Raw genomic sequence first — 52948 nt, 5'->3', positions numbered from 1 at the left:
TTACATTCGCAAGAGTCTCATCATAATTAACCTGGCAGCGTGCCGCGATTTTATCCAACAGATAGCCCTGGTCAACTCTTGACATCAAGTGCATAAAACTCTCGGAATTGGGCGTTGCTACCCAACTATAAGCGTAGTTACCACAGTCGGACATGATAGTTAGATCGTAGCGCTCCAAATCAAAGTTAAAGTTCGCCCAAAGACAAGAACCATAATCGGGATCGCCTTGTTCCTGCCGATACTCAATAGCGATGATGTTTGGTTGCTTAAATCTTGTTTTCGCCATAAGGAGCCTCCTCGCTATAAAAATCTTTTGCGCGGACGCATTCAGCGATTACTTCCATGTCGCCGCAGATCATCATCTGTAAAACGATGATATTATTTTCGGGGTCGTCAACCAGTCGCTCGCTGTCATAGGAATAAGGGCCGCTATATAGAGGTTTTTCGTATACCCTCTTTTTAGCAGTGTGACCGTCTGTATGAAGAAGTTGCTCGGCTCGCCCACTCTTCAAACTGAATTGCTCAAACCAGCTTTTGGGGTGATTTTTCAAAATACTACCGGTAACGGCATTGATCTTAATGCTTTGAGTGCTATGAACATTGGTATAGTCAAACATGGCAGTCTCCTTACTCTGAAATTAGGTCAATATAGGTCTTAACCTTCTCTACATTCCAGAAGACACGCTTGCCTACTTGGATGCGGGCTTCTGCCATTTGGCCGATCTGTACGGCAGATGAGCGGCCACAACTCAGCATGGCCTGCAGTTCTTCGGTCGTAACAGCAATTTTCTTATCGGTAGGGATATTGCTTTTTTTGGTAGCGATCATTGGGTGTCCTCCATATCCTTTGGGGCTTTCTGAACGGTTATGAAGTCATACTCTCCACTCTTTTGGATGATCATGGCACAAAGTTGATTCCCAAAGACACAACCTCCATCAATACCAATGTCGCCGGTTCGCGGAAAGCAAGGAACTTCTCTAAATGGGGTATGGCCGAAAATTACGCGCTTTTCGCGGGGTCTGGCGTCAATTTCAAGCCACGATCTGCCCCAGAGCAAATCTTCTTCGCTGTTGCTGATCAAATCAGGATAGGTAAGGCCGGCATGACAGAAGATAAACTGTTCCGTTTGATGGTACAAAGGCAGAGACCGAAACCATCCAAAGTCCTCCTGGATTTCTGCTCCATTTCTTTCGTAGTCATAAAGTGTAAACATTCCGCCATTGCGCATCCAGACAGTATGAGAATAGTTCATAGGGAGCGATTCGTGATTTCCCCGAAGACAAATCACTTTGTCTTTTCCTACCTGGCTCTGGAGCTTTTGAAGGGTTTTGACTACCTTATAGCTAAATGGGCCACGATCAATGTAGTCTCCCAAGAAAATCAGGGTGTCGGTAGCGCTGTCATAATTGACCTTGAGCAGTAGATCTACCATGGTATGGTAGCAGCCATGGATATCCCCAATAGCTATAATGCGTTTACTCTCCATACTACCAATTCACCTCCGGGATCAAGTGGAAAAACTCAGTATGACTACCCACATCAAAAACGGTTACGCCATCTTTATTCCAGATGCGGACATAGTAAATTTTGAAATTGCGCTCGGCGGCAAACGCCCGAATATGTAACATAGCCTCAGACCGGATTTCTTTGTCGGTCTTAGCTCTACCATCGCGATCGTAGTCATAGATTTTGGCAATCTCCCTGGTGCGACCGCCTACAAATACAAGGGAGTGATGCGCCGGTTCAAGAGTTTTCTTTGCCATGTTATCACCTTGAATAATTTAATGTGTTGCTTATCGAAAAATGACAACCATGCTGGGGAAGGGGGCAGAATTTTTGCCGTCTCCAAATTTCAATCGGCCTCGAATGAAACGAACCTCCACATTGGGTTTTTGGTAAATATAATCGTGAAAGTAGGTAGTGTCGGTACGAGCGGGGATTAGCAAGACAACAGTTGTGTCAGGCTGCGCAGCTTCTTCGGAGCACTTCTTCACCCAGTCTTTGATTGTTCTGCCATACGGCGGGTTGCAAAAGACCGTCTGCCCCCCCCCACGACTGCTCAAGTCCATTATCTTCCTTAGTGAAATAGCGCTCACACTTATGGTTGACATGATCAGCGCAAGGGTCAAGGGTGAAGTGAAACTCCGAATCCAGCTGGTCAAAGAATGCCTGGGGTGTTGCCCAATCCATAGCTTTTGACGAGAACATGACTTCGGTATTCATTTGTTTCACCTCATAGTTTTATTTCGATCAGGCTTCAGGAATAGCCTTATCAGCACGGGTAATTAAAGCGTTGCCACAGGTAATACGGTCAGAGTCTTCCTCTTTGCTGGGAACGAAAACAATGACATCCCATCCCAAAGCCAGAAGAGGCTGCTCAAATTTAGTATAGACACTATAATTATCGTAGGTAGTGGTAATGTCGTAATGGTTTTCGACAGCAGCATTGGTCTGGTGGATCGGCGTAATCTTGACGATAAACTTTTCTTTGTCGAAAAGGCTGTCTAAAACAGTGGCATCCAGGATTGTCTCTTCGGTTACGGCGAAATTCAGTGTATACTTTCTGCCAGCCGGCATAGGAAGCCCTTCGGCAATGGCAGCAATCTCTCTCAGACTCAGAGATTTACTGTTAAATTGCATGGCTCGCTGCTCATCTGAGGTACTGTTGATGCTGAGTTGCAGCCCAGCTTCACCATGGCGCAAATTGTTCTTGATTTCACACCAACGATGCAGGTACTCAATCAAATGCTGATTTCCTTTGGGCATCATAGTAGAAACAACAGGATGAATGGTGACTGCGTGTAGACCGCATTCCTTAACCAGTTGATCCAGTCGGTTCTCGGTAAATTCCAGCACAACGGGGTTCCAGGTAGGCTCACCCATACGGGCATAATGGACATTGAAGCGGTTGGTAAAGCGCACATCCTCGTGCTCAATAATATAACGGATCTGATATTCCAAATCAGGCAGCGAGGCATTTCCGAAAAATCCATATTTATGAACATCGCAGAAAGTGCAGCTCATAGGACAACCCTTTTGTGTGCTGATCGTGGCGACCCATTTATCACGCAAATCAACCTCGCGATGGGTAACACCATCGATCTCTTTGGTCAGGCCGAGAAAATTCGCTTTAATGTTGTTCTCTTTGCCGTAGTCTCCGACGGTAAGAAACTCCAAACCGCGCATAGGGTTATCACTTTGATCTCCATCGTTTACAACGCCGCCCGCGCCAGCATCGCGGCCATCTTCTACCAGGACAGCAAGCACGCCGCCGCGACCGACTTCGAGATTACCAACGACAACGGCGAGGCCGAGAGCTACACCGAGACCAGAGTTGCCGACCTGACCACGAACACCGAGACCAGCGCCATCATCCGGGCTGACCTGGAACGCTTCAAGAGCGGGCGGGACGCGATGGATCAGGCCATCCTGGAGCGCGTGGCCGCTGGGATGACCGAGCGGGAGATTGCCGCCGAGGTCAAGATCTCCAATGTGGCCGTACACAAGCGGATCGTGAAGATGCGGGCGGCTCTCCAGTCCGTGGCCTGCTGAAAAAATCTTTTCCTTTGGTTAGCAACTCATAAAACCATTCTGAAATAAGAACAGGAACACCGAGCCGGCGGTCAACACCAGGCCGCCGGCCATGAATAGAAAAGGGGTTTGAATTATGAACATCGTCAACGCCAAGCTCAAGAACTGCCTGAAGCTCTCCAGCAAGATCACCGTCTATGTGCCCGCCACCAACGGCGTGGACACGGCCACCGACAACACCGCGCAGGTCAAGCGCGTTGCCTCTGCCCTCTCTGAGTATTTCGGCGGAGCCACCAGCACCCCGGCGCTGGGCTACTGGCTTTCCCCTGTGGCCGGTCTGGTAGCTGAGAACACCACCGTAGTTTTCGCCTATGCCAGCGACGCCGACCTGCAGCAGCACATTGAGGAAGTCGTCTCCCTGTGCGAAGAACTGAAGAACGAGATGGGGCAGGAAGCCGTTGCCCTGGAAATCAACGGCGAGATGTACTTCATCTGAGGGAGGCGGGAACATGATCGCAGACGCTATTATCTGGCTGGGCATCCTGGCCACGTTTCTCCTGATCCTGGCCGTGGGCGGTCTGATTGCGGACTATGTTTTTCCACTGATCCCGCCGCTGGATCGCTGGATCAATCGACTGGCTGACAACATGGAATACTGAATGGAACGGCAGGCCGGGGCAAAACTCCGGCCTGTTTTTTTTGCTGGAATGGTTAGCAGAGCCGGGAAAGTTTCTGTAATAAGAATAGAGAAATCCAGAACACGAACAGATAAATCATGGAGGGATATATGATGATTATGAATTTCAACGCCGAGGCCGCAAAAGCGGCGGTCAAGAACTGCGAAGCCATGCGGCAGGCCGCATTGATTGAGGCCGCAGAAAAGAAGGTCTCCAGCGTGGAGCAGAGCATCATGCAGGAGGCAAACATGGGGCGCTCTTCCTATTCCATGCGCATTGAGTCCGAGAAGCTGTGCAGCGCCGTTTGTGATATCCTGGAGAGCAACGGATTTGCTATTGAGCATAGCGGCAACGATAAGATGATTATTGTCAGGTGGTAAACGAAGGACGACGGGCGAGGGCTGAGGCTCCCGCCCGTTTTCTTTTCCAGCCGCACAAGAAAATTTTCCGTATCGGTTAGCAGATCGTGGGCTGCGTCTGTAATAATAACAGAAGAGTAACGCACAACGGAACAGGAGGACGGAGATGGATAAACTGATTTACGAAGCGCGAACCATGGAACAGCTCTTTCGCGCCTACGGGTTTGAGCAGAACCGGATCAACCAGGAAGACCGCAAGCAGACGCAAGCTCTAATTGTGGCGGAGCTGCGGCGGCGGATGGATCGGGCGCTCCGGCTGCTGGGGATGTGCAGCGGCGAAGAGGATGCAGCGCACATTTTGAAGCAGATGATGGACGGCTGGCTGTAAAAGAAGCGGCGGGGATCTCCCGCCGCTCTTTTTTTTGTTTCTGGTTAGCAAATCAGATTCAGCGTCTGTAATGATAATAGGAACAAGAACACAGAATGGAGGCTGTGAATTATGATGCTATGTGAAGCTAATGAACGGTTGAAGACCGTGCAGATCAACGAGGGGCAGCTGTGGGCGCTCAACTCTTTGTATCTGCTGCTGGACTTGGACAAGGACGACTTTTGCAAGATTGTGGAATTGATCGGCGTGGAGAAGCTGACCGCAAAACGCGGACATTATGACCGACTGCGGCGTGCCGATGATATGCTGGCCGCACGGGAGCGGTACGACGACGCAAAGCAGAGACTGGCAGAGCTGGACAGGGAGCGCGAGCGCCTGCAGGAAACGGTTTCCCAGTATGAAGAGACGCATTCATTATAAACATGGCGGCGGGGTTTCCCGCCGCTTTTTTTTATGGAACTGGTTAGCAAAATCCTCTTTCGTTCTGTAATACAAATAGAACAACGAAAAATGGAGGGTGTAAAATGAGTGCGTATAATTGTAACGGAATAGTCAAGACCAAAAAAGAGATTGCCGACTTAAAGCGCCAGCTCCGAGCAGTAAAGGCTTGCAATGGTGAATGTCTCCACTGTGAAAGCTGTCAGGTCAAGACGGCGACGGTCGGACGTGTTACCTATATGGCTTTTGAGTGTCTGAAAGCGCCGGCGCTGGGTGCTATATCGGATCGTCCGTCAACTATGCGGGCCGAGATTATTGAAGCGCTGGAATTTGAATTGAGTTGACCAGGGCGGCAGGCTACGGCCTGCCGTTTTTTTATTTGAAAACAGGTTAGCAAATCCTCTTTTGTGTCTGTAATAATAATAGATAGAACGAATGGAGGCGTAACAATGAGCTGGTTTGACGATACTTTTCTTCCGTCTCTTTTTGAGCGGTTTGGACGGGAGACACACTGGCTGACACGCAAACAGACGGCTATATGCACGCGATACATGGAACGGCACACGGTCATGGTTGACCAGTTCCAGGGAGACCGGACACGACACCATTACTACACCAGAGAATGGAGAGGCCGCATAGTTACCCTGAACTATTCAAAGTTGAACGGCTGCGGGACAATTTCTTTTGGATCGACGGAGCAGGAGCGGGCAGACCTTGCTAAGCGCCGAGAGGTTGAAAGAACGGAAAGAGAGTTGAGAAGTTTGCGGCGGCTCCGAGAAAGACGCCCAGATCGCTTCCTAAAGCAGCTTGAAGATGCACGGAATACGGTGAAATATTGGGAGGAAGAGATTGAGGAAGACCAGGCAGACCCGGAAATGCAAAAATGCTTGCCACGGGATCGCGAGCTACTGGCCGAGGCTTTGGAAAAAGTTAAGATTATGGAGGCTATGCTATAAAAATGCCCGCTGGATCATCTCCAGCGGGTTTTTCTATGTCAAAAAATTTCAAGGAAAATTGCAATCACGGTTAGCAAGAGGAAGATTATGATACAAGTGGACATGATCGGGTGTTTGGAACACATATAATCTGGGAACGAAAGTTTGCGACCGAATACGGTTTTCTGTGCGTATCGTTCCGCCTTATATCCTTTGATTGCATCGGCTATTAGCCAGATCACGACGATTACAAGCGCAAGCTCCACGAAATCACCCGAAAAATAATTTTTTGGAACGGTTAGCAATACCGCTTTTCTGTCTGTAATTATAATAGGAACTTGAAATCAAGTCAAGATATCACAGACGGAGGTTAAATATTATGAAGTGGTTTGATCATCCTGAGACTTTGGAAGACCTGAAGAAGCAGTACAAGAGATTAGCAATGAAGCATCACCCGGATCGTGGTGGTTCCACGGAGGCCATGCAGCAAATCAACGCCGAGTATGAGACGCTATTTTCCAGACTAAAAGACATTCATAAGACCGCCGAGGGCGAGACCTACACCGCAAAGACCGCCAGCACCGAAACCGCCGCCGAGTTTATGGATATCATTGAGAAGCTGATCCATATGGACGGCATTATCATTGAGGTTTGCGGTTCCTGGGTATGGGTTACGGGAAACACCAGGGAGCATAAAGAAGAGCTAAAGGCGCTTTCCTTCCGGTGGAGCAGCAACAAGAGCGCATGGTATTTTCATCGGGACGGATACCGCAAGCGTAGCAACAAACATATGAGCCTTGACGATATCCGTGGTTTTTATGGGAGTGAGCGAATCGATATGGAACAGGCGGGAGGTAAGCGCGTCGCAATCGCGTAACATCTGAGCGGGCTGGAGTACCAGCCCGCTTATCTTTTTTTTATTGACTGGTTAGCAAAATCAAAAAGTATTCTGTAATTAGAATAGGAACGAGTGAAAAGGAGGGCGAAATCTGATGAGCAAACCGAACGCCGCACGGAGAGAAAAATTGGCCTACGAGATCAAAGATTTTATGATCCGCCATGGACTTTGGATGGATACCCGCATTTATTTCAACGGGAAAGCGCTCAGCACCGATGATGGAAAAGGCCACTATGCCTACAATAATCCCGCTGTGGATTATGTGATAGAAGACGTTGACCCACGGCGATATTTCGATTACACCGGCGAAAATATCCTTTGTATGAGTTTTGAAGGGCCGATGTATGAGCTGCTGAATATGTATGTTCCAATGAGCTACTATAACAGTGTGGAGGCCGAGTTCCGGGATATCTTGAAGAAATACGGCCTGAGCTATGAGCTGGGTAATGCCTGGAACCTGTCAACTTTTGAAATCTGATAACAGAACGGGAGTCATAAGGCTCCCGTTTTTTATTTTCTTTTGGTTAGCAGATATCAAAAACTATCTGTAATAGAAATGAGAACAGAAACAAAGGAGGCAACACTATGAAACATAAGTTTAAGACCACCACTGGTAAGCAACTGAGATTATCCGAAGAAGAAATTCGGATGGTTCTGAGTTTGGAAAGTCGTGGTTTTGGGGTTGATCATATCGAAACCGTGGATGGCACCACCACCGTGTGGTTTATGGATGGCACCGTGAGTACCTATGTTAAGATTTTAGCCCAGGATCAGCCGGAGGCCACGCCCACATTATTTGACCGCATAGTTAAGGCGCTTTTCTCCCTTCGTCCGGTTTATATCACAGACGGGACTGTTACCCGCTTATTGACTGCTGCGGATCATATCGGAAGCGGAGAAATTCGCTGTCAGCTTGACAATGGTAGCTTTCTCTATCTTTATCCCGGTTTTGAAAAAGACTTGGATGGCGAAATAGGTTTGATGGAGGCTGACGAGGGTTATTATTTGGCACCGCAATGGTGGATCGACTTATAATGGAGGCGCTACCATGAAGATCAAATATCTGAATACAGCGAAGCGTAGTGTTAAAGCAATGGATCACCGTAACAGGGAACGGGTGGAGAAAGCTTTGGGACTACTGCCGGAGGGCGATATCATTCCTATGTACTACGAGGGAACCTATCGTCTGCGCGTTGGAAAATATCGGATCATTTTTGCCTACGACAAAAGCAATGGGGATGTAATTGTTCACCGTGTTGCATCACGAGGCGATATTTATAAGGGAATAAATTGTGGAGGCGGTTAGCAAACACCGCTTCCCTTCTGTAATAAAAATAGGAGGCTGATACAATGGAACACAAGATCAATGTGGAATTTACTCTGACCACTGACAGCATAGTAAACATTCTCTCAATGGAGGCCGGCGGCTTTGACTACTGGGCAGAGCTTTGCTTTGAACAAGAGGATTATGAGGCGGCGCGGAAGCGTTTGGTGGATGCCAAAAAGAACGATCCGTGCTATGAGGATGTTATGGCCGAGATTTTGGAGAGAGGCGGAAAGCTGAATATCTGGGATCGTGAAGAGGATAAGGATCATCCTATGACTATTGAGGATTTGAAGAAAGGCGTCAAACTTCACCTTGAAAACGGCGCAAGTACCGATATGGATGATTGGGACGCCAATGACGGCGATGCTGTTATTCAATATGCCGCCTTTGGAGAAATCATTTACGGATAATTTTATGGTTAGCAAAACCAGAGTAGTTTCTGAAACATAAATAGAAGGAGTTGATCATATGACGCACGCACGCTCCCCTCCCTATTAACCTTTGTTTCTTGACAAAATTGATTGAATAGCCAGCAAAGGATGATGAACTTGAATAGAATTAGGGATCAGACTTAGTTTTCAAAAAAGCCATATGGCCGGTTGGAAGTAGTCGTTTGCCTGTGCCCTGCGATGGGTAAACGAAACCTGACAACTGATATAATAATACGTCGCAGCGGGGTTTTTGAGGCCGTTTCCCCGATGAAATGGTCGGCTTTCTGGGAGGACTTGAGCCGGGATCAAGCCTCCCATTTTCTTATTTTTCTGGTTAGCAAAATGCTCTTCGGTTCTGTAATAGAAATAGCAATAACAAAATAAACTTTGGAGGCGAGACCATGACTGAAATGTATGTTTCTGATAGTCTATTTCTGAATGCCGAAGCATTAGACGAAAAGCGCTGGATCATCCATCTGAGCAACGGAAAAACCATTGCCGTGGAGAAAGAGCCTGAGTACAACGGTCAGACCTGGGAGTGGAGGATCGACGGCCAGGTATTCGGCAAGGACGGGTATGCCTTGGATTACTTAAAGCGACTTGTGGCAGAGAAGCTGACCGGGAAGCGGATCATTCTTCACCAGAAGCGGAAAGTTCCTGAGATCTGCGGCATTGAAGGGAGAGCCTGCCGACATCCCGGCGAGTGTAACACTATGCTTTGTTCCAACTGTCCTGTGGCTGAGAAGTTCTTTGCGGATCGCGATGGGGTGGAGCTGGTTTATGCAGTATAAGCAATATGATCAAAAGCGGGGATTTCTCCCCGCTTTTTTTATTTTATGGTTAGCAAATCATACTTTTTATCTGTAATTAAAATAGAAAGTCCAAATACTTTGAGAGGTGATACACTTGACTACCAAAACCGATTTCCATTCTATCCGAGATTTGAGTGAGCGTTACCATCCTGCACAGCGAGGAATAGTCAGCGAGGCTGAGATTAAGTTAATACAAGGCGTGTTAGAAATCGATACCCGTACAACCATTGAGTTGCAAAATGTTCGGGATATGACCGTAATGCTGTATGGCAACTGGACAGATGCTGCAATGGAGAATGATTCCAAAAAGGCTATGGAATTGATGGACGCTATGAGCGCTATCACTTGTGTAATTGACCAAGCTCTTTTCAATCGGAGATAAGGAGGATTCTATGAAATATTTCAGCACTCAGCGTCCTTTGACACCAGGCGCTTTTCCAAACCACCTACATCATCCTGTCAATCTGGTGAATTTTGATCAGAAAGTGTTTCGTGAAGAAATCGGACGCGAAGCCTGGGGCTATGTGGAGTATGCAGAACCTCTTGATCCCGATACCGTCAGAAACTATGAGCTAACGCCGGCACCGATCAAGACCAAGACCTTGCATTTTCACGGGATTGACCAGTGGGGCAGAGAGACCTATGAGGACGAAGATGGCAAGCTCTGGAAGTATAGCGAGCCTGGAGATCAGCCCCGCCTTTGCCATGATATTCTCTACACTTCTACCGGAAACGACTTATTCGGGGAACCCTGTTGGCCGATGAATGCGGATTACGATTACAAGATTGAAGAAATTTAACCTATTGGTTAGCAAATAACTTTTTCTTTCTGTAATAGTAATAGGAGGTATAGATATGCAGACTTTCACCAAGCATGAACTGACCTGGATAATTGGCGCGTTGGGAAAGTTGTCTTCCCAATATCTTCAGGCGACAGAAAATCCAGATGTCGGGAAGATTGAGACCGGACTGCTGCGGCTGCGCTCCGAGCAGCTATCCGGGATTGCTGACCGCCTGGGTGATGCTATTAAAGACGGCGATAAACGGATTAAGATTGAGTATTGAGGAGGAAATACAATGGCGAGTTATACGAGAGATCAGATTTCCCGCTGGAACAAAAAGTTGTCCAACGGTTTTCAGCTTGATCTGAACCGGCTGCTGATGTGGAATGAAAAGAGTGCTGTGCGAAACATCAAACTGCCCGATGGCAAAGTTCTTCAAGCGTCGATCAGCTGGGTAGAAGTTCGTGACGGCTTCCGCTATACTGGTCTGGTACAGCCTGAGATGCACCTGTCGATTTGGACGCCTACCGACAGCGGCATGATGACCAGTAGCGGCATGGGAGCGGCTTTCAAACTGAGCGAGACCAGCTTCCCCCGGAAAGTTTGGAACGAGCTGGCAAAGTTCACCGTAGAGTGGAACGACGAGCGGATCATGGCTGAGGCTAAGAAATATGCCAAGGCTCTGAACAACCCTTACATCGTGGCATAACATCAAGCGGGGAGAAAATCTCCCCGCTTTTTTATTTTGTCAGTTAGCAAAACAGAAAATTACTCTGAAATATAAATAAGGAGAGTGATAAATAATGGCACGAATGACAAGAGAGATGTATCGTCGCAAAAGAAGAGAACAGCGTTTGATGGGATTGGTTTTACTGATACTGTGTGGTGTGATCCTGTGGGTATGTTCCACTGGAAAAACAGTAGAGGATCAAGACGCTGGTGCCATCTTTCTGCTGGCTCCAATGGGTATTCATCTGCTAATTACGAAACGCATTGACATTTATTAAGGAGGTCAAGAATGGACTTTGAAAAATGGATAGGCAGTTTTAAGGTGCGTGTTTTCCCCTGGATAGACGGAAAGACTTTTTATGTGAATGTTCAATGCTTTACTCCCGGCCAGTCTATTGAGCGTCCACCAGTCTGGGAAAAGACCGTCTATATCACTGATAATGAGCAGGGGCGTGAGGTAATTCACGATTTTCTGGATTCTTTGGTATTACATATTTCTCGGATGGATGTTGTCCCGGATAATCGATATGTTTTAACCTTCTGAATAGTAGGAACCCCTGGGGAGATCGTCGTGGTGGTCGGTCTCCCCTTTTTTCTTTTTTTTACTTTTCGGTTAGCAAAAAGTGATAAGAGTCTGTAAATATAATAGGAGGTGGAAAATATGAGTATTTCCAAAGAAAAGTTTGACGAGATCAAGAGTCGCTACTCTACCCTGTTGATTCTGGAAGCCGATCCTATTGAGGCTCTGAACTTTGTTCACGATCTCTTGTATGCTGAGGCTGATGCAATCAAAGAAAATGAACCCTATGCTACAGTTTCCATCAAGCGGTTGGAGTCTGCTGCCTATGAAGTCTTTGCGCTGGGGCATGAAGTGGAGGACTTAATATGAGTATTATTTTTAGCGACCTATACGATGAAATTGTTGAGGCTGGCGTTGCTGATTCTCCTGCTGCAAAGCTGTATATAGAGCAGGCAATCGAGCCGTATATTGGATGTCGGCTGGATGTACCGGCTATTATTGATGATTTGCGCGATCATTTTACTCCTTCCGCGCTGGACTGTATTCAATCTGTTCTGGATTATTATGACGGGAAAAATCTTTCTACCGGGTTAGCAAATGCCCATATCGGTCTGTAATAAAAATGAGGAGGCAAGTTATGAAACCTGCACATGATCAATACTACCCCGACGATATTGCCCAGGCGTTATGCAAGATTGTGGGCGTCACCAGCGAAGCTGAAATCAATGATTGTACCGAAGCGTTGTATCAGCTCAAAGCAATCGCACAGAACAAGTATAATTCCGATTACTACCGCACCCTTTATGCGGTACTTTCCAAACTGATGGAGGTGTAAAGATGAGTGCTCCCAATTTTAGAATAATGAGGGACTTTCCCCTCTTTGCCAAAGAGTTCTATGTGGAAGCCAAACAATGCCCTGCTTGTGGTGCTATTCAGGATGCTCAAAATGAGCGATGTGAGTTTTGCGATACCAATGAAGAGCTGGAAGATTGCTGCTATTTTGATGATGTGGAATGTGAGGATGTCTGCGATATTATCCGTTCTGAGTTGGACGATCTGAACAGTGAGTATATGTTCCACAAGATCACGCTGGAGAGCGGATACTATTCCGGTGTCCAGCTCTATGTTGAAGTAGAGCATGACCTTCACGGATACGATTATGACAATGATGAGTGTCATTATTATTTCGACTGCTGCCGTAGTGTGGCCTACCGGAAATATCAATCCGAGATCAACAAGATCAATCGCAAGTTAAGTAATCTTGCCAAACGGTATGGATTTGATGAGTTGGTCTGCACGGGATGGTTTTCCAATGGTGAAACCCGATTCTCTATTGCCACTCCCCGTACCAGACTGTATGCTGCTGTATCTTGATAGGAGGTAAAAGCCCGCCTGGTGGCGGGCTTTTTTTTATTTAATGGTTAGCAAACTGCACGCTTTGTCTGTAAATATAATACCAATTAAAAAACAGGAGGTTTTTTATGAATATCAATTTGACCGACATCGAGCTAAGCATCATTATGGATGCTTTGAATGCCGCGCTCGAAGATCGTGAAAGCGAAAATCGTTATACCGACGCTGACGATATTCTGGAGGCAAACGCCAGCGCGATTGACATGATCGATGCTGTGATTGAAAATCTCCGGTCGCAGATGGAGTCGCCTGTGGAGCGTTTGAGCGTTGCCGTAGAGGTTAAGGGCGGACTTGTTCAGGCCGCGTAACCGTTCTCTTTTCGTCGTTACTGGGTCTACAACCACTCTTACAAAGCGCCGTGCTTTGCGAAAAACTTTGCGAGCAAGTGGCAATGGTATTTTGCTCTGTACCCAGCAAAGTCTCCCATCCAGTGTCAACTTTGAGTTTGTAAACAAGATCATTATCCCAGAACTGCATTTCAATAACGCTCGCATGAGCCAATTTTATCACCGCTTTATCCGCTTTACCTCCGTGGATTGGAAAGACATTTATTTTGTCACTTATGGCGGAAGTATTGAGTCCAACCAAATGCAGATGGTTCTATCTAAAGAACGTCTCAATCTCTTTATGAAGGGACAAGATGTAGATCTGGATGAAATTTATGATCGTTTTGGCGTGGATTACGACCTTATGTCTTTGTTAATGAGCCGTGAAGAGGATGAAAACGGAAAGTTTCAGATTACCTGGGGTCAACAAAAAATCAGTTAAAAAACCGCCCTCGAATGAGGGCGGTTTTCTGCAAATAGGCATCTAAGTTACTGTCGAATGAATTTCCCATGAAATTCTCGGAGTATGTTATTTTCCCACGATGTTTTAATGTGCCCTTGGCACCACTTAACATATCGATCGTATTGTAGGGCGGCAGCTTGAGTAGATAATCCAAACTTTGCCTTAATCTCGGAAGCAGATCGAATACTCATCTCCCGCATAATTGGTAACGGCGCAATGAGATTCCATGCAAAGTAATCTGCCTCGCTCTCGTACTGATTGTAGGGTTCCTGCCCGTCGTTATTGGCAATTTCCGCGCAGTCGATTGTTTGCAAATGTCCTAAACAGATATGCCCGGTTTCATGGCATAGCGTCCATAAAATTCTACCTTGGTTCATCGACTCATTATACAAAATTAGATAGCGATCGTTTTCAATATCATAGTGGGTTGCGCCGGAGCTACTCTTGCACATTATAGCTACATCTTCTTTAGAACAGTTCGCCACCGTAGCCATCTCTTGGTAGGTCAGAATACGGCAGCGATACGGAATATATGTCAACAGCTTGTTAGCCTGAATAGGAAATTGAATAGCGTCCATCTTTTGATACAGCTCCAAAACCTTACGCTGTACAAAAACTCTTCTAACCATTTTGACCTCCCTCCTTTTATGGCAATTTATATTAAACCATATCAGGTGTCCGATAAATTGGACGTATCGGTATCTTCGTCGGCAAAGGCATGGTCAAAGCCAATCCTAAGCATTGCCATCATGCGACTCTTATCTTTTTCGGACAGTCGTTCTCTGGCTCGCTGCAGAGAAACAAAGTCCCGATCTTTCATCAAATCATCTACGGTGGATCGGATTTCGGAAGCACCCACAAGATAATCAATGGATACATTAAAGTATTTTGAAATTCTGGAAATTTTATCAATAGTCGGCGTGGTAGTATTTTTCCATTTTCCAATGGAGTATTGGCTCATTCCCAGTTCAGCTTCCAATTTATTGATTGTGATCCCATTTTCAGAGCACAATTCTTTTATTCTGGTATAAATTATGGAATCCATTATACAACCTCCCGAAAGTTTTCGTGAAAGGGTATTGACAACACGCTTTTATTCTGGTATTATAACACCCAGAACGAATATAATCGTGTCTTCAGCCTGATTATATCACATCAGTTCGTGTGAGTCAATGAGTTAAAGGTTTGGAGGAGATGCTAAATGAAAGTTTTGAATAGCCTGGTCGAAGATTTCGGTGGTTTCGCGCTGGATGCCAATGCCATTGATTTGTGCAGTGCGAGTAAAGACAATATCATGCTTCCCTATCATGGCTCGCTGCCTGCGCAGCTTTCAGAGGCGTCCGGCGCTCAAATCTATCTGAATATTCAGGTTTCCCAGCCAATTAAAGTGGTGTTGGTGATCCTCGGTAACGGAAGAAATAAGAGACGATATACTCTGGAGGCTACCACAGAAGAAATCAAGTCTCTGTTAGATCGCCTCTTTGATCAAAAAGAAAACTCCGGGCTTTCTGCATATTGGCTTGGCGTTTGGCAGGCCAACTACATCACTTGGCGGCAGCTTACCGCACAACCTGACCGCCTGACTGCTTTTCTGGATAATATCTCCGACCAGGATCGAGCATACTTACTGGAATATCTTTCTCGCAAATGCAAGTAAAACTCCTCGATAAGTTCTTTGAATAATTTTCTGATTTGCTATTGACAAAGTTCAGCGCAAGTGCTATTATAGTAACACAGAAAAATATTCGACGGATAGGAGAGGGGAATATGATCCGCAAGAAGTTTTTCGAGGACTCCGAAAACGGATACTCCTCTTTCGCAAATCTGAAGGTATTCGATCAGGTATGGAAAAAGGTCGAAGCCTATGAGCAGGAGATCGGAAAATCCCTGGATAGTGGATTTACCAAAGAAGAGTTTGTTGCCATGTTTAACTCTATGCGTATCCGGCATACGAGAACTCTTCCCAACCACAAGGCAGTGGTGATGTTTTATATCCGATATCTGATTGCTCACGGTGTCCTCCCGGCAGAACAAGAAAAGATTTTAGCCTCCGTCACAGTTGACGACTTGAGTATCAAGGACGGTAAGCATATCTATTACCACAAAAACCTTGCAACACTGCAAGCGGCCATCAACGACTCTGTAAGATCCGCAGATAGCTATGACGATACACTCTATGATCTTCCCTCCGCAATACTCTACCTTGCCTGGTATGGATTCACCGAGGATGAAATTATCAACTTCCGAAAAGATGCAGTTCTTGAGGACGGTGTGATGAAGGGCGATGAGAAGATCGAAATGCCCTACGAAATTTGCCGGCTATTTGAACGCTTGCGGGATGCCGAAGGATATTATCAGCAAGCCAGAGGTTTGATCTTTCACAAATATATGTATTCCGAGTATTTGATTCGTACCGAGCGGAACCCTCAGATTGACTTGGACAATATGCGCGGAATGCTTTATCGTCTGAACGCCATTGCTGGTCGCGTCTATTCTCTCCGGTATGATGTGGTATATACCTCTGGCATTTTCTATCGTGCATACCGATTGGAATGCGAAAGCTCTTCCTTTAATCTGGACGATCCAGAGTTTGCTTCCAAAGTCTTCTGTGAGGATCTGAGTAACAAAGCCAAGCGTGTCGCAAGAGTGCGTGACTACAAGCTTTATAAGCAGCTCTTTACCTAATGGCTTCGGCCATTTAGGTTTAGAATAGCAACTCATTAAATCATCTATTTTAACGTAGGGGGGGGTATCGTTGCCTGTATTCATCTTTCTTGTCTTCCTGATAGCGGCTGTGTTGTGGCTTTTGCTATCGTTCGCATTCATCCCGATCGGCAGGCTGATAAGAAAGTGGTACGTCACTATACCAAGGCGGAACAGGCCGATCTGGACATCAAAACCTCTGTCAACAAGATCGGAGAGATCGTCAATTTGTCCCAAGAGCTGAATACCAAGCTGTGGGATGAGCTGAACGGTGGCAAGACCTATGAGGAGGTGGAAGAGCTGTACTGCGACATTGCCAAGCTGGATGTTTTGAGTGGCATTGAGATTGACAAGGCCAAGCGCGAGTTCGCGGTGGACAGTGTGGCTGAGATCAAGGCGCTGAAGCGGAAGTATGAGGCTACCTATGGAAACCATTTGAGAACCGTTCAGAACAAGAATGACAGTATTCATGCAGACAATATGGAACGCCTGATTCCTTGGTGGCTGGAACAGCGTCTTGGGAGACGGGATGATGTAGTTTTCCCGGAGGCGGAATATTATGAGTTTCTGTACTTTAATGTCTGCGGATACAAAATTTGCGCTACACATGGAGATCTGGACAATGTAAAGAGCGCAGGTCGCACACTGAATACACTATTTGTGAAGAAATATGGTTCTGAGATTGACTATGTGATTCTTGCCGATAAACACCACAAAGAAGAATTTGAAGAGTTAGGCATCGAAAGCATGGTTGTCAGGAGTTTGTGCGGCACGGATGAATATGCTAACGGGAAGCGTTTGTATTCAACGCCCGGACAGCTGATGATGGTGTTTAAGCCCGGAATGGGTGCGGACGCTTGTTACCAGATCAAATTGAATTGAACAGGAGCGATAGCGCGTGATCAAAAGCGATTTGGTCAATGCTCTGGCTGAGATGGATTACTGCAAGAACCAGGTGGGTGAAGTAATTAGCGATATTTTCAGGGTGATTGCAGAGGCACTTGTGGAAGGAGAAAAGGTCACGATTCGTGGCTTTGGAACTTTTGAGGTGAAAACGAGAAAAGGGCATCTGGTTCAGGATGCCCATACTAAGCAGAAGAAAATGATGGATGATTACCAGACGATAGTTTTTAAGCCTGGTGATAATCTGAAAGATGCTGTGAAGTATCGCGACGCCGATAGGCTTACTCTTCTGTCCAGAGCAGAAAAATAAAATGAAAAATTTAATGAGTTGCTATTGACAATGAGAGAAAGCTGTGGTATAGTATGAACATAGCAACGCATTAAAACATTTGTTGGTGAAGTACAGGATAAAATAAATTGTTTTGTTTACCAACTATGGACTTGTTCTTTGAAAACTCAATCTTTCAATCATGCTTATTACTAACTCAGTGAACAAAGTGTGTCAGCGCTCTGAGGTATGGGGTAATTTCAGTCTGATCTGCGAGGGATACCTTTCAGGGAGGGCTGCTGCTGTGTAGCGATACATGGTGGGTAGGCGGAAACCGCCAAGAAAAACTTATAGCGCCAAGAGTTGTCGCTTTGTAATGCACAGAACTTTCGGGCGAAGCAATAGACGCTCCTGTGGAGAATAAGCCTTTGGGATTACGGTGTGGCAGCTGTAACGACGGAGGTAAAGCCAATAATTCGCTCCTGTCTTGATGTCGGAGAAATCCGGCTATAACGAAAGTCGCTGGTTAGAGTAGCCGTAGGACAGAGAGAAGATGATCTTTTTATAATGCAAATTGGATTGCGTTTTGTAAAAGTAAAATTTCTGAACGAACGGTGAAATTTACGGGTAGGCAATCCCGTGCGGGAATAAGCGGACATAGAGCCGTGTAGGAGACTGGAACATCTCTGGGGTAAGAAGTTAGGGGTCGCGCCCCGAAGCTCAGACTTATCTTCCCGGTGGCAGAAAAACGAAGAAGGCAATGGAGGTAGGGTGAAGATCCAGTAATAAGTATGATTGAGAGATTGAGTTTTTCAAAGCAACACATAAAAAGATTTGGGGCCATAGCTCAGCTGGGAGAGCGCCTGCCTTGCAAGCAGGAGGTCGGGAGTTCGATCCTCCCTGGTTCCACCAGTAAGATGTGTTGGATATGTTGACGATTGTGCGGTTCAGCTCATTACTTTACTGCTATTTTAGTCAAAATCCTATCAGCTGCAGATGAGGTTCTTCGGACGCACATCGTAAATCGGGATATAGCTCAGCAGGTAGAGCATACGATTGATAATCGTAAGGTCGGAAGTTCGACTCTTCCTGTCCCGACCATAAACCTTGAAAGGTAAATATGGGGTCGCAATGGGTTCGACGGGGTTTTGAGAATGTGATGTTCGCAGGTAGAAGACCGCCTCAAGGCTTAACCAAAATAAAATGACGACACTACTGTTGTAATGATCCATCCCGCACTGGCTGCTTGTGTAGCAGAGGGGATTGCCGCCTAATTGACGGCTGGAACCAAAACAATGCACTTGTACGGAAGGGGCATTTGAGGTTAAAGAATCCGTACATAAACAGTTTCCTTGTTCTGTAACAAAATAAGGTGGTGGAGGTGTGCCAAGCCGGTACGCCCTAAGTGTAGATTTGACAGTATCGCAAGCAACTTTCCGCAAGGAGAAAGCTGAAACACTGTCTATTGCGTAAGAAGACATCTCATATGTAGGAATTTCGGACAGGGGTTCGATTCCCCTCGACTCCACCATATAGAGGATGTAGTGCTAATGGATAACACGCCGGCTTTGGGAGCCGGAATTGCGGTTCAAATCCGACATCTTCTACCATCTTTGGGGCACTTACAGCAACATTAACAAAACTTGTATAGGTTTCAAGAAAAAAATGTGCCCTATAAAATACGGAGACGCTAACAGCAACTTAACAAAAAAATCAAAGCTATTTACATTTGACAATAAAATGCGTCTTCAAATATTGGCCCGTAGCTCAGTTGGTAGAGCGCCTGACTGTTAATCAGGATGTCGCAGGTTCGAGTCCTGCCGGGTCAGCCAACAATAACAGGCGTAATGCCGTTTACCCTTGGGAGACCGGGGTTATATATTGCGGGGTAGAGCAGCGGTAGCTCACCAGCCCCATAAGCTGGGGGTCGTGGGTTCGAGTCCCACCTCCGCAACCATGCCCGCCTCACGAACAGAGCGGAGACTGTAAACTGAATGAGGAATAGAAACCATCGTATCTGGCAGCGGTGATTTGCAGGTTTAGGAAATCTGATGACGAGCGGAAAGACGCTACACCCAAGGCTTTTGACCAAGTTAGGTTTGGGTTGAAGAAAAACTGGCGGAGATCCATTACTCCTGAACTGGTGACGCTTCGCAAAGACGAAGATTGCGCCGCAAGCGGCGCATATGTCCGGTTAGCTCAGCTGGGAGAGCATATGCCCTACAAGCATGGGGTCGGCGGTTCGAGTCCGTCACCGGACACCATAAATGCAGGCGTAGTGTTTAACGGATAGCATACTGGTCTTCCAAACCAGGGGTACGGGTTCAAATCCCGTTGTCTGCTCCATTTTAATATGCGGGTATGGCGGAATTGGAAGACGTGCGGGATTTAGGTTCCCGCGCCGTAAGGCGTGTGAGTTCGATCCTCACTACCCGTACCACTGGGGCACTTACAGCAACTTATTTTCTGGAATCAACTGTTAATTGATCAAACCAAAACAGTGCTCCGTATATATGCCGGCGTGATGGAATTGGTAGACTTGACGGACTCAAAATCCGTTGGTAGCGATACCGTGTGGGTTCGAGTCCCACCGCCGGCACCAGCTTTTACGCGGGGGTGGCGTAACTGGCAGACGCATCAGGCTTAAGTCCTGATATCGTGAGGTGTAGGGGTTCGAGTCCCCTTCCCCGCACCATATTACAGCTGGCAGCATGACTGGAGATGGCTCCAGCATGGCTTCATAAGCCGTAAGACGCAGGTTCGAGTCCTGCTGCTGCCACCATATGATGCCGTAGCCAAGTGGTAAGGCTCTGGGCTGCAACCCCAGGATCATAGGTTCAAATCCTATCGGCGTCTCCATATTGGGGTATCGCCAAAATGGTTAAGGCACAGGACTTTGACTCCTGCACTACTGGTTCGAGTCCAGTTACCCCAGCCAAAAAAATAAATGCGGTGGCGGAATAGACAGACCCCACGGGCCGCGTAGCGGCTGACAGTGCTCAGTGCAACTAAACCAGCTTGGGGGTCAACTGGTAAAGCCTAATGCTGGATAGGTAATAGTAGACGCTTTATGAGCGATTGGGTAGATAAGCGTGGAAGTATCTTGGTAGCCCCAATTACACAGAAAGCTATTACTCCAATGGCGGAGTTATCAATACTGAGCTGGCCGATGTAGATGGCTCTTATGGAGAAAATGATAACGGGATTTTCTTCTTCACGCCCGATGGCAAGTATGTAGAGTGGACGGGTACTTATCTTTATTCCGATATTCCTTTTGAACTGGATTCGCCCACTGTACTCGTCCAGGGGGTGCAGTGATGACTAAATCGGAGAAGCTGATTGCCCTTATCGTCGCCATCGTACTTATCGCAGGTATTGGTTCCGGGATTTTCTTTGGAGCTACCCATGTAGGCAAGGCCACATGGAACCTCTGGTTTGGTTCTATCCAGAAGGTGGATGATGCCACCAACTATGAAACCTTAAAAAGGGTTGAGGATACCTGCCGTGCTATGATTGCCTCATACGAAACAGATCGTCTTACTTGGGAGCAATACAAGTCCAGTAATGATGAAGAAAAGGTTGGATGGGCAGAACAGGCAAAAATGCGTGCAAATAAAACCGCTGCCAGCTATAACAACTATATCCTCGAAAACTCCTATGTTTGGCGAAATAATGTTCCTGAAGATATCCGTTCAGAATTGCCATACCTGGAATAACAAGCTTAGCAATATTTGAGGTGTAGACCAATGGCGAACAATGTGAAACTCTTTGATACATATGGCGTTTTATATATCGGCACAAACGAGTTCTTTTTTGATATCGAAGACCTTCGGATTATTCAAAGCCGTACTAACTGGTATGTTGACAAAGGTGGATATCTTACCAGCAGCTATTTTTATGCCGGCATCCGACGCATTGTTCGCTTTCACCGAATTGTTATGCACGCCGCCCCCGATGAATACGTTGATCATAAAAATCGCAAGCGTTACGACAACAGAAAAACTAATCTTCGCTGTTGTAGTTATACTGAAAATAACCGAAATCGAGGTTTATGTTCTACAAACACCTCTGGTGTGATTGGCGTATCTTTTGATAAACGAAGAAATAAGTGGACGGCCAGTATTACAATCAATCGCAAAAAACTCTTCATTGGTCGTTTTGAAAGCAAAGAAGCTGCTATATCAGCCCGCCTCAAAAAAGAGGTTGAGTTGTTTGGAGACTTTGCTCCGCAACAAGCATTATACCTTACCCGGATTGAGGAGGTTTATTATGAGCAAATTGAGAACAGATCTGCATGATTATCTTATCTTCTGTGTCAACAACGGTATCGACGATCCCGGTAAGTTCAGTGAAGCCGTGTTGGACGCCGCCAAAATCCTTGAACGTATCTGCACATATATTGAAAAACATGGCACCATCTCTCTTTCCTGTGGCAGCGAGTGGATGTACCAGAGTGACAGAGGGCAGATAGACGCCTTAGATCTGGTTAGCAAGATCTTGGATGATTTGGAGGGATACGCCGAAAAGGAGAATGAAAATGAATAGCTTCATCAATCGTTCTAAAATTGAAGTTGGCGAAGCATCAACCTGTATCGTTAATCGGGGTTATATCCAGCTTAACGGTAAAATAATCCCTCCCCCTCCGGGCAGACGTGGCTTACGCACTACAACTACTATTATTCACAATCATATCTATGTGAATGGTTATGAATATGTTAATGGAAAATGGAAGCGCACGTTGAAAGCCTTTTTATATTATCTGTTTTGAATAAAGAGGGATTGATTATGGGCGAGTGTGGAAATTGCTCTTTCTGGAATAGTGAACAATGGGTTATGAACAAATACGGAGAGGGCTGCGGCATATGTCAGTTAGATGGAAGCATTAGGTTTTGCTCTCACCGATGTCCTTTCTGCAATGTTGATGATAAGGAGAACAGTAATGGCACAACTTTATAAAATGACGCTATATGTGTGTGACCTGGAAGAAAATCTTTCCTTGAACGAGATCAAGAGGCTTATTAAAGACGATGCTCTTGATGGTATTTCCACCAGTTGTGTTACACACTTTTCCAACGAAAAAGTTGGTGCTCATGTAGACTGGGATGACGATATCGACATCAATTATACAAATTCTACTACGGAGCAATGGGAGAAGTATTTTGACGATAATTCTCATCGTATTTTGTGTGACAAGGGTAATGGTGTATGTCCAAATTGTCACCGACTTGATAACATAGATCCTCTTGCAAAATATTGTAGATACTGTGGTACGAAACTTTCTGAGGAGAGCCACATATGAACAAAGATTACACATTCACTATGAAAATTTGCGACAACGAAATTGATCAAGACAACGAGCGCTTTTCATCTAATTGTCTTGATCGGCTTGCACAGTTATTTATTGGTAAAGCCGGTTATATTGGTGGTAGTCAACTTTCTAAAATTGTATCTGTCGAGGTAGTAGAGGAAGAAGATCGATGGGCCACCATGCACGAACATTATAAATGGCTGAAAGCAACGGCAACAATTCCGAGAACCTGTGAGACTGAAGAACTGATCCGGCAAATTGAACTCGGAGAAAGATATAAAGTCAATATCGGATGCGCCGTGAATACAAAGACTTGTTCTATTTGCGGGAATACAGACGGTCGATGTAACCACAAACCAGGTGAATACTACGGCGGAGCGCTTTGTTATACAACACTGGACGATCCGACTCAAGTTTATGAGTGGTCGTTTGTAGATCAAGAAAAGAAGGTGTCGAATTTGAATAATCCAAGAATTTGCGAAATTCTGGGAGTCGAAATTGGGGAAGAGTTTACTTATCCCGGAATGAGTTGTAGCTTCAGGATTACGGAATCTGGATTTATAAAATGTAGCGATGGGGATATAAAAATGTGCGTCCCAACGCTTATTAACTTCCCCGAAAAAATCATTCACCTTCCTCATTGGACAACCGAGGAAGTGAATAGAGCACAAAATTTACTTGAAACTATTGGCGATGGGGAACTCAAACAGGTTGGCGATATGACAACGCTTAAAGTAGATGGGAAGATTATTTACTTACGCAAGGGTGCATTTCCTACACTCAAACCTGAACGAAGCACAACCCTTTCCTCGATTGCTAAGGTGTAAAATGAAATTTAATATAAACAAGCTACGTTCTTGGGGATTGCGTTATCTGGTATGTGATGAATCAGGACAGGTATGGGCGCATGAAAAACCACCAGTCCGAGTTCAACCAGCCTATACTGTTGGGTATTGGCGAATTGCCGATTGTTTCTTAGCTCCAAAAGTACATTTCGATTCATCGGACAAAGAGTGGAAGAGATATAGAGACCACTGGGCAAACATAACGCACTACAGGCTAAATGGTCGGCAAGTATGCACTCCCGTCTCAGATTGCCCAATCCAAATTTTATGGGAAGATGAGCCATATGATATGATCGCTCATAATTTGTTTCCCATACAAGATCTGAAAACATTTGATTAAGAGGGTTTTATTATGCTCGATAAAGTAGGTGGCCGGCGTCGAAAACTAACCAAAGATGAGCGCATGGCGGTCTATAAAAAGGCAAATGGGCACTGCGCTTATTGTGGGTGTGAGCTGGAATACAAGGATATGCAGGTTGACCATGTTATCCCTATCAATGGTTGGTCAGAGCAAGGAGAGGATACGCTGGACAATATGCTTCCCGCCTGTAGGAGCTGCAACCACTACAAAAGCAGATCCACTTTAGAAGGGTTCCGCAAAATGGTAGAAAATATGCCGGCTGTTCTCATGCGTGACAGCGTTACATATAAAAATGCTGTTCGTTTTGGCCTGGTCACTCCTACTCCCCACCCAGTCAAATTCTATTTTGAGCAGTTAGGACGGTGATTACAAAGTGGCACAATACAAAATCGGGATAACCGAGGCCGGCGACGCAGGACTCGACCTTTCCTGGACAAGTAAAATGAACCAGGTTGACGGCGCAATTCTTATAACGAAATGTGTCTCACCAGATTTTTACGACGCAGCACTCAAATATAAGGATATGGTAATCATCCATACAACATTCACTGGCTTTGGTCATTCTGTTTTGGAGCCATTTGTCCCAGAGCCATATGATGAATTTGATGCCATAACTGCGCTTATCAATGGTGGGTTCCCTAAAAGCAAAATTGTTATACGGATTGATCCAATTATCCCCACAAAGAAAGGTATTGAAACAGCAAAAAATGTCTTTCTGACATTTATCGATCATGGATTTAACAGGTTCAGAATCAGTTTGATTGATATGTACCCTCACGTCAGAAGGAGATTTAAGAGTGCTGGCTTACCTCTACCCTACGGAGAAAATGGTTTTGCTCCAGACAAACAGCAGATTGCCCAAGTTGACCAGATGCTCCGAGATGTAAAATCATACTTCTCCAGCTCAAAGCCGTTAGATGGTATTCGGATCGAGTCGTGCGCAGAACCTGAATTAACAGCGGCTATTCAATGCGGCTGCATTTCCTCATATGACTTAGATCTACTGGGGCTGCATGATGAAAATGCAGATCAATACGGATTCCAGAGAAAAAATTGTATGTGTTACTCTGGTAAAGTTGAACTGCTCAATCAAAAACATCCATGCGATCATCAATGTCTGTATTGCTATTGGAGACATCCTGGGTGGCAAGAAAGTCATAGCAGAGATATCTCAAATATGCGAGGTGATACCTAATGCCTTGTTATAAATCCGGTGGCTGCGGGACATACGAAATGCTCTCATGCGGAGAGTGTCCGGCCAGCAAACCAGAATACCTTCTAAGAGACAAGCATCCGTGTGATGGGTGTGATCACGGCTGGGGAACTGCAAACGAAAATAGAATTGAAGTTTGCAACGATACCTGTAAAGAGCTGAAAGAATGGAGTGAAAAACAGGCAATGGCAAAGCTTTGTGGTCAATGCAATAAAACAGACGGTATATGCTATACCAGCAATCCGCCAAAGGTTAAATGTACTGTAACTGGGGAATTTCATCTGTACGATGACCAGTGCAATATTAAGCCGCCAAGAATTTGTGATGTGCTCGGAGTAGGGCAAGGAGAGAAATTTTGCATCACATATACATCTCATTCCATAAAGACAACGCGAATCTGCCATATAGATGAGAATGGCAATATTGTAAGCGACGAAGGTAGGCTCCCAGCAGAAGCTTTAAGCCAGATTATTAACTACCCAGAGCGTATTGTAAAAATGACTCCGCTTTCTGATAAGGAAATTGAAGCTATTAAAGCAATCAAGAACCTATTCCCAACTGCGGAATATGTAGAACATATCAAAAACAGCGATATTGTAGGCATTGGCAATAGTGAAAATGGTTGGATTGCCGACATCAACAACGCCCTCTTCCCTTCTCTAAAGCCTGGAGATCACATTGATATCGATGCTGCTTGTAGGAGGTTTGGGATATGAGTAAAGCCTTTATCGTTCTCTGGATGATTTTCTTCCATATCGTTGATGACTATTATCTCCAAGGTTGGCTGGCTTCTGCAAAGCAAAAGCAATGGTGGAAAGAAAATGCCCCGCAGCCTCTATACAAATACGACTACATCTGGGCGCTCCTAATGCACAGTTTCAGTTGGGCATTTATGATTATGCTCCCTATCGCTGTTGCTATGTCGTTCAACATCTCCTGGTTCTTTCTGGTGTACTTCTTACTCAATATTCTCGTCCATGCTTTAGTAGATAATTTGAAAGCAAACCGCAAAAAGATAAATCTATGGCATGACCAGCTCATTCATATATCACAAATAGCCGTCACCGCTATTGTTATGCTGTTCTAAAGAGATAAATGAAAGGTTAATTTTATGAAAGGGTTAATCGTTGCGCTTATCATTTTATGCGGAACCGTTCTGTTAATGTGTTCCGTATATAAACGGATTACCGGGAGCAACTTTCTAAAAGATTTCTTTCGCAATATATTTACGAAAGAATAATTTGGTGGTGATAAAGAGGTGATGTCTATTGATTTCCATTGGCAACATCAATTTTCTATGTGACGAGTGCCCTCTCGGAAAAGATAATGTCCAGAGCAGATATGAACGTCTCTATAAATATGGAGACTGGCAACCTGAATACTGTGGATGCGATAAAATCGGAGAAGAGCATTTCTGGATCGGTGGATTTTGTGAAGATGCTCTCAAATATCCAAGGCCGATAAAGAAAGTTGGCAAGAGAAAGACTGGACGAGCATACCGCAGAGCTATGAGTCGCCACAAGAAAAATCGTCTTCTGAAGATACTAACCTACGGCTATCATCCAGAAGCCGGCTATGTGGACTGGGACTGGGTTAATGGTACTTTTCAGCAAGTTGGGAATCATATCAAATACCCTAAGCATTCTCATAGGCAAGTTTATTGGAAAACCCATTCTAATAGAGTTGTTAGAAGATACCCTGGATGTTTGCCTAAAGGGAATAGTTATCGTAAACTCTTTGAGTATATGTATACAATCTATTAGACATATCAAAAAAACGGGGTGCATCGCACCCCGTTTATAAAGCTTTAGAATCCGAACAAATGTTTTATATCTCTTCGCCAGTCTCTTTATTGATAAATCTACCTTCATAACGGTATCCCAGCGCCTCAGCGATCTCCACCAACTCTCTCTCGCTGAAGTTATCCCGTTTGAACTTCCCACTTAGGTTTTGCGAGGTACAACCTATGGCGGCAGCAAGGTCTTTGACATTCTTATTCTGCTTGATTAAAGCAATGCGGATCTTCTCTGTCATCATGGACTTCCCTCCCCTATTATCTTAATTGTAAACTAATGCGAGAATAAAATCAATGTCAAATTTCAAAAGTAACTTTTAAGCGATTTTATCCCTTGACGAATTTCGCTCCATGCTTTATCATGTAATTGTAGAGTGAATTTATTTCCTTAAATCTTACGAAAGGAGAGAACACCATGGCCGGCCAGAAACGAACTGACAACAAAGGCAGGATCTTAAAAGACGGCGAGACTCAACGCAAGGACGGCAGCTATCGTTTTACCTATACCGACGCCGATGGAAAACGGCATGATGTATACAGCAGGCGGCTCGTTCCAACTGACCGCCTCCCTCCTGGTTGTAAGGATGATCTAAGCCTTAGAGAAAAGGAACGAAAAATCGTCCGTGATCTTGAAGATGGTATCAAAGCAGTCGTAGAAAACAAGGCAACGCTGAACGACCTATTCAACCTCTATATCTCTAATAAACCAGAGCTGAAACAATCCACCCGCGCCAACTATCTCTATATGTATAAGAAGTATGTCCAGGACGATATTGGCAAAAAGAAAATCTCAAGCATTAAGTATTCAGATGTAAAGGCTTATTATAACCGCCTCATCAGAGAGCGAGGATTTAAGCCAAACTCCATGGAGATTATTCATACTATCATTCACCCCGTTTTTACGATGGCCATGCGTGATGGTTATATCCGCATCAATCCTGCTACTGGCGCTATGGCAGAAATCAAAAGGAGTAATAATTGGGAGAAGCCAAAGCGACACGCTCTTACCAAAGCAGAGCAGGCAGCTTTCATCGACTATATCAAGCAGAGCAAAATCTACAACCACTGGCTTCCGCTATTTACCGTCCTACTTGGGACTGGTTGCCGTATTGGAGAAGTCATTGGCCTACGCTGGGAAGACTGCGACTTTGAAGATGGGATTATCAGCATCAACCATAACATGGTGTACAGAAAGTATGATGGCGAATCCAAATCTCGTTTCCATATTGAAACGCCGAAAACAGAAGCCGGCATTCGCATTGTCCCAATGCTGGCAGAAGTCAAAGAGGCATTGCGTACAGAATGGGCAAAACAAGAAATCATTGGCTTTAACGAATCTGTTGTGGATGGGTATACGGGGTTTATCTTTCAAAATCGATATGGAGATCCGCTATCTCCCCACAGCGTCAACCGAGCCATTGACCGCATTTGTGCTGCCTACATTGAAGACGAAACCATCCAGGCCGACAGAGATGGCCGTGATCCTGTTTTGATCCGTCACTTCTCCGCCCACAATCTCCGTCACACATTCTGCACCAGATATTGCGAAGTCGAGAAGAACATCAAAGCAATCCAGGAAATCATGGGACACGCTGATATCGAAACCACCATGAATATCTACGCCGAGGCTACCAAGGAAGTGAAAAAACAGTCCTTTGCAAATCTCGAAGGTAAAATCAAAATATCTTGACGGGAGGGATTTTTGTGGGTAAACTCGTTGACTTATCTGGTCAAACATTCGGTTTGCTTACCGTTTTGAAAAGAGTAGAAGACCGCAAGCCTGGTCGCCCCATGTGGCTCTGTCAATGTGAGTGTGGGAAGACCGTTATTGTGTCATCTACTAATTTGCTCAAAGAAAATGGTACAAAATCATGTGGGTGTTTGAGGCATAAGCAATCTCCTACCCTCATTGATTTGACAGGCAAAGTATATGGAAAACTTACTGTAATCCAGAAAGATACTACCACTGAAAACGGGAAAGCAAGGTGGATTTGTAAGTGTGAGTGCGGGAGCACAGTATCCGTCCTATCAGACAGTCTCAGAAAAGGTAAAACCAAATCCTGCGGCTGCTCCCAATTCCAGCTCAAGCACGACCTTACAGGGCAGACATTTGGCTACCTAAAAGTAATTGAGTCAGTGAAGAATGATCGGATCGCCGGAAATGAAACCAGATGGAAATGCCTCTGCCAAAACTGTGGACGTACAGTGGAAGTAAGCAGCTATTGGCTGCGGCACAGTGATCCATACGGACATTGTAAATGCACCAGATTTAATAAGCCCAAATAAAAGCCCATAGATGGCTCTCAGAGCGTTCCGAAACAAAGGTGGTAAGATTACACTCCCACAACCTCAATCGGCTGTCCTGGGCTATCCTGGGCGACAACACGAGAAAAAAATAGGGTACAGATCTCCGAATTGGATTTCTGTACCCTTTAATCTTTCTCTGACAAAAAAATAGGGAGCCAGCACAAGGCCAGCTCCCTAAATTCAGTCGGATTTTGCTTTTCGGTTCTACCACATTTCTCTGTGGTATTTTCGGCAAATGTGGTAACGCTGTGGTAAGATAAAAACACGATCCAGCAAAAGCACAATATATAGTGTTTGTTTTAATCAAAATCACTCTATATCGTGTGTTTTGAGCGAATTAGTCACCCAAAGGCTTCATCGTGGGGAACAGGATCACGTCGCGGATGGAGTCGGAGTTGGTGAGCATCATGACGCAGCGGTCAATGCCGATGCCCATGCCGCCCGTGGGGGGCAGGCCGTACTCCAGGGCGTTGATGAAGTCCTCGTCCATCATGCCGGCCTCGTCATTGCCCATGTCCCGGAGGGCCAGCTCGTGCTCAAAGCGGCCCCGCTGGTCGATGGGATCGTTGAGCTCGGAGAAAGCGTTGGCAAACTCACAGTGATTGATGAACAGCTCAAACCGCTCGGTGAGGCGGGGATCCTTGGGGGACCGCTTGGTCAGCGGAGAGACCTCCACCGGGTACATGGTGATGAAGGTGGGCTGTACCAGCTTCTCCTCCACCCGCTGGTCAAAGGCCTCGTACAGGGCGGTACCCCAGGTGCGCTCGCAGCCCTCCATATCGATGCCCACGGCCTCCACGGCCTTGCAGGCCTCCTCGTCGTCGGAGATGGCGTCGAAGTCCACACCCACATACTGCTTCACCGCATCGATCATGGTCAGACGGGGCCAGCCGGGAGTCAGATCGATGTCCACGCCCAGCCAGTTCACCTGGTAGGAGCCCAGGATGTCCTGGGCGGCGGTGGACAGAATGCCCTCGGCAATGTCCATCATGTCGTGGAAGTCGGCATAGGCCTCGTACAGCTCGATGGTAGTGAACTCCGGGTTGTGCTTGGGATCCATGCCCTCGTTGCGGAAGATACGGCCGATCTCATACACCCGCTCAAAGCCGCCCACGGTGAGCCGCTTCAGGTTCAGCTCGGTGGCGATACGCATATACATATCGATGTCCAGGGTGTTGTGGTGGGTGATGAAGGGCCGGGCGGTGGCGCCGCCGGAGATGGTGTTGAGGACGGGGGTCTCCACCTCCAGGTAGTCCCGGTCGTCCAGATACTTGCGCACGTGCTTGATGAAGGCGGTGCGGATCTGGAAGGTGCGGCGCACGTCCTCGTTCATAATGAGATCCACGTACCGTTGGCGGTAGCGCATCTCCTTGTCGGTGAGGCCGTGGAACTTCTCGGGCAGGGGCTGGAGGGACTTGGAGAGAAGGGTCACCTTGTGGGCCTTGACGGAGATCTCGCCCCGCTTGGTCTTGAACACCTCGCCTTCCACGCCCACGATGTCGCCGATGTCGATCTTTTTGAACTTGGCGAAGGCCTCCTCGCCCAGCTCATCGATGCGGACGTAGAGCTGAATGCGGCCCTTCACGTCCTGGAGATCGCAGAACATGGCCTTGCCCATGCCGCGCTTGGACATAATGCGGCCGGCGATGGAGGTCTCGGAGCCCTCCAGGGCCTCGAAGTTCTCCTTAATATCGGCAGAGCGATGCTTCACCACATATTTGGTGATCTGGAAGGGGTCCTGGCCCGCCTCCTGCAGCTCTTTGAGCTTGGCGCGGCGGATCAGTCGCTGTTCGGACAGATTCTGCTCTTCGGGCTGATTGACGCTTCTCTCTTCAGTACTCATTGCTTTTGCTCCTTACTTTTGAATCTCTAGGATACGATACCTTAATACACCGGCGGGAGCCTCCACCTGGATCTCCGCGCCTACCGCGCAGCCCAGAAGGGCTTTTCCGAAGGGGGAATCCTCGGAAATGCGGCCGTTCATGGGGTCGGCCTCCTGGGAACCCACCACCTGGTAAGTCTCCTCCTCCTCAAACTCCAGGTCCAGCACCTTGACGGTGGAACCCAAACGGACGGAGTTGGGGTCGCTCTCATGCTCCTCGATAATCACATAGTTGGCCAGGATGTTCTCCACCTCCGCAATGCGGGAGTAGAGCTTGCCCTGCTCGTTCTTGGCCTCGTCGTACTCGCTGTTCTCAGACAGATCGCCGAAGGAGCGGGCTTCCTTGATCTGATCGGCCACCTCTTTTTCACGGACGGTTTTCAGATAATTCAGCTCCTGTTTCAATTCCTCCAAGCGCTCAGCGCTGAGTTTGAATTCTTTCGCCATGTCGATCGCGCACACCTTTCCTTGATTGCTTTTACTCTATCAGGATGGAGCCAATACGGACTCCCATAAATTCAGAACGAAAACACTCCGCTACGTTAATACGATATTATATGTAGTTTACCACCTCCTGTCAAGTTAATAATTTGGTATTAGGTGGCAGAACGTTGAGCTGCTCCTGACCGATCCGTCCCTCCTCCCACAGCAGGGCCAACAGGGGGAGCCGGTCCAATCCGGAAGGCAGCGTTTTCCCTCTGATGGCAGGCAGAAAGCCCGCCAGATCGGGTATGGGACCGTACAGTCGGAACACCGTCTCCCCTTCCGCCGCAGACGGGCCGAAGCACAGGGTCACATCGGCCTCCACCCTGTCCGGAGGACGCACCGCGGCCCCAAACTCCGCCCTCAGCCAGGCGGCCAGTTCCTCCCCCTCCTCCCCGGCGTCTACCACTAGATCCCGCACTTGGGAACATAACTGCTCTGCCGCCCGGAACAGGGCGGGACTCACCTCCGGCCCGGACAGCAGCACCGCCGCCCGTTCCGGCTTCCGGTCCCGGCAGCGCAGGGCCGCCAAGGCCAGCGCAGGGGCCAGCATCTGACAAAAGGCCTCTGTCTCCACCGAACGCAATCCCGCCTCCTCCAGCGCCTCCCAGCAGGGAAATTCCGCCTGGGTCAGCACCCGGCGCACCCCCCTCCGGACCAGCTCTCTGGCTCCCCGGGCTACCCGCCGTAGCCTGGTCCGCTCCCTCATCCCCTCCCGCACCGGCACTGTGGCCCGCTGACAGGGCAGTCCCAGCAGCCAATCCCGTTCCACCCGGACTCTGCGGCCCTTTTCCGCCTTCCATTCCATGATTCCCACCATAATGTCACCTCGCCTACAGCCTATGCTTTTTCCTTTCTGGTATTCCGCTCTACTTTTCCGGCTCTTTACAATGCCTTACCTTGATTTTGCACACCTTTACCGTAGGATGATAGCGCTTAATTTTTCCTTCGGGTATGATGCATATGTCTCTGGAGAGATTCAGATTGAACCTGATTTTGGAGGAATCAAATATGAATTGGAAGCGTCCCCTGGCGATCACCCTGGCCGCGGCGTCCTTCGGCACCGCTCTGGCCGCCTGCAGCGCCCCCGCCGCCACCGCCCCCGAAGCCAGCGCTACCCCTACGGTGGAGGCACAGAACCTGTCCAACCAGTCCGTCAAAACCCCAAAGTATGTGTTTCTGTTTATCGGCGACGGCATGAGCTATCCCCAGATCCAGTCCACCGCCGACTACCTGGGTGCTCTGAATGACGCCGACTACTGGCAGGCCGAGCCCAGTCTGGACGACAACGGCGGCGCCGTTCTGGACGGCCCCTCCTATCTGAACTTCATGAACTTTGAGGCCGCCGGTTCCGCTGTTACCTATGACTCCAACAGCTTCTGCCCCGACTCCGCCTCTACCGCCACCTCAATTTCCACCGGCCACAAAACCTATTCCGGCACCATCAACATGGATGAGACCGGCACCACCCCCTATGAGACCATCGCCGAGAAGGTCCACGACCAGCTGGGCATGAGCGTGGGCGTCATCTCCTCCGTCAACCTGAACCACGCCACTCCCGCCGCCTTCTATGCCCATCAGGCCAGCCGCAACGACTACTACGAGATCGGCCTGGAGCTGGTGGATTCCGGCTTTGAGTATTTTGCCGGCGGCGGTCTCCTCAAGCCCACCGGCGCCGACGAGGACCAGGAGGACCTGTACGCTCTGGCCGAGCAGGCCGGCTACAACGTGGTCAAGACCCAGGCCGAGGCCGAGCAGGTCACCGAGGGTCCTGTGATCATTGTTGACGAGCACCTGGCCGACGGCGACGCCATGGCCTACGAGCTGGACCGCACCGACGATATGTGGTCCCTGGCCGACCACGTCTCCAAGGGCATTGAGGTGCTGGAGCAGGATGAGGACGGCTTCTTCATGATGTGCGAAGGCGGCAAGATCGACTGGGCCTGCCACGCCAACGACGCCGCCTCCTCCATCCACGATACCAAGGCTCTGGCTGACGCGGTGCAGGTAGCCATCGACTTCGCCTCCGAGCATCCCGAGGAGACCCTGATCCTGGTCACCGGCGACCACGAGACCGGCGGTCTGACCATCGGCTTTGCCGGCACCGACTACGACACCTACCTGAACCTGCTGGAGTCCCAGAAGATCTCCTTCGCCAAGTATGACAGCGACTATGTTGCCGCCTACAAGGAGAACAAGACCTCCTTTGAGGATGTTCTGGCCGACATCGAGACCCTGTTTGGCCTGAAGACCCAGGGCGAGGAGGGCGACAAGCTGGTACTCACCCCCTACGAGCTGTCCCAGATCAAGACCGCCTATGAGAAGAGCATCAACGAGACTGCCACCGGCATGGATGAGCAGCAGGAGTATGTGATGTACGGCACCTACGAGCCCCTCACCGTCACCATCACCCACATTCTGAACAACAAGTCCGGCGTGTCCTTCACCTCCTACAGCCACACCGGCCTGCCCGTGGCCGTGCTGGCCCACGGTGTCAACGCCGAGCAGTTCAACGGCTACTACGACAACACCGAGATCTTCAACAAGCTGGCCGGTATGCTGAACGTGCAGTAACTTCCTCTTCCCTTCCCACCCCCGCTTACAGACAGCAAAAAGGGTGCGGCTCATGCCGCATCCTTTTTGCCCATACGAAAGGACCGATCCGTTTCATGACATCCCTTCTCCTGGATTCCAATAAGCGCCGCTACTACGCGCCCCTTGCCATCTGTCTGGCCCTGATCCTCTTTCTGATCCTGATCCCCACCGGCTTTGAGGGAGCCCTGCAATATCAGCAGGCCGACCGCTGTACCGCCCTGGTAACGGCGGTGGACGACTCCGCCATCATCGACACCGGCCTGGTCCGCTCCGGTGAGCAGCGCTGCACCCTGGAGCTGCTGGGCGGTCGCTTCAAGGGCCAGACTGCCACCGGCGTCAATATGCTCAACGGCTCTCTGGAGCAGGACAAGCTCTTTGCCCCCGGCGACAAGGCCATGGTTGTGGTAAGCTACCAGGGGGACGAGATCATCTCGGTGACCATGACCGACCACTATCGCATCGGCAAGGAGGCCATCCTGGCCGGCATCTTCGCCGTGTTCCTCATTCTCTTTGCCGGACGCACCGGCGTGCGGGCCATCGCTTCCTTTGTACTGACGGTGCTCATGCTGTGGAAGGTGCTGGTCCCTCTCTACCTCAACGGCTGGAATCCCATCTTTATGGGCCTGCTGGTAACCCTGGTGCTTACCCTGCTCATCATCGCCCTGGTCTACGGCTTTGACCGGCGGTGTCTGTCCGCTGTATCCGGCGCCTTTCTGGGTGTGCTGGTGACCTGCGTACTGGGCATTCTGTTTACCGACCTGTTCCAGATCCACGGCGCAGTGATGGCCTACTCGGAAAGCCTGCTCTATGCCGGATATCAGGATCTGAACCTGACCCAGATCTTTATGGCCTCCATCTTTATCGGCTCCTCCGGCGCGGTGATGGATCTGAGCGTGGATATTACCTCCGCCGTCCATGAGGTGGTGGAAAAGCGGCCCGACATCTCACGCTGGGAGGCGGTGCGCTCCGGCATGAATGTGGGCCGGGCCGCCATGGGTACCATGACCACCACCCTGCTGCTGGCCTATTCCGGCGGCTACATCGCCCTGCTGATGGTCTTTATGGCCCAGGGCACCCCCATCTGGAACATCCTTAACTATAAATATGTGGCCTCCGAGATCGTCCACACCATCGTGGGCTCCTTCGGTCTGGTCTCGGTGGCTCCCTTTACCGCCCTCACCAGCGGTTTCCTGCTGGCTGGCCGTAAAAAACAGATGTCCCTTGAGGAGGCGGAATAATCCGCCTCCTTTTTTGTTGAGCTCTTGCTTTTTTTCCAGTTCCGGGGTAAAATATTGGTTCGTATTAAGATAAAGGAGTGAAACCAAATGCCAGAAGAGCTGAACCCCACCATGACGCAGAACTTCATCCATGATTTCATCGACGAGGACATCGCCCAGGGTGGTCAGTTCCAAGGCATGACCGTCCACACCCGGTTCCCCCCGGAGCCCAACGGCTACCTGCACATCGGCCATGCCAAGGCAATTTTTGTAGACTTCGGCACTGCCGAAAAGTACGGTGGTCTTTGCAACCTCCGCATGGATGACACCAACCCCACCAAGGAGGACGTGGAGTATGTGGAGGCCATCCAGGAGGACATCCACTGGCTGGGCTACGACTGGGGCGACCGCTTCTACTTCGCCTCTGACTACTTTGACAAGATGTATGAGTATGCCGTGGAGCTCATCAAGAAGGGTCTGGCCTATGTGTGCGAGCTCACCCCCGAGCAGTTCAAGGAGTACCGCGGCGATGTGAATACCCCCGCCCGCTCCCCTTACCGGGATCGTCCCATCGAGGAGTCCCTGGACCTGTTTGCCCGGATGCGGGCCGGCGAGTTTGAAAACGGCCGCATGACCCTGCGCGCTAAGATCGATCTGGCCAGCGGCAACTTTAATATGCGCGACCCTGTCATCTACCGCATCAACCATATGCACCATCACCGCCAGGGGGACAAGTGGTGCATCTACCCCATGTACGACTTTGCCCATCCTCTGGAGGACGCCCTGGAGGGGATCACCCACTCCCTGTGCTCCCTGGAGTTTGAGGATCACCGGCCTCTGTACGACTGGGTTATCGCCAACTGCGATGTGCCCGCCAAGCCCCGGCAGATCGAGTTTGCCCGACTGGGCATCAACTACACCGTCATGAGCAAGCGCAAGCTGCGCCAGCTGGTGGAGGAGGGCCGGGTGTCCGGCTGGGACGATCCCCGTATGCCCACCCTGTGCGGTCTGCGCCGCCGTGGCTACACCCCTCGTGCCATCCGCAACTTCTCCGAGCGCAACGGCGTGAGCAAGGCCGCTTCCACTGTGGAGTACGCCTTCCTGGAGCACTGCCTGCGGGAGGACCTGAACCTGACCGCTCAGCGTGTGATGGCGGTACTGCGCCCCGTCAAGCTCACCATCACCAACTACCCTGAGGGCCAGAGCGAGACCTTCTCCGTGGAGAACAATCCAAACGATCCTGCTGCCGGCAGCCGTGAGATCACCTTCTCCCGCAACCTGTATGTGGAGGCCGAGGACTTCCTGGAGACCCCGGTGCCCAAGTACAAGCGTCTCTATCCCGACGGCCCCGAGTGCCGTCTGAAGGGTGCCTACCTCATCAAGTGCACCGGCTGCGCCAAGGATGAAAACGGCAATGTCACCGAGATCTTTGCCACCTACGATCCCGACAGCAAGGGCGGCGATCCCGCCGACGGCCGCAAGGTGAAGGGCGCCACCATCCACTGGGTGGACGCTGCCACCGCGGTGGACGCCGAGGTGCGGCTGTACGACAACCTGTTCACCGATGCCGATCCCGATGCCGGCGACAAGAACTTCCTGGACTGCCTCAATCCCGGCTCCCTGGAGGTACTGACCGGCGCCAAGGTGGAGGCCGGTCTTGCCAATGTGGAGGCTCCCGCCTCCTTCCAGTTCCTGCGCCAGGGCTATTTCTGCGCCGACAACAAAGACAGCGCCCCCGGCCATCTGGTGTTCAACCGTTCTGTGAGCCTGAAAGACAGCTTTAAATTTTAAAGTGTAATTTGAGACGGCCCGGCGGGACTGATGTACCCCGGGCCGCCTGTATGGAGGTCATAGACATGAAATACTGGTTCCGCAACGACTATTCCTTTGGCGCCCATCCCAAGGTGCTGGAGGCGGTGTGCGCCGCCAATCTGGAGGGCAACATCGGCTATGGCGACGACAAGTACACCGCCAAGGCCAAGGACCGCATCCGTGAGGTGTGCGGCTGCCCCGACGCCATGGTAGAGTTTGTTGTGGGCGGCACCCAGGCCAACGTACTGGCCTGCGCCTTCCTGCTCAAGCCCTGGCAGGCGGCCATCTGCCCCGACTCCGGCCATCTGAACGGCCACGAGGTGGGCGCTTTTGAGGCTACCGGCCACAAGATTCTCACTGTTCCCGCCTCTCCTGACGGCAAGATCGTCCCTGAGCAGCTGATACCCCTGCTGAAGCTCCATCAGGACGTACACCTGACCGAACCCGGTCTGGTGTATATCTCCAACGCCACCGAGAACGGCGCGGTATATACCAAGGCGGAACTCACCGCCCTGTACACCTTCTGCCGTGAGCATGGCCTGTACCTCTTCATCGACGGCGCCCGTCTGGGCTGCGCCCTATCCTCCGACGCCAACGACCTGACCCTGCCTGAGTTTGCCCACCTGTGCGACGCTTTCTACATCGGCGGCACCAAGAACGGCACCATGTTTGGTGAGGCTCTGGTCATCACCCGGCCCGAGCTGACCCAGGGCTTCTTCCGGATGAAGAAGCGTATGCTGGCCGTGATGGAGAAGGGCTGGATTCAGGGTGCCCAGTTCCTGGCCCTCTTTGAGGATGATCTGTATTTCAAGATGGGCCGCCAGGCCAACGAGATGGCCGCCCGCCTCCAGAAGGGCCTGAAGGCCAAAGGCTGGAAGCTGTGGGTGGAGTCTCCCACCAACCAGGTGTTCGTCATTGCTCCCAATGACAAAAAGCCGGTGCTGGATGAGGTATGTCAGTATGAGGACTGGTGTCCCTACGATGAGGACCACACCGTGGTCCGCTTCGTGTGCTGCTTCCATACCACCGAGGCCGACGTAGACGGGTTCCTCTCCGTTCTGCCCGACCTCAAGTAAAATTTGCTCTGAAAACGCCTGTGGCCTCTTGGCCACAGGCGTTTTTTACGGGGTGGTACAGTTTACCAGCCACCCATTTCTACGGTTTCAAAGTTCTCTCTCGTCAAATAACAGTAGTAGTGGATAACTCCATCGATAGAACTTGGCCCCTGTATCCAGTCCATATGATCCTCGATCACGCCTACCGTACCATCCAAACTGCTTCCCACCTCAGGCTCCAGAGCACAGACCTGATAAGTCCATCCGTATCCAAATTTCTCCTGCATTGCTCTTCCCCAATACATAGTAAAGCTGGTCAGGCTGCCTGCCATAAGCAGATCCTCACTCGCGTAGGGCACAATCTCAACATCCAGACCTTCCTTCACATAAAATACATATACAACACTCCAAGTCACCTGGTGGGCTCCGGTTTCCCAATCTACCACTTCTGCCAGTTCACTAACCTTGCAGGGATACCCATCCTCCGTATAAGCTGCTACGCCTGTAATGATATCCTCTTTTATCGCGTTCTGAATGGTATAGCGACTGCCGTCCACCAAAAAGCCAGGTACCAAATCCCGCGCCAGTTCTCCTTCTTGATTATAGAAACGGATTATATAGGGGTAATACCCAGGGATGGGCTCCAGGATGGAAGGCAGCTGATCTACGTCCACAGGGCCCGTCTCCAGCAGGCCGTCCAGAGACTCCTCTTCCGTCATAATCTCTTCAAGTATCTGATACCCTTGGTCATCCGTCTGATAAAAGGCCTCCTCACACCATTCCATGACTCGATTACCACCAGAAGAGCAGGCTGTAGCCGTACAGGCAATGCTCAGCACCATTAGAATCATAACCACTCTCTTTTTCATTTTCTTTCCTCCTGTCGTTCGGTCCATCTCGCGATGTCAATAGTAAGAGACACCGGCATGACCTCTGGTTTTATAACAGGCAAAAAAATTTTTTATTTTTGTCTGTCTGTTCATGATCACGGCTCTCTGCTACAATAGAACTAAACCAAGAATACCGTCGATTTTATCAAATCAATTCTAACCGGAAGGACGTAACCAATATGAATGGACCTTGGAACCACGACTTTGAACTGGATGACGCGGATGAAACCGAACTGCTGGAGGCCTCCACCGGCTTTTCCATTCTGGAAGATGAGCCGGACAACAGCGAGACGCTGCGGGTCCTGGAGCGGCAAATCAGCACACTGCAGGTACAGCTGGACAATCTGGAGGATGATCTGGCCCGGCTGACGGAGGAGCCCGCCGGTAACAGTTCCCAGGAGACACTGATTCTTCGTCTGAGAGACCAAGCGGACCGTTTGGCCGCCCGCATCGATGAACTGGAAGCCCAGGCAGATACACTGTCAGAATCATAATCAAATCACCACCTACCTTTTATGGAACAATTTGTAACTTCCTGTTGACTTCTGTTTCTGCTGACCGTACAATCGTGATGTGTGGATACAAGAGGAAATATCCATTGCGCAGCAAACCTGCTGCCATCTTTTCGAGGGAGGAAGAACCATGAAAAACTGTCTCAACTGCGGCCATCCGCTGCACAACGGGGCCGCCTTCTGCCAAAACTGCGGCACTCCGGTTCCTCAGGACCCCGCCCCCGCCAACACCCCTGCCTTTTGCAGAAACTGTGGCGAGCGGCTCACCCCGGATACAAAATTTTGCGTCAACTGCGGCACTCCCGTAGAGCAGGCATCTGCTGTATCTCAGGAACCCCAGCCTGAGGCTAAAGCTGCCCCCGCCGCCCGCCGTCCCAAAGGGAAAATAATCGCCGGTGCCATTGCCGCTGTAGTCGTGGTGGCTGCGGGTATTCTGGTGATCCCCCGGCTCTTTTCCGCTCCGTCCAAGCAATTCGTCTCTTATCAGCAGGACCTGTTTGCTGATCGCGCGCTTGGTATGCTGGAGGAAGGCGTGGACACCATCGGCAGCGGCGCGTTCTCTTCCGATCTGACGATCACCGCCATCACGGACAGCGCAGAGATCAACCAGTACCTGGAGGACTCCTCCGTCAGCCTGAAGGTGGATCTGGACCGGGACACCTTACTGGCCAACGGAGAGTTCACCCTGATGGGCAGCCCCATCCTCACAGGCCTGCTGTCTTATGACAAAGGAACTCTGGGCTTTTATCTGCCCGAGATCCAGGATACCTATTACACCATGGATCTCTCCCAAACTGTGGAGGCCCTCACCGGTCAGGACGTAGACCTGAGTGCGCTGGCTCTGCCTGAGATTTCGGGCAAGGAGTGGCGTTCTCTGCTGGAGTCCTATCTGGATGTTGTCTATACCGTAGTAAACGAAGAAAATGTGACTGTGGAGGATGGCGTATCCTTTACCCTGCCTCAGCTGGGCGGCTCCATGACGGGTACCCGCTACACCTTCCAGCCCCGGGCAGAGGATGTGGAGGCCATGCTGCTCAAGCTGGCCCAGACCCTCCGGGAGGACGAAACCCTGCGGCAGCTGATCCTGAAGCTCATCAACCCTGATATGCTGACCGCCGCCTTCGGTTACGATGTTTTCAGCGGCTATGATCTGGAGGAGGAGCTGGACAATGCCCTGCTCTCTCTGGCGGATGAGCTGGAATACAGCGCCGCCGATGCAGGCCGTGAGGTGGAGGAGTCCGGCTTTACCTGGGAGCTCTATGTGGAGGGCAACCAGGTCCGTATGATCCGTCTGTATACCGACTATTCCGATACCACTCTGGTCTATGAGTCCCAGGGCGCGGAGTCTGACCGGCGACAGGAGGCCTTCTATGTAGAGGTCTATGGTGAGCCCCAGTTCCTGCTGACTCACTCCTACACCAAAAACGGCAGCGTTTCCGATGGCATCATCAGCCTTACCCAGCCTTACGGCGGCTCTCTGGAAATGCGGTACGATATGGATTCGGAGAAAAAATCTCCTCTGGGCATCCCCCAGGGCTCCTATCAAGTATACTCGGATATGCTGCCTGTGAACCTGACGCTGGACGTAACCCAGGGACAGGACAACAGCGTGGACCACACCCTCCAAATCCAGGGCGATTCCTATGTGTTTGACGGTGCGTTCAGCTCTCTGGAGATCAACATCAATACCACCGATGGTTCTTCCGTCAAAGCCCCCGATGTGCCCCCCTACGACATCAGCAACTTCACCTATGAGGACTACTATGAGCTGTTCCAGGAACTGGGTATGGCTGTGGAGCAGGATCTGATCCGCAATCTGGAGCCGCTGCTGGATACTTCCTATGGATGGTAACGCAGTTTTATGTACCCTGCGGCAGGTGGAAAAGCGCTACTCCCGCCATGCCGCCCCTGTGCTGGGTCCCATTTCCCTAACCCTGTCCCAAGGGGAGGTATTGGGCGTCCGTGGCTCCAACGGCGCGGGCAAGAGCACCCTGCTGTCCATCCTGGCCGGGGTACTGCGGCCCGATGCCGGAGAATACCATCTGGCTCCGGAGGCCGTGGGCAAGGTGGCCTATGTACCCCAGGAGCTCTCCCTTTACCACACCCTTACCGGGCTGGATAACCTGCGGTTCTGGGGGCGGGCCTGCGGCCTGCCCTGGCAGGCCATTGCCATCCGCAGCCGCTGGCTGTTGGAGCAGTTGGACCTGACCGACAAGGGAAAGCAGCCGGTCTCCGCCTACTCCGGCGGGATGCAGCGCCGCCTCCATCTGGCCAGCGCTCTAATGATCACCCCCAAAGTGCTGCTGCTGGATGAACCTACCGTGGGCGCAGACGCCCGCTCGGTGGAGCTCATTCTGTCCATGGTGGAGCACCTGCGGGACATGGGCTGTGCCATCGCCATCATCTCCCACCAGCCCGGCGAACTGGAGCGGGTGTGCAGCCGGATCCTCACCCTGGAAGCCGGCCGCCCTGTTCCGGAGGAGGGAAGCCCATGTCCGGACTGAAAGCCGCCCTATGTAAAGACCTGAAGCTGTTTTTCAGCGGCGCCGGTGTAGCCGCTCTGCTGCTGCCCTTTCTGCTGCTGGCGGCCTTCCGGATCGGGCTGGGCGATCTCACCACTCAGAGTTATGTGCAGCCTTTTCCCATCGCGGTACGGGATGAGGACGATACCATCATGTCCCGTTCCCTCATCGCCCAGATGAAGCGCATCGAGCTGTTCTCCGATGTGGCCGTTCTGGAGGAGGAAACCAGCGACGCCCAGGCTCTGAATCAGGGCGCAGCGGCAGTGATTACCATCCCCAAGGACTTTTTCTACGATCTGTACACCATGACCGACTGCCCAGTCTCCATCGTCCTCAACGGAGATATGCCGCTGGAGTCCACCCTGATCTACTCCATCTTTGGATCTGTGATGGATATCATCCGGGGCAATCAAGTGGCCTACACAGCCGTATATCAGCTGTGCTACGGCGACCTGGACAATGAGCAGCAGTGGGCCCTCTACCAGGAATCCTCTGTCAATCTGCTTCATGACGCCCTGGGTCGTCAGAACGTCTTTGAAAATGAGGCAGTCCAGGCCGACCTTCAGGGCACGCTGGAGCGGCGGCTAACAGCCTGTGTGCTGTCTGTGCTGGCCCTCTTCTTCTCCATTGCCGCTGTTAAAACCCTACCCGAGGAGCTGGGATTGGGTATTCTCCCTCGCTACAGGGCTTTGGGCGGTTCCACGGGAGCCTTTGTACTGTCCAAGTTCCTGGTGGCCTATCTGCTGACCCTGCCCACCCAGGTCCTGATGCTGGCAGTCTTTCAGCCGGAACGCCCCATTCTGTTTCTGGTCCTTGCCCTCCTCCTGCTGGCTTCCGCCTTCGGGATCCTGCTGGGGCTGGCCGCATGGCTGGGCAATCCCGCCTCGGTCCAGCGGTGGGGCAATCTGCTGCTCTTTCTCTCCCTGGTACTGGGGGGCACCCTCTGGTCCCGTCAGCTTCTCCCCATGCCCCTGCCTGTACTGGGTCAATTCACCCTGCCCTACTATGCCGGGCTGGGACTGGAGGCTGCCGCCTACGGCCTGCCGCCGGTGAAGCTGTTGGGTCTGCTCTGGCCCATTCTGGCCATGGGAGTCGCCGGCCTTCTGTTCGCCCTGTTTATGCTGCACCGGAACAAGAGGAGCAAATCCGCCCGCACCACCCACGGCAGCCCTGCCAAACCCACAGCTGTCCCCGCCCTGCTTCCCTTCCCGGCCCGGCTGGCCAGCCTGTCCGGCATCAAGCTCACCGCCATGTCCGGCGGTCTGCGGGGACTGGTTGCTCTGCTGGCAGTGGCCCTGCTGTGCGGGATGGCCGCCTCCTCCGTTCAGTCTGGTGGCAGGCAGCAGCTCTGCCTGGCGGTCTATGACCAGGATCAAAGCGCTCTGTCCCAGGAGCTGGTCCAGCGTCTGGGCCAGCATACCGAGCTCTCGGTACGCAGCTGCGGCAAAGAGGAGGGGATTCACCTGCTCCTGCTGGGAGAGGTGGAAGGTCTGCTCACCATTGGAGAGGGCTATAGCCAGTCGTTGAGCACTGAGGAGCAAATCCCCCTCCGCTATGAGGGCGCTTCGGCGTCCGTCTCCCTCCAGGGCGCCCGGGAGATCATCGCCGGGCAAGTCTCCCTCCAGCGCAGCCGGGTCCAGGCCAGCGGCAACGCGGAAGCCCATCTGGGGCGGACCCTTTCCGCCCAGGAATCCGCTCAGCTCCAGACACTGATGGATGAAGCCGAGGCCTCCATGCCGCCTCTCTACCAGATGCAGATGCAAAACGGCGCCTCCGCTCCCCTGCCCTTCGTCCCCAGCCAGATCAGCTTTACGGCACTGATGGTCCTGTTTACTTTGCTGACCTCGGCGGCCTGGACCGGAGGCCGGGACGGCCGCCTGGTGGAGCGGCGGATGTTGTCCCTCCCCTTTGGCCGGGTGCTGTCCTACGGCAGCGATTGTCTGGCCCTGGTAGGGCTGGGGCTTCTGGTTTCCCTGTGCATTCTGCTCTTCGGCGGCTGTACCGATCTGTGGACCGCTGCCGCCACCCTGGCCTACACCCTGTGCGTCTCCGCCCTGGCCCTGATGCTCATCCGGTTCACCAGCACCGACGGGCGGGTAGATGGACTGGCCCCCTTTTTGGCCCTCATCCTCTGCCTGCTGGGCGGGTGCTTTATGGACCTGTCCCAACTCTCCCTCGCCCTGCGGACCGTCTCCCTGCTGACCCCGCCGGGCCTGGCGCTGGAGGCCTCCCGGGGCACCTGGCCCGCTTTGCTGGCCCTGCTGTGCGCTGCGGCAGTTCTCTTCGTTATCGGCCTTCGCCCACGCAGAAAATAGTATCCAGCCTACAAGAAGAAAGCCTGTAACCGCAATGGTTACAGGCTTTCTTACGTTTGATTGGGGTTTCAGGGATGGTCCTGCCACAGGCGGCGGACCTTCCGTCCTGTCAGCCCTGTCAGATCCGCGCACTGGACGGAGCAGCCGCACACCACCAGCAGCTGGTCGTAGCAGACTCCGGGGATCGCCCACTCAAAAGTATCCTCCGGCCGCTCCCTCTGGATGCGCTCCACCAAGGCCACCCGGTCATACCGGGGATTGCAACCGCCGCAGTATTTCACTCCGATCCGCACGGACGCTCTCCCCGCAGAATGGCTTTGGCCTGGTCCAGCAGCTCCTGGCTCACACCCCCCACCAGTACCACGTCCTTCAGCGCAGGGACAGATTCCAGCAGAGCGGAGCGGATCAGGTTTTCCGTGGTCAGCATGGCGGAGGGGCAGCCGGCGCACTGGCCGGTGAGCTGGAAGCGGTAAACTCCGTCTTTGCAGTCCAGGCTGCGGATGTTGCCGCCGTGAAGGGCCAGGTTGGGGCGCACCTTATCCTCCAAAACCTCTTCGATCCGGTCCAGGATCTCACTGTACTCAGACACGTTTCCTCACTCCTTGACGTGGGCGATCTTCTTGGCCAACTCTTTCTTCATAGGCAGGTTGCCCTGGCGGGCGATCATAATGCGCTGGGCCTGAGGAGAACCGGCGCCATGGAGGGACTCGGTGCGGTAACCCACGGCGGCGGTGCCCAGGGTCAGGTTCTCAATGAGGCGCAGGATGCGGAAGCGGTTCTCCACCGACACGCCTGGGGCCGCCTTGAAGTACTTTTCCACATAGGGCCCCAGCTTGGGGTCCTTCAGATCGGCCTCGGCGGGGGCGGTGACCACCACGCCGCCGGCGATGTCCTCGGCCAGTCGGGCAATCTCATAGGGGAAGCGGGTCACGTTCTGCTTGCACACGTTGGCCAGCAGCAGGTCGATGATGTAGTTGCCGCTGGCGGTGGCGTGGCCCTCGGCGGAGCAGGCGATGCCGCAGCAGTACAGGGTCTCGTTCAGGTGGGTCATCTCAATGAGCTTATCCTTGATGTGGGAAGCCTTGGCGCAGCCGTTGTAGTCGGCGGCCACGGCGGCGGCACCGATCAGTACGTCGCCCACGCCAACCTTGCACCCGCCATAGCTCTGGCGGTGGTAGCCGGCAAACCGCTCCACCAGCATACCGGCAAATTCCGTCTCACCGCACATAAAGATGCGGTCGTTAGGCACAAACACGTCTTCAAAGACCACCAGGGCCTCCACGCCGCCGAACTCGGCGTTGCCTACGTCCAGCTCGCTGCCCTCCAGCTTCCGGGTGTCGCAGCTCTGGCGGCCGATGATCATGAAGATACCCTCGGCGTCCATGGGCACGGCAAAGGACACGGCGTAGTCCTTGTCCTCCGGTCCCATGGAGATGGTAGGCATGATGATGATCTCATGGCTATTCAGCGCGCCGGTCTGGTGGGCCTTGGCGCCCCGGACCACAATGCCGTCGGGGCGGCGTTCCACCACACGCAGGAACAGATCTGGGTCCTCCTGCTCATGAGGAGCCTTGGACCGGTCTCCCTTGGGGTCGGTCATGGCTCCGTCCACCGTCAGGTCGTGCTCCTGAACATAGGCGGCAAACTTCTTGAAATTCTCATGATAGCTGGTACCATACTTCTGGTCGATCTCGTAGGTGGTGGAGTAAACAGCATTGAAGGCGTCCATACCCACGCACCGCTGGAAGCAGGCGGCGGTCTGCTGGCCCATCAGCCGCTGCATCTTCACCTTCTTCACCAGGTCCTGGGCGGACTGGTGGATGTGGGTGAAGCGGTTGACCTGCTGGCCGGTCAGGTTGGAGGTAGCGGTCATCAGGTCCTGGTATTCCGGCTTCTGGGCCAGATCATAGGTCATGCGCACGCTGTTCAGCGAGGGGCGAAGGATGGGATCGTCCACCGGATTCTCCACCTTCTTGCCAAACATATAGACCTGCATATGCATCTTGCGGATGCTCTCAATGTACTGTTCCCCTGTCATCAGTGCCATGTTGTTCCCTTCCTTTCTCTTACTTCAGGCTGAGGATCTCCCGGGCCTCGTCGGGAGTGGCAACCTTTTTGCCGAACTCCTCGATGACCCGGCGGGCCCGGTCCACGAACTGGACGTTGCTCTCAGCCAGCACGCCCTTGCTGTACATCACGTTGTCCTCCATGCCCACGCGGATGTGGCCGCCCAGGGCTACAGCGCCGTACAACATGGTGAGGGCAGAATGGCCCACGCCGAAGCAGCTCCAGGTGGAGCCGGGGCACAGGGACTCCATGGTCTCCTTCATAAAAATCAGGTTCTTCATGGTGCCGGGGATGCCGTTGGCGCAGCCCATGCAGAACTGGAAATGCAGCGGAGCCTTGAGCACGCCCTTTTTGAGGTAATACTGGGCGTTGGCGATCATGCCGGGGTCAAAGGCCTCGATCTCCGGCTTGATGTGGTTGTCCTCCATGATCTTGCCCAGCTTCTCCAGGAAGGCGGGGGGATTGAGGAACAGGCCGGTGTGCATCCAGTTCATGGAACCGCAGTCGTAGGAGGCCATCTCGGGGCGCAGCTCCACAATGTGCTCGTAGCGGCACTCCTCGTTGGGGAAGGAGGCAGCGCCGGAGGTGGTCATATTCAGAATAATGTCGCAGTCGGGATGGTTGCCCCGCAGCAGCTCCACCGTCTGGCGGAATTTGTTCTTGTCCATGGCGCCGTTGCCTTCGTCGTCCCGCATATGCATATGGGCGATGGCGGCTCCCGCCTTCCAGCAGGCGTAGATATCCTCGGCAATCTCCGCGGGGGTCATGGGCACGTTGGGGTTGTTTTCCTTCTTGGGCCACGCGCCGGTGGTGGCCACAGTAATAATGGTCTTATCCTGGCTCATTTCCATTCCTCCTTAAAAACCTGATGTCCGCCCACTGGGACGGATCTCATAACGCCAAAGATAAGAAGCAAGACTCATGCCAATTTATTTTCGTCTTTCCGGGCCGGTTTGCAGCTTCATCCACCTTCACTATTGCATTTCAGAAACAACCCGCCCGTTGTTTTCTCTTCTCTGTTGCATATCTGCATCGTGCAACAACTCAACCGGGCAGTTTTATGAAAAAACGCTCCGAGATTGTTGGCATCCGGCTTGCATCATCTCTCTCCTGAATCCACCTTACCACATTCAGAGAGGAGACATACTTAAGGAAGGACGCCAGATAGAGCACCGGCTGCCGGAAGGCGCCCCCCAGGTCAGCTGCGGCCAGCTGCGCGCCAATGACGATCATGGCCAGCGGCGTGTTCAGGTCGCCCAGGAACGAGATGGTAGAGGACACTGCGTCGGGGAAACGAAATCCGCCGAAAAAGATTACCAGGCTCACCGCCAGGCCGATCACACCCGGGTTAATGATGGCCTTTTTGATAGAAAAGGCCTGTTTGCCTCCCATGATGACCACACCCAGCGTCCAGGTGGTCAGGTTGAAGGCCGCAAGGGAGAGCGCTCCATACACCAGTGCCTCGCTGCCCAGGATGGATTCCACCAGAGGGACTCCCATAAAGCCTACATTGCCGTACACCATGGCAAAGCGCAGGCTGTCCCTGGTATCCGCCGGACATTTCCGGAAGAAAAGCATGGATACCGCCAGGTAGACCAGATAGCAGGCCACAGCGATCACCGCGCCCACGCACAGCTGCTGCACCAGCTCCGGCGTCCGCTCCACCTGGAAACACTCGATCATGACGCAGGGACATACGATGTACAGCAGCAAAAACGACATCTGGCTCAGTCCTGCGGAGGAGAGCTTTTTCATTTTTCCCAGGCCAAATCCCACTGCCATCATCAAAAACAGCGTGGCCACCTGCCCGGTTACCGTCAGTAAATTGTTCAGCACCGTGATTCCTCCCTAATTTTGTCTATGGTACCTGCATTAAAGCACAGTTCCCGCCCAAAGGGAAATCATGATTGCAGATAAGCCCATTCCAAATTGAGATAGAGGCATACAGGAGAGAGCGCTCTATGGATGATAAATTATTAAAAACCTTTCTGGCGGTAGCCGACCACTGCTCCTTCACCGCCGCGGCAAAGGAGCTTTATCTGGCCCAAAGCGCCGTCAGCAAGCACATCCACCAGCTGGAAAAAGAGCTACAGGTCCATCTGTTTGTGCGGGACACCCGTATGGTCCGGCTGACAGACGCCGGGACCCGCTTCTACCGGGAGGCCACTGATCTGCTGGAGCGGATGGAAAATGCCGCTGCCGCCCTCCGGCAGGACGCCGTGCCTCTGCCAGACAAGCTGCACTTTGGTGCATTCAGCGCCCTGTCCACCGAGATCACGGACCTACTCCGTCGGTTTTGCCAGGACTTTCCCCAGATTTCCGTCACTCTGGACTGGTTTGAATTCGGTATGCTGGTCCCCACCCTCGTCCACGGAAAGCTGGACGGCGCCTTCACCGTCAGCTTTGAACTGCTGGATCAGCCCCGTCTGGCCTCTCAAAAGCTGGAGGACGGTGCCCTGTTCGTGCTGGTGGGAAAGCAAAGTCCCCTGGCTGGCCGGACCACCCTCCGGCTGGCCGATCTGGCGGGGGCCACCTACTACACCATGCGGCCCGACGTCAGCCCCAACGGTTATGCCAGCATTCTGAACTACTTTCTGGAGCACCACTTCCGCCCGTCAGAGACCCGCAGGCTGACCAGCCACGAGTCCGTGCTGCTTCAACTCCAGATCGACCCCAACGGCTACGGTTTGATGAGCGATTTTCAGTTCCGGCAGCATCCCGGCGTGGTCTTTATCCCACTGGAACAGGAAGAGCAGCCCTCCAGCCATCTGTTTGATCTGGTGGCCGCCTGGGACCGCCAGCTGGTCACCCCCGCCCTATCCTCCTTTCTCAACTGGCTGGCCAACTATGCCCCACCTGGCTGATCCCACACCATTCCGTTCAACCGCATGATAATAAAAGCCACCTGCGCCCTTTGGTGCGCAGGTGGCTTTTTGCAGTTTAAGTATCCGCCCCGAAAAAATCCATTTTCTGCTTTACCGACTCAATCCTGTCTGAATCCTTTCCAAACAGTTTTTCTACCATGGAAATAACCGCCATATAAGCGTTGGAGGCCTCGCCATAGCGCCCCTGCGCGGCATACAGGTCACCAAGCATCTCCTGATTCTCAATGGTATCCGCCGCAAGGGCGCCCCGCATATGCTGGTTGATTTCCAGGGCCCGGACAAGTTTATCTTCCGCCTGTGCCCACTGAGCCCGCGCATCCTCTCCGCGCCCATCCGCCTCCGCTTCCAGACCCAGGTGATAATGGGATACGCCCTGATCGTACAGCGAATAAGCAAGTCCTGACGGGTTTCGCTCTGATAGTGTCTGCTCATGCAGCAGGGTACATTCCAGCGCCTTCTGATAGTTTCCCTGTCTCTGGTACATCCGACCCATTTCCATATAGGTTTCGCCCACCCGCTCCTGAGCCAGTGCCAGGTCATACTGCTCATTTTTCATGAGCATATCCCGCTTTTCTCCCCGCTCCAGGGCTGCAATGTTGCGCTGGCGAATGGCAAGAGCCTGTTGAAAATAGGTCTGCGCCTTGTCAAAGTCCTGGTCGTACTCCCAGGTATAGCAACGGGCCACCTTTTCATAGGCCATGGCCAGATCCTCATTTTCCGGCATACCGCTGCGGAGCATCAGCTCCAGTCCCAGTCGGTACCAGGGGATGGATTCCTTGTTGCGGCGGCTGTTGAAGTAACATCCTCCCAGATTTTTCGCCGCGTAGCCGGTCATGGGGTTGTCCTCTCCCAGCTGTTTGCGGCAGGCATTATAAAAACGATGGGCATTTTCAATGGATGCATCAAAACGCCCGACCTGCCATAGAAAGCCGGAGATCGGCTCAAAGGCATCGATTGCCCGGATATCCGGCTCCGGGAAATAATCCGCCAGAGCCAGCACACTGTCGGTAACCGCCAGATTTTCCTGATAGGGCCGCAGCCAGGCGGTGAACAGGAACCGGGACATATTGTCCAGGAATTTGCCGCACTGATCCACATCAGGCCTCAAAACCGCATGGACCACCTCGATTACCAGAGGATGCAGAGAGATCCGTCTTTCTGCCCCTTTCAGCACCCAGCTTTTGCGGATCAGCTGATTGATGGGCTCAAAGGAAGGCAGATCCATCCACTCCCGAAAACGGACCGCAGGCACACCGCTGTGCCCCATCAGAGACAGGCAGCGCAGGATCTGCTTCTCCTCGTCACTCAGGTTACTGGTATTGAACACCGAGCAGATATGCCCAAAAGCGGTATTTACAGACTGCCGGCCGGATACGGTCTCCGCCAGTCCGCTTTGCATATCTCCCTGCTCCAACAGTGCCAACATCTCGTCCGCACTGAGAAAGCTGGCGCTCATCTGCTTGGCAATCAGTTCCACCGTATAAGTGTGGCAGGCAATCCTGTCAAAAATCTTCTTCAGGCTCTCCTTGTCGCCCTCTTCCACACACTCACCATAGTTTTTCTGGAAAATGTCCAGCAGCACATCAAAATCCTGCATGGCCTCCACCCGGAGCGCCGGATATCCCGGATGGGCATTGCGAGTGGTAAAGATCACATGATAGCTGCCCTCCAGGAATTTGTCCAGGTCCTGGTCCCCATCCACATCAAAATTATCTACGATCAGCAGGGTTTTCTCGCTGGTAATGCTCTGCATCACCCGCAGTTTCCGCAGGAAAAAGGCCCGCTCATCTTCTGTGGGCTTTTGCGGCTCCAGATTCTCAATGGAGACCGCCTCTTCGTCGCAAGCCAGGCGCTGGAGGCTGCCCTGATAGCTGACAAACAGCGTCTGCTCGTATTCCTTTTGGAATCTCAACGCATACTGCTTTGCCAGTTCACTCTTCCCGATGCCGCCGATCCCCTCCAGAAAGATGCAACGTTTCCCCTGAGCAAAGTGGGCGTGAATCTGCTCCAAAAGTGTCTCTCTGCCCTCAAATACATCTCTGGCCTGGGGCATACGGGCCAGCAGTCGATATTGACGGATGGGGCTTTGCGTCTGCTGTGTACGCTCTCCCTTTTTCTTGCCCAGCAGCATCTCCAGGCGCTCCACCAGCTCATCGATGCGCTTATACATGGGCGGCGTCATAGCATCGATCCAGTGCAATCGGCCCAGATAATACTGGGCCTCCTCACCGATCTCATCATCGGCTACATGGAATGGGATAATCTTTACTTCTTCATTCCGGGTAAGTCTGCGGCTCACCATGTCGATTTCGTTCAGCACATGAACAGACTCCGATGCCTGACGATTCAGGATCAGGAGAAAAATTGCGCATTGGTTGATCGCCTTTACAATGCTGGAGGCATACGCGCCCTCTGTATTTCTGGGCGCATACCAGCAGCGAACGCCGTCGGCCTCCAATTTATTAACAATACCTTCCACAATATGCAAGGAGGACGCGGTATGATGGCTGACAAATACATCAATTTCCATGAGTGCTCACTTCTCCTTCCTATTTGGTTGCTGCTCCCGACCCAATATGCAGCAAATGATTCTCGCCACAAGGCCTTCCGATATTTTACAGATTGTCAATTATTATACTACACCTTTGTCTTTTCTACAACTATCCCCTTTCTTCGCACAGCAAGAAAACTCTGCGAAATCCCATTGCGGAGTTCAAATAAAAGCGGGGCGGAAGTCAAAAACTTCCGCCCCGCTTTCGGAGGAGAAACGCCTATTGGCAGATGCTTATTTCTCGTTTTCCGCAAATCGCATGAGGATGGTTGCAATCTCAGCGCGGGTGGCGGTGCCGGTGGGATCCAGAACGTTGCCGCCCTTGCCGGACAGCAGCTTGGAGCCTACCGCCCACTCCATGGCCTCAGTAGCCCAGGAGGAGGTCTTGGCGCCATCGGTGAAGGTGGTCAGGTCGCCCTTGGCGGACAC

Annotated in this window: 70 protein-coding genes, 13 tRNA genes, 1 other RNA gene and 1 pseudogene (1 of these 85 cut by a window edge); 64 read left to right on the top strand and 21 right to left on the bottom strand. The window is 51.1% G+C overall.

Going from position 1 to position 52948, the window contains the following annotated elements; genetic code table 11:
- From B5F94_RS06070 to B5F94_RS06040, 7 genes and pseudogenes are all read right to left on the bottom strand, one after another.
- Positions 1 to 286, bottom strand: the beginning of a protein-coding gene (locus tag B5F94_RS06070; RefSeq protein WP_087328759.1) for a hypothetical protein. Its footprint begins 299 nt before the window's first position; 286 of the gene's 585 nt are visible here — the first part of the coding sequence; the start codon lies at positions 284 to 286; its stop codon lies off the left edge, out of view.
- Entirely contained in the window at positions 267 to 617 is a 351-nt protein-coding gene (locus tag B5F94_RS06065) for a hypothetical protein (RefSeq protein ID WP_087328757.1), read from the bottom strand. The genes B5F94_RS06070 and B5F94_RS06065 overlap by 20 nt, the downstream gene beginning before the upstream one ends.
- Positions 618 to 627: 10 nt before the next feature.
- The gene (locus B5F94_RS06060; RefSeq protein ID WP_087328755.1) at positions 628 to 828 is read right to left on the bottom strand and encodes a hypothetical protein; all 201 of its coding nucleotides are present in this window, start codon (positions 826 to 828) and stop codon (positions 628 to 630) included.
- Positions 825 to 1487, bottom strand: a complete 663-nt coding sequence (locus tag B5F94_RS06055; protein WP_087328753.1) for a metallophosphoesterase family protein — start codon at positions 1485 to 1487, stop codon at positions 825 to 827. Before B5F94_RS06055 ends, B5F94_RS06060 begins: the two co-directional genes overlap by 4 nt.
- Position 1488: 1 nt before the next feature.
- The gene (locus tag B5F94_RS06050) at positions 1489 to 1764 is read right to left on the bottom strand and encodes a hypothetical protein (protein WP_087328751.1); all 276 of its coding nucleotides are present in this window, start codon (positions 1762 to 1764) and stop codon (positions 1489 to 1491) included.
- A 30-nt stretch (positions 1765 to 1794) separates the two neighbouring features.
- Positions 1795 to 2191, bottom strand: a pseudogene (locus B5F94_RS06045) (DNA N-6-adenine-methyltransferase).
- A gap of 60 nt (positions 2192 to 2251) precedes the next feature.
- Complete coding sequence (locus B5F94_RS06040) at positions 2252 to 3187, bottom strand: Fe-S-oxidoreductase (protein ID WP_087328749.1); 936 nt, start codon at positions 3185 to 3187, stop codon at positions 2252 to 2254.
- 12 nt (positions 3188 to 3199) lie between these two features.
- On the opposite strand from B5F94_RS06040, the gene B5F94_RS06035 reads away from it, so the two are divergent.
- The 26 genes from B5F94_RS06035 to B5F94_RS05910 all read left to right on the top strand — a co-directional run bounded on the left by B5F94_RS06035 (position 3200) and on the right by B5F94_RS05910 (position 14009).
- The gene (locus B5F94_RS06035) at positions 3200 to 3553 is read left to right on the top strand and encodes an AsnC family protein (RefSeq protein WP_087328747.1); all 354 of its coding nucleotides are present in this window, start codon (positions 3200 to 3202) and stop codon (positions 3551 to 3553) included.
- A gap of 115 nt (positions 3554 to 3668) precedes the next feature.
- Positions 3669 to 4028 carry a hypothetical protein gene (locus B5F94_RS06030; RefSeq protein ID WP_087328745.1) on the top strand — a complete coding sequence of 120 codons (360 nt, stop codon included), beginning with the start codon at positions 3669 to 3671 and terminating at the stop codon, positions 4026 to 4028.
- A gap of 13 nt (positions 4029 to 4041) precedes the next feature.
- Complete coding sequence (locus B5F94_RS16425) at positions 4042 to 4191, top strand: hypothetical protein (RefSeq protein WP_158100261.1); 150 nt, start codon at positions 4042 to 4044, stop codon at positions 4189 to 4191.
- Between the two features lie 128 nt (positions 4192 to 4319).
- Positions 4320 to 4589, top strand: coding sequence for a hypothetical protein (locus B5F94_RS06025; protein WP_143383254.1), 270 nt, complete (start codon positions 4320 to 4322; stop codon positions 4587 to 4589).
- Between the two features lie 145 nt (positions 4590 to 4734).
- Positions 4735 to 4956 carry a hypothetical protein gene (locus B5F94_RS06020; RefSeq protein WP_087328741.1) on the top strand — a complete coding sequence of 74 codons (222 nt, stop codon included), beginning with the start codon at positions 4735 to 4737 and terminating at the stop codon, positions 4954 to 4956.
- A 111-nt stretch (positions 4957 to 5067) separates the two neighbouring features.
- Positions 5068 to 5376: a hypothetical protein gene (locus B5F94_RS06015; protein WP_087328739.1), complete on the top strand. Its 309-nt coding sequence runs from the start codon at positions 5068 to 5070 to the stop codon at positions 5374 to 5376.
- A gap of 104 nt (positions 5377 to 5480) precedes the next feature.
- Positions 5481 to 5738 (top strand): hypothetical protein, encoded by a 258-nt coding sequence (locus B5F94_RS06010; RefSeq protein ID WP_087328737.1) that lies wholly within the window; start codon positions 5481 to 5483, stop codon positions 5736 to 5738.
- 105 nt (positions 5739 to 5843) lie between these two features.
- Positions 5844 to 6350: a hypothetical protein gene (locus B5F94_RS06005; RefSeq protein ID WP_087328735.1), complete on the top strand. Its 507-nt coding sequence runs from the start codon at positions 5844 to 5846 to the stop codon at positions 6348 to 6350.
- Between the two features lie 358 nt (positions 6351 to 6708).
- Positions 6709 to 7206: a J domain-containing protein gene (locus B5F94_RS05995; RefSeq protein ID WP_087328731.1), complete on the top strand. Its 498-nt coding sequence runs from the start codon at positions 6709 to 6711 to the stop codon at positions 7204 to 7206.
- Positions 7207 to 7321: 115 nt separating this feature from the next.
- Complete coding sequence (locus tag B5F94_RS05990) at positions 7322 to 7705, top strand: hypothetical protein (RefSeq protein ID WP_087328730.1); 384 nt, start codon at positions 7322 to 7324, stop codon at positions 7703 to 7705.
- Positions 7706 to 7812: 107 nt separating this feature from the next.
- The gene (locus B5F94_RS05985) at positions 7813 to 8262 is read left to right on the top strand and encodes a hypothetical protein (RefSeq protein ID WP_087328728.1); all 450 of its coding nucleotides are present in this window, start codon (positions 7813 to 7815) and stop codon (positions 8260 to 8262) included.
- Between the two features lie 13 nt (positions 8263 to 8275).
- A complete protein-coding gene (locus B5F94_RS05980; RefSeq protein WP_087328726.1) occupies positions 8276 to 8533 on the top strand; it encodes a type II toxin-antitoxin system RelE family toxin in 258 nt (85 codons plus the stop codon).
- A gap of 44 nt (positions 8534 to 8577) precedes the next feature.
- Entirely contained in the window at positions 8578 to 8964 is a 387-nt protein-coding gene (locus B5F94_RS05975; protein ID WP_087328724.1) for a hypothetical protein, read from the top strand.
- 422 nt (positions 8965 to 9386) lie between these two features.
- Positions 9387 to 9776 carry a hypothetical protein gene (locus B5F94_RS05970; protein ID WP_087328722.1) on the top strand — a complete coding sequence of 130 codons (390 nt, stop codon included), beginning with the start codon at positions 9387 to 9389 and terminating at the stop codon, positions 9774 to 9776.
- 115 nt (positions 9777 to 9891) lie between these two features.
- Positions 9892 to 10179, top strand: a complete 288-nt coding sequence (locus B5F94_RS05965) for a hypothetical protein (protein WP_087328720.1) — start codon at positions 9892 to 9894, stop codon at positions 10177 to 10179.
- A 10-nt stretch (positions 10180 to 10189) separates the two neighbouring features.
- Positions 10190 to 10597, top strand: coding sequence for a hypothetical protein (locus B5F94_RS05960; RefSeq protein ID WP_087328718.1), 408 nt, complete (start codon positions 10190 to 10192; stop codon positions 10595 to 10597).
- A gap of 55 nt (positions 10598 to 10652) precedes the next feature.
- The gene (locus tag B5F94_RS05955) at positions 10653 to 10862 is read left to right on the top strand and encodes a hypothetical protein (protein WP_087328716.1); all 210 of its coding nucleotides are present in this window, start codon (positions 10653 to 10655) and stop codon (positions 10860 to 10862) included.
- A gap of 12 nt (positions 10863 to 10874) precedes the next feature.
- Complete coding sequence (locus B5F94_RS05950; RefSeq protein ID WP_087328715.1) at positions 10875 to 11288, top strand: hypothetical protein; 414 nt, start codon at positions 10875 to 10877, stop codon at positions 11286 to 11288.
- Between the two features lie 94 nt (positions 11289 to 11382).
- Complete coding sequence (locus B5F94_RS05945) at positions 11383 to 11586, top strand: hypothetical protein (RefSeq protein WP_087328713.1); 204 nt, start codon at positions 11383 to 11385, stop codon at positions 11584 to 11586.
- Positions 11587 to 11597: 11 nt separating this feature from the next.
- On the top strand, positions 11598 to 11852 hold the full coding sequence (locus B5F94_RS05940) for a hypothetical protein (RefSeq protein WP_087328711.1): 255 nt from the start codon (positions 11598 to 11600) through the stop codon (positions 11850 to 11852).
- 117 nt (positions 11853 to 11969) lie between these two features.
- On the top strand, positions 11970 to 12197 hold the full coding sequence (locus B5F94_RS05935) for a hypothetical protein (protein ID WP_087328709.1): 228 nt from the start codon (positions 11970 to 11972) through the stop codon (positions 12195 to 12197).
- On the top strand, positions 12194 to 12445 hold the full coding sequence (locus tag B5F94_RS05930; RefSeq protein ID WP_087328707.1) for a hypothetical protein: 252 nt from the start codon (positions 12194 to 12196) through the stop codon (positions 12443 to 12445). The genes B5F94_RS05935 and B5F94_RS05930 overlap by 4 nt, the downstream gene beginning before the upstream one ends.
- A gap of 20 nt (positions 12446 to 12465) precedes the next feature.
- Positions 12466 to 12663 carry a hypothetical protein gene (locus tag B5F94_RS05925; RefSeq protein WP_087328705.1) on the top strand — a complete coding sequence of 66 codons (198 nt, stop codon included), beginning with the start codon at positions 12466 to 12468 and terminating at the stop codon, positions 12661 to 12663.
- A 2-nt stretch (positions 12664 to 12665) separates the two neighbouring features.
- Positions 12666 to 13202 carry a hypothetical protein gene (locus B5F94_RS05920; RefSeq protein WP_087328702.1) on the top strand — a complete coding sequence of 179 codons (537 nt, stop codon included), beginning with the start codon at positions 12666 to 12668 and terminating at the stop codon, positions 13200 to 13202.
- 107 nt (positions 13203 to 13309) lie between these two features.
- Positions 13310 to 13549: a hypothetical protein gene (locus tag B5F94_RS05915; protein ID WP_087328700.1), complete on the top strand. Its 240-nt coding sequence runs from the start codon at positions 13310 to 13312 to the stop codon at positions 13547 to 13549.
- Between the two features lie 91 nt (positions 13550 to 13640).
- Positions 13641 to 14009 carry a hypothetical protein gene (locus B5F94_RS05910; RefSeq protein ID WP_242965603.1) on the top strand — a complete coding sequence of 123 codons (369 nt, stop codon included), beginning with the start codon at positions 13641 to 13643 and terminating at the stop codon, positions 14007 to 14009.
- 47 nt (positions 14010 to 14056) lie between these two features.
- Here B5F94_RS05910 and B5F94_RS05905 read toward each other — a convergent pair whose 3' ends face one another.
- On the bottom strand, positions 14057 to 14659 hold the full coding sequence (locus B5F94_RS05905) for an ImmA/IrrE family metallo-endopeptidase (protein ID WP_087328698.1): 603 nt from the start codon (positions 14657 to 14659) through the stop codon (positions 14057 to 14059).
- A gap of 41 nt (positions 14660 to 14700) precedes the next feature.
- Entirely contained in the window at positions 14701 to 15075 is a 375-nt protein-coding gene (locus B5F94_RS05900) for a helix-turn-helix domain-containing protein (protein ID WP_087328696.1), read from the bottom strand.
- 156 nt (positions 15076 to 15231) lie between these two features.
- Between B5F94_RS05900 and B5F94_RS05895 the strand changes: the two genes are divergently transcribed.
- From B5F94_RS05895 to B5F94_RS05765, 28 genes are all read left to right on the top strand, one after another.
- Positions 15232 to 15687: a hypothetical protein gene (locus tag B5F94_RS05895; protein WP_087328694.1), complete on the top strand. Its 456-nt coding sequence runs from the start codon at positions 15232 to 15234 to the stop codon at positions 15685 to 15687.
- A 110-nt stretch (positions 15688 to 15797) separates the two neighbouring features.
- Positions 15798 to 16715: a hypothetical protein gene (locus tag B5F94_RS05890; protein ID WP_087328692.1), complete on the top strand. Its 918-nt coding sequence runs from the start codon at positions 15798 to 15800 to the stop codon at positions 16713 to 16715.
- Positions 16716 to 16829: 114 nt separating this feature from the next.
- Positions 16830 to 17615 (top strand): hypothetical protein, encoded by a 786-nt coding sequence (locus B5F94_RS05885; protein ID WP_143383252.1) that lies wholly within the window; start codon positions 16830 to 16832, stop codon positions 17613 to 17615.
- Positions 17616 to 17631: 16 nt separating this feature from the next.
- Entirely contained in the window at positions 17632 to 17946 is a 315-nt protein-coding gene (locus tag B5F94_RS05880) for an HU family DNA-binding protein (protein ID WP_143383251.1), read from the top strand.
- Positions 17947 to 18740: 794 nt separating this feature from the next.
- A tRNA-Ala gene (locus B5F94_RS05875) sits at positions 18741 to 18816 on the top strand.
- A gap of 113 nt (positions 18817 to 18929) precedes the next feature.
- Positions 18930 to 19005: transfer RNA gene (locus tag B5F94_RS05870), tRNA-Ile, on the top strand.
- Between the two features lie 21 nt (positions 19006 to 19026).
- Positions 19027 to 19435, top strand: a transfer-messenger RNA (tmRNA) gene (gene ssrA, locus B5F94_RS05865).
- A 4-nt stretch (positions 19436 to 19439) separates the two neighbouring features.
- A tRNA-Pro gene (locus tag B5F94_RS05860) sits at positions 19440 to 19510 on the top strand.
- Between the two features lie 150 nt (positions 19511 to 19660).
- Positions 19661 to 19736 (top strand) — tRNA-Asn (locus B5F94_RS05855).
- 50 nt (positions 19737 to 19786) lie between these two features.
- Positions 19787 to 19861 (top strand) — tRNA-Met (locus B5F94_RS05850).
- A 231-nt stretch (positions 19862 to 20092) separates the two neighbouring features.
- Positions 20093 to 20168: transfer RNA gene (locus B5F94_RS05845), tRNA-Val, on the top strand.
- A gap of 5 nt (positions 20169 to 20173) precedes the next feature.
- Positions 20174 to 20250: transfer RNA gene (locus B5F94_RS05840), tRNA-Gly, on the top strand.
- Between the two features lie 9 nt (positions 20251 to 20259).
- A tRNA-Leu gene (locus B5F94_RS05835) sits at positions 20260 to 20344 on the top strand.
- Positions 20345 to 20419: 75 nt separating this feature from the next.
- Positions 20420 to 20506: transfer RNA gene (locus tag B5F94_RS05830), tRNA-Leu, on the top strand.
- Positions 20507 to 20514: 8 nt separating this feature from the next.
- Positions 20515 to 20599 (top strand) — tRNA-Leu (locus B5F94_RS05825).
- 10 nt (positions 20600 to 20609) lie between these two features.
- Positions 20610 to 20686 (top strand) — tRNA-Met (locus B5F94_RS05820).
- Between the two features lie 3 nt (positions 20687 to 20689).
- Positions 20690 to 20763 (top strand) — tRNA-Cys (locus B5F94_RS05815).
- 3 nt (positions 20764 to 20766) lie between these two features.
- Positions 20767 to 20842: transfer RNA gene (locus tag B5F94_RS05810), tRNA-Gln, on the top strand.
- Positions 20843 to 21221: 379 nt separating this feature from the next.
- Positions 21222 to 21620: a hypothetical protein gene (locus tag B5F94_RS05805; protein ID WP_087328688.1), complete on the top strand. Its 399-nt coding sequence runs from the start codon at positions 21222 to 21224 to the stop codon at positions 21618 to 21620.
- A gap of 30 nt (positions 21621 to 21650) precedes the next feature.
- Positions 21651 to 22202: an AP2 domain-containing protein gene (locus tag B5F94_RS05800; protein ID WP_087328686.1), complete on the top strand. Its 552-nt coding sequence runs from the start codon at positions 21651 to 21653 to the stop codon at positions 22200 to 22202.
- Entirely contained in the window at positions 22174 to 22449 is a 276-nt protein-coding gene (locus B5F94_RS05795; protein ID WP_087328683.1) for a hypothetical protein, read from the top strand. The genes B5F94_RS05800 and B5F94_RS05795 overlap by 29 nt, the downstream gene beginning before the upstream one ends.
- Entirely contained in the window at positions 22442 to 22672 is a 231-nt protein-coding gene (locus B5F94_RS16170; protein WP_143383250.1) for a hypothetical protein, read from the top strand. The genes B5F94_RS05795 and B5F94_RS16170 overlap by 8 nt, the downstream gene beginning before the upstream one ends.
- Before the next feature lie 171 nt (positions 22673 to 22843).
- Complete coding sequence (locus tag B5F94_RS05790; RefSeq protein WP_087328681.1) at positions 22844 to 23203, top strand: zinc ribbon domain-containing protein; 360 nt, start codon at positions 22844 to 22846, stop codon at positions 23201 to 23203.
- On the top strand, positions 23200 to 24039 hold the full coding sequence (locus B5F94_RS05785; RefSeq protein ID WP_087328677.1) for a hypothetical protein: 840 nt from the start codon (positions 23200 to 23202) through the stop codon (positions 24037 to 24039). Before B5F94_RS05790 ends, B5F94_RS05785 begins: the two co-directional genes overlap by 4 nt.
- Positions 24040 to 24409: 370 nt before the next feature.
- Entirely contained in the window at positions 24410 to 24784 is a 375-nt protein-coding gene (locus B5F94_RS05780) for an HNH endonuclease (RefSeq protein ID WP_087328675.1), read from the top strand.
- A 7-nt stretch (positions 24785 to 24791) separates the two neighbouring features.
- Entirely contained in the window at positions 24792 to 25613 is an 822-nt protein-coding gene (locus tag B5F94_RS05775) for a DUF1848 family protein (RefSeq protein WP_087328673.1), read from the top strand.
- Positions 25613 to 26347 (top strand): hypothetical protein, encoded by a 735-nt coding sequence (locus B5F94_RS16165; protein WP_143383248.1) that lies wholly within the window; start codon positions 25613 to 25615, stop codon positions 26345 to 26347. Before B5F94_RS05775 ends, B5F94_RS16165 begins: the two co-directional genes overlap by 1 nt.
- Positions 26344 to 26718, top strand: a complete 375-nt coding sequence (locus tag B5F94_RS05765; RefSeq protein ID WP_087328670.1) for a DUF3307 domain-containing protein — start codon at positions 26344 to 26346, stop codon at positions 26716 to 26718. Before B5F94_RS16165 ends, B5F94_RS05765 begins: the two co-directional genes overlap by 4 nt.
- A 740-nt stretch (positions 26719 to 27458) precedes the next feature.
- Here the strand turns inward: B5F94_RS05765 and B5F94_RS05760 are convergent.
- Positions 27459 to 27668: a helix-turn-helix domain-containing protein gene (locus B5F94_RS05760; RefSeq protein ID WP_087328668.1), complete on the bottom strand. Its 210-nt coding sequence runs from the start codon at positions 27666 to 27668 to the stop codon at positions 27459 to 27461.
- Positions 27669 to 27841: 173 nt separating this feature from the next.
- On the opposite strand from B5F94_RS05760, the gene B5F94_RS05755 reads away from it, so the two are divergent.
- Entirely contained in the window at positions 27842 to 29116 is a 1275-nt protein-coding gene (locus B5F94_RS05755) for a tyrosine-type recombinase/integrase (RefSeq protein ID WP_087328666.1), read from the top strand.
- 954 nt (positions 29117 to 30070) lie between these two features.
- Here the strand turns inward: B5F94_RS05755 and lysS are convergent.
- From lysS to B5F94_RS05740, 3 genes are all read right to left on the bottom strand, one after another.
- Complete coding sequence (lysS, locus tag B5F94_RS05750) at positions 30071 to 31576, bottom strand: lysine--tRNA ligase (RefSeq protein WP_087328664.1); 1506 nt, start codon at positions 31574 to 31576, stop codon at positions 30071 to 30073.
- A 12-nt stretch (positions 31577 to 31588) separates the two neighbouring features.
- On the bottom strand, positions 31589 to 32062 hold the full coding sequence (gene greA, locus B5F94_RS05745) for a transcription elongation factor GreA (protein ID WP_087328662.1): 474 nt from the start codon (positions 32060 to 32062) through the stop codon (positions 31589 to 31591).
- Between the two features lie 130 nt (positions 32063 to 32192).
- Entirely contained in the window at positions 32193 to 32918 is a 726-nt protein-coding gene (locus B5F94_RS05740; RefSeq protein WP_087328660.1) for a hypothetical protein, read from the bottom strand.
- Positions 32919 to 33109: 191 nt separating this feature from the next.
- Between B5F94_RS05740 and B5F94_RS05735 the strand changes: the two genes are divergently transcribed.
- From B5F94_RS05735 to B5F94_RS05720, 4 genes are all read left to right on the top strand, one after another.
- Entirely contained in the window at positions 33110 to 34672 is a 1563-nt protein-coding gene (locus B5F94_RS05735) for an alkaline phosphatase (protein ID WP_087328658.1), read from the top strand.
- 95 nt (positions 34673 to 34767) lie between these two features.
- Entirely contained in the window at positions 34768 to 35931 is a 1164-nt protein-coding gene (locus B5F94_RS05730; protein WP_087265957.1) for a YibE/F family protein, read from the top strand.
- 87 nt (positions 35932 to 36018) lie between these two features.
- Positions 36019 to 37701: a glutamine--tRNA ligase/YqeY domain fusion protein gene (locus tag B5F94_RS05725; RefSeq protein WP_087328657.1), complete on the top strand. Its 1683-nt coding sequence runs from the start codon at positions 36019 to 36021 to the stop codon at positions 37699 to 37701.
- A 65-nt stretch (positions 37702 to 37766) separates the two neighbouring features.
- Positions 37767 to 38798 (top strand): threonine aldolase family protein, encoded by a 1032-nt coding sequence (locus B5F94_RS05720; RefSeq protein WP_087328655.1) that lies wholly within the window; start codon positions 37767 to 37769, stop codon positions 38796 to 38798.
- A 62-nt stretch (positions 38799 to 38860) separates the two neighbouring features.
- On the opposite strand, the gene B5F94_RS05715 is transcribed toward B5F94_RS05720, so the two are convergent.
- Positions 38861 to 39646, bottom strand: coding sequence for a hypothetical protein (locus B5F94_RS05715; protein ID WP_087328653.1), 786 nt, complete (start codon positions 39644 to 39646; stop codon positions 38861 to 38863).
- 200 nt (positions 39647 to 39846) lie between these two features.
- Between B5F94_RS05715 and B5F94_RS05710 the strand changes: the two genes are divergently transcribed.
- The 4 genes from B5F94_RS05710 (at position 39847) to B5F94_RS05695 (ending at position 45016) form a co-directional block, all read left to right on the top strand.
- Positions 39847 to 40161 carry a hypothetical protein gene (locus B5F94_RS05710; protein ID WP_087328651.1) on the top strand — a complete coding sequence of 105 codons (315 nt, stop codon included), beginning with the start codon at positions 39847 to 39849 and terminating at the stop codon, positions 40159 to 40161.
- A 148-nt stretch (positions 40162 to 40309) separates the two neighbouring features.
- Positions 40310 to 42031, top strand: coding sequence for a zinc ribbon domain-containing protein (locus B5F94_RS05705; RefSeq protein ID WP_087328649.1), 1722 nt, complete (start codon positions 40310 to 40312; stop codon positions 42029 to 42031).
- Positions 42021 to 42683, top strand: coding sequence for an ABC transporter ATP-binding protein (locus B5F94_RS05700; RefSeq protein ID WP_087328647.1), 663 nt, complete (start codon positions 42021 to 42023; stop codon positions 42681 to 42683). Before B5F94_RS05705 ends, B5F94_RS05700 begins: the two co-directional genes overlap by 11 nt.
- Entirely contained in the window at positions 42671 to 45016 is a 2346-nt protein-coding gene (locus tag B5F94_RS05695; RefSeq protein WP_087328645.1) for an ABC transporter permease, read from the top strand. The genes B5F94_RS05700 and B5F94_RS05695 overlap by 13 nt, the downstream gene beginning before the upstream one ends.
- 68 nt (positions 45017 to 45084) lie before the next feature.
- Here B5F94_RS05695 and B5F94_RS05690 read toward each other — a convergent pair whose 3' ends face one another.
- The 5 genes from B5F94_RS05690 to B5F94_RS05670 form a co-directional block, all read right to left on the bottom strand.
- On the bottom strand, positions 45085 to 45309 hold the full coding sequence (locus B5F94_RS05690) for a hypothetical protein (protein ID WP_087328643.1): 225 nt from the start codon (positions 45307 to 45309) through the stop codon (positions 45085 to 45087).
- On the bottom strand, positions 45294 to 45605 hold the full coding sequence (locus B5F94_RS05685; protein WP_242965600.1) for a NifU family protein: 312 nt from the start codon (positions 45603 to 45605) through the stop codon (positions 45294 to 45296). Before B5F94_RS05685 ends, B5F94_RS05690 begins: the two co-directional genes overlap by 16 nt.
- A gap of 6 nt (positions 45606 to 45611) precedes the next feature.
- Positions 45612 to 47063, bottom strand: a complete 1452-nt coding sequence (locus B5F94_RS05680; protein ID WP_087328641.1) for a 4-hydroxyphenylacetate 3-hydroxylase family protein — start codon at positions 47061 to 47063, stop codon at positions 45612 to 45614.
- A 19-nt stretch (positions 47064 to 47082) separates the two neighbouring features.
- Entirely contained in the window at positions 47083 to 47928 is an 846-nt protein-coding gene (locus B5F94_RS05675) for a 3-keto-5-aminohexanoate cleavage protein (protein ID WP_343212790.1), read from the bottom strand.
- Positions 47929 to 48127: 199 nt separating this feature from the next.
- Positions 48128 to 48919 carry an AEC family transporter gene (locus tag B5F94_RS05670; protein ID WP_087328637.1) on the bottom strand — a complete coding sequence of 264 codons (792 nt, stop codon included), beginning with the start codon at positions 48917 to 48919 and terminating at the stop codon, positions 48128 to 48130.
- Between the two features lie 125 nt (positions 48920 to 49044).
- Here B5F94_RS05670 and B5F94_RS05665 point away from each other — a divergent pair, with 125 nt between their 5' ends.
- Positions 49045 to 49947: a LysR family transcriptional regulator gene (locus tag B5F94_RS05665; RefSeq protein WP_087328635.1), complete on the top strand. Its 903-nt coding sequence runs from the start codon at positions 49045 to 49047 to the stop codon at positions 49945 to 49947.
- Positions 49948 to 50023: 76 nt separating this feature from the next.
- Here the strand turns inward: B5F94_RS05665 and B5F94_RS05660 are convergent, their stop codons facing one another.
- Complete coding sequence (locus B5F94_RS05660; RefSeq protein WP_087328633.1) at positions 50024 to 52498, bottom strand: tetratricopeptide repeat protein; 2475 nt, start codon at positions 52496 to 52498, stop codon at positions 50024 to 50026.
- A gap of 255 nt (positions 52499 to 52753) precedes the next feature.
- On the bottom strand, positions 52754 to 52948 hold a 195-nt coding region (locus B5F94_RS05655), incomplete at its 5' end, for an S-layer homology domain-containing protein (protein WP_143383247.1).

Origin of the sequence: Flavonifractor sp. An4, assembly GCF_002161755.1 — a bacterium.
In the GTDB taxonomy this organism is placed as follows: Bacteria; Bacillota; Clostridia; order Oscillospirales; family Oscillospiraceae; genus Flavonifractor; species Flavonifractor avicola.
The sequence above is the reverse complement of the archived record's forward strand: the minus strand, read 5'-3'. Positions and strand labels throughout refer to the sequence as shown.

What these genes read in the sequence shown, in the direction of transcription:
- B5F94_RS06025 (WP_143383254.1), top strand. Translation starts at nt 4,320, where the DNA reads ATGATGATTATGAATTTCAACGCCGAGGCCGCAAAAGCGGCGGTCAAG.
- B5F94_RS05755 (WP_087328666.1), top strand. Translation starts at nt 27,842, where the DNA reads ATGGCCGGCCAGAAACGAACTGACAACAAAGGCAGGATCTTAAAAGAC.
- B5F94_RS16165 (WP_143383248.1), top strand. Translation starts at nt 25,613, where the DNA reads ATGCCTTGTTATAAATCCGGTGGCTGCGGGACATACGAAATGCTCTCA.
- B5F94_RS05895 (WP_087328694.1), top strand. Translation starts at nt 15,232, where the DNA reads ATGAAAGTTTTGAATAGCCTGGTCGAAGATTTCGGTGGTTTCGCGCTG.
- B5F94_RS16425 (WP_158100261.1), top strand. Translation starts at nt 4,042, where the DNA reads ATGATCGCAGACGCTATTATCTGGCTGGGCATCCTGGCCACGTTTCTC.
- B5F94_RS05665 (WP_087328635.1), top strand. Translation starts at nt 49,045, where the DNA reads ATGGATGATAAATTATTAAAAACCTTTCTGGCGGTAGCCGACCACTGC.
- B5F94_RS05975 (WP_087328724.1), top strand. Translation starts at nt 8,578, where the DNA reads ATGGAACACAAGATCAATGTGGAATTTACTCTGACCACTGACAGCATA.
- B5F94_RS05700 (WP_087328647.1), top strand. Translation starts at nt 42,021, where the DNA reads ATGGATGGTAACGCAGTTTTATGTACCCTGCGGCAGGTGGAAAAGCGC.
- B5F94_RS05715 (WP_087328653.1), bottom strand. Translation starts at nt 39,646, where the DNA reads ATGAAAAAGAGAGTGGTTATGATTCTAATGGTGCTGAGCATTGCCTGT.
- B5F94_RS05960 (WP_087328718.1), top strand. Translation starts at nt 10,190, where the DNA reads ATGAAATATTTCAGCACTCAGCGTCCTTTGACACCAGGCGCTTTTCCA.
- B5F94_RS05730 (WP_087265957.1), top strand. Translation starts at nt 34,768, where the DNA reads ATGACATCCCTTCTCCTGGATTCCAATAAGCGCCGCTACTACGCGCCC.
- B5F94_RS06005 (WP_087328735.1), top strand. Translation starts at nt 5,844, where the DNA reads ATGAGCTGGTTTGACGATACTTTTCTTCCGTCTCTTTTTGAGCGGTTT.
- B5F94_RS05680 (WP_087328641.1), bottom strand. Translation starts at nt 47,063, where the DNA reads ATGGCACTGATGACAGGGGAACAGTACATTGAGAGCATCCGCAAGATG.
- B5F94_RS05695 (WP_087328645.1), top strand. Translation starts at nt 42,671, where the DNA reads ATGTCCGGACTGAAAGCCGCCCTATGTAAAGACCTGAAGCTGTTTTTC.
- B5F94_RS05790 (WP_087328681.1), top strand. Translation starts at nt 22,844, where the DNA reads ATGGCACAACTTTATAAAATGACGCTATATGTGTGTGACCTGGAAGAA.
- B5F94_RS06010 (WP_087328737.1), top strand. Translation starts at nt 5,481, where the DNA reads ATGAGTGCGTATAATTGTAACGGAATAGTCAAGACCAAAAAAGAGATT.
- B5F94_RS05940 (WP_087328711.1), top strand. Translation starts at nt 11,598, where the DNA reads ATGGACTTTGAAAAATGGATAGGCAGTTTTAAGGTGCGTGTTTTCCCC.
- B5F94_RS05795 (WP_087328683.1), top strand. Translation starts at nt 22,174, where the DNA reads ATGAGCAAATTGAGAACAGATCTGCATGATTATCTTATCTTCTGTGTC.
- B5F94_RS05930 (WP_087328707.1), top strand. Translation starts at nt 12,194, where the DNA reads ATGAGTATTATTTTTAGCGACCTATACGATGAAATTGTTGAGGCTGGC.
- B5F94_RS06020 (WP_087328741.1), top strand. Translation starts at nt 4,735, where the DNA reads ATGGATAAACTGATTTACGAAGCGCGAACCATGGAACAGCTCTTTCGC.
- B5F94_RS05980 (WP_087328726.1), top strand. Translation starts at nt 8,276, where the DNA reads ATGAAGATCAAATATCTGAATACAGCGAAGCGTAGTGTTAAAGCAATG.
- B5F94_RS05710 (WP_087328651.1), top strand. Translation starts at nt 39,847, where the DNA reads ATGAATGGACCTTGGAACCACGACTTTGAACTGGATGACGCGGATGAA.
- greA (WP_087328662.1), bottom strand. Translation starts at nt 32,062, where the DNA reads ATGGCGAAAGAATTCAAACTCAGCGCTGAGCGCTTGGAGGAATTGAAA.
- B5F94_RS05725 (WP_087328657.1), top strand. Translation starts at nt 36,019, where the DNA reads ATGCCAGAAGAGCTGAACCCCACCATGACGCAGAACTTCATCCATGAT.
- B5F94_RS05890 (WP_087328692.1), top strand. Translation starts at nt 15,798, where the DNA reads ATGATCCGCAAGAAGTTTTTCGAGGACTCCGAAAACGGATACTCCTCT.
- B5F94_RS06060 (WP_087328755.1), bottom strand. Translation starts at nt 828, where the DNA reads ATGATCGCTACCAAAAAAAGCAATATCCCTACCGATAAGAAAATTGCT.
- B5F94_RS05950 (WP_087328715.1), top strand. Translation starts at nt 10,875, where the DNA reads ATGGCGAGTTATACGAGAGATCAGATTTCCCGCTGGAACAAAAAGTTG.
- B5F94_RS05955 (WP_087328716.1), top strand. Translation starts at nt 10,653, where the DNA reads ATGCAGACTTTCACCAAGCATGAACTGACCTGGATAATTGGCGCGTTG.
- B5F94_RS05935 (WP_087328709.1), top strand. Translation starts at nt 11,970, where the DNA reads ATGAGTATTTCCAAAGAAAAGTTTGACGAGATCAAGAGTCGCTACTCT.
- B5F94_RS06055 (WP_087328753.1), bottom strand. Translation starts at nt 1,487, where the DNA reads ATGGAGAGTAAACGCATTATAGCTATTGGGGATATCCATGGCTGCTAC.
- B5F94_RS05800 (WP_087328686.1), top strand. Translation starts at nt 21,651, where the DNA reads ATGGCGAACAATGTGAAACTCTTTGATACATATGGCGTTTTATATATC.
- B5F94_RS05705 (WP_087328649.1), top strand. Translation starts at nt 40,310, where the DNA reads ATGAAAAACTGTCTCAACTGCGGCCATCCGCTGCACAACGGGGCCGCC.
- B5F94_RS05780 (WP_087328675.1), top strand. Translation starts at nt 24,410, where the DNA reads ATGCTCGATAAAGTAGGTGGCCGGCGTCGAAAACTAACCAAAGATGAG.
- B5F94_RS05990 (WP_087328730.1), top strand. Translation starts at nt 7,322, where the DNA reads ATGAGCAAACCGAACGCCGCACGGAGAGAAAAATTGGCCTACGAGATC.
- B5F94_RS05900 (WP_087328696.1), bottom strand. Translation starts at nt 15,075, where the DNA reads ATGGATTCCATAATTTATACCAGAATAAAAGAATTGTGCTCTGAAAAT.
- B5F94_RS06040 (WP_087328749.1), bottom strand. Translation starts at nt 3,187, where the DNA reads ATGCGCGGTTTGGAGTTTCTTACCGTCGGAGACTACGGCAAAGAGAAC.
- B5F94_RS05735 (WP_087328658.1), top strand. Translation starts at nt 33,110, where the DNA reads ATGAATTGGAAGCGTCCCCTGGCGATCACCCTGGCCGCGGCGTCCTTC.
- B5F94_RS05905 (WP_087328698.1), bottom strand. Translation starts at nt 14,659, where the DNA reads ATGGTTAGAAGAGTTTTTGTACAGCGTAAGGTTTTGGAGCTGTATCAA.
- B5F94_RS06030 (WP_087328745.1), top strand. Translation starts at nt 3,669, where the DNA reads ATGAACATCGTCAACGCCAAGCTCAAGAACTGCCTGAAGCTCTCCAGC.
- B5F94_RS05970 (WP_087328722.1), top strand. Translation starts at nt 9,387, where the DNA reads ATGACTGAAATGTATGTTTCTGATAGTCTATTTCTGAATGCCGAAGCA.
- B5F94_RS05985 (WP_087328728.1), top strand. Translation starts at nt 7,813, where the DNA reads ATGAAACATAAGTTTAAGACCACCACTGGTAAGCAACTGAGATTATCC.
- B5F94_RS06050 (WP_087328751.1), bottom strand. Translation starts at nt 1,764, where the DNA reads ATGGCAAAGAAAACTCTTGAACCGGCGCATCACTCCCTTGTATTTGTA.
- B5F94_RS05945 (WP_087328713.1), top strand. Translation starts at nt 11,383, where the DNA reads ATGGCACGAATGACAAGAGAGATGTATCGTCGCAAAAGAAGAGAACAG.
- B5F94_RS05805 (WP_087328688.1), top strand. Translation starts at nt 21,222, where the DNA reads ATGACTAAATCGGAGAAGCTGATTGCCCTTATCGTCGCCATCGTACTT.
- B5F94_RS05915 (WP_087328700.1), top strand. Translation starts at nt 13,310, where the DNA reads ATGAATATCAATTTGACCGACATCGAGCTAAGCATCATTATGGATGCT.
- B5F94_RS06015 (WP_087328739.1), top strand. Translation starts at nt 5,068, where the DNA reads ATGATGCTATGTGAAGCTAATGAACGGTTGAAGACCGTGCAGATCAAC.
- B5F94_RS05995 (WP_087328731.1), top strand. Translation starts at nt 6,709, where the DNA reads ATGAAGTGGTTTGATCATCCTGAGACTTTGGAAGACCTGAAGAAGCAG.
- B5F94_RS05660 (WP_087328633.1), bottom strand. Translation starts at nt 52,498, where the DNA reads ATGGAAATTGATGTATTTGTCAGCCATCATACCGCGTCCTCCTTGCAT.
- B5F94_RS05740 (WP_087328660.1), bottom strand. Translation starts at nt 32,918, where the DNA reads ATGGTGGGAATCATGGAATGGAAGGCGGAAAAGGGCCGCAGAGTCCGG.
- B5F94_RS05785 (WP_087328677.1), top strand. Translation starts at nt 23,200, where the DNA reads ATGAACAAAGATTACACATTCACTATGAAAATTTGCGACAACGAAATT.
- B5F94_RS05720 (WP_087328655.1), top strand. Translation starts at nt 37,767, where the DNA reads ATGAAATACTGGTTCCGCAACGACTATTCCTTTGGCGCCCATCCCAAG.
- B5F94_RS05765 (WP_087328670.1), top strand. Translation starts at nt 26,344, where the DNA reads ATGAGTAAAGCCTTTATCGTTCTCTGGATGATTTTCTTCCATATCGTT.
- B5F94_RS06065 (WP_087328757.1), bottom strand. Translation starts at nt 617, where the DNA reads ATGTTTGACTATACCAATGTTCATAGCACTCAAAGCATTAAGATCAAT.
- B5F94_RS05925 (WP_087328705.1), top strand. Translation starts at nt 12,466, where the DNA reads ATGAAACCTGCACATGATCAATACTACCCCGACGATATTGCCCAGGCG.
- B5F94_RS05760 (WP_087328668.1), bottom strand. Translation starts at nt 27,668, where the DNA reads ATGATGACAGAGAAGATCCGCATTGCTTTAATCAAGCAGAATAAGAAT.
- B5F94_RS16170 (WP_143383250.1), top strand. Translation starts at nt 22,442, where the DNA reads ATGAATAGCTTCATCAATCGTTCTAAAATTGAAGTTGGCGAAGCATCA.
- B5F94_RS05920 (WP_087328702.1), top strand. Translation starts at nt 12,666, where the DNA reads ATGAGTGCTCCCAATTTTAGAATAATGAGGGACTTTCCCCTCTTTGCC.
- lysS (WP_087328664.1), bottom strand. Translation starts at nt 31,576, where the DNA reads ATGAGTACTGAAGAGAGAAGCGTCAATCAGCCCGAAGAGCAGAATCTG.
- B5F94_RS05675 (WP_343212790.1), bottom strand. Translation starts at nt 47,928, where the DNA reads ATGAGCCAGGATAAGACCATTATTACTGTGGCCACCACCGGCGCGTGG.